General features: G+C 62.6%; 45 protein-coding genes, 2 tRNA genes and 1 pseudogene. 26 read left to right on the plus strand and 22 right to left on the minus strand.

The genetic code is table 11. The features are described 5' to 3' along the window. Positions 1-953: 953 nt before the first annotated feature. Positions 954-1232 (plus strand): hypothetical protein, encoded by a 279-nt coding sequence (locus tag CCR95_RS23845; protein ID WP_201099103.1) that lies wholly within the window; start codon positions 954-956, stop codon positions 1230-1232. A 42-nt stretch (positions 1233-1274) separates the two neighbouring features. After that, a complete protein-coding gene (locus CCR95_RS23850; protein ID WP_201099104.1) occupies positions 1275-3185 on the plus strand; it encodes a YfjI family protein in 1911 nt (636 codons plus the stop codon). A gap of 98 nt (positions 3186-3283) precedes the next feature. Here CCR95_RS23850 and CCR95_RS23855 read toward each other — a convergent pair whose 3' ends face one another. After that, entirely contained in the window at positions 3284-3517 is a 234-nt protein-coding gene (locus tag CCR95_RS23855) for a hypothetical protein (RefSeq protein ID WP_201099105.1), read from the minus strand. 154 nt (positions 3518-3671) lie between these two features. Between CCR95_RS23855 and CCR95_RS23860 the strand changes: the two genes are divergently transcribed. Further along, positions 3672-4118 (plus strand): hypothetical protein, encoded by a 447-nt coding sequence (locus CCR95_RS23860; protein WP_201099106.1) that lies wholly within the window; start codon positions 3672-3674, stop codon positions 4116-4118. A gap of 378 nt (positions 4119-4496) precedes the next feature. Beyond that, positions 4497-6284, plus strand: a complete 1788-nt coding sequence (locus CCR95_RS23865) for a cytochrome c3 family protein (RefSeq protein WP_242523469.1) — start codon at positions 4497-4499, stop codon at positions 6282-6284. 231 nt (positions 6285-6515) lie between these two features. On the opposite strand, the gene CCR95_RS23870 is transcribed toward CCR95_RS23865, so the two are convergent. Together CCR95_RS23870 and CCR95_RS26530 are read right to left on the minus strand one after the other, a co-directional pair. Beyond that, the gene (locus CCR95_RS23870) at positions 6516-7646 is read right to left on the minus strand and encodes an AraC family transcriptional regulator (RefSeq protein WP_201099107.1); all 1131 of its coding nucleotides are present in this window, start codon (positions 7644-7646) and stop codon (positions 6516-6518) included. Positions 7647-7664: 18 nt separating this feature from the next. Beyond that, positions 7665-8120: a transposase gene (locus CCR95_RS26530; RefSeq protein WP_201099108.1), complete on the minus strand. Its 456-nt coding sequence runs from the start codon at positions 8118-8120 to the stop codon at positions 7665-7667. A 293-nt stretch (positions 8121-8413) separates the two neighbouring features. On the opposite strand from CCR95_RS26530, the gene CCR95_RS23880 reads away from it, so the two are divergent. From CCR95_RS23880 to CCR95_RS23905, 6 genes are all read left to right on the plus strand, one after another. After that, positions 8414-10159, plus strand: coding sequence for a DUF1214 domain-containing protein (locus CCR95_RS23880; RefSeq protein WP_201099110.1), 1746 nt, complete (start codon positions 8414-8416; stop codon positions 10157-10159). Between the two features lie 63 nt (positions 10160-10222). Continuing rightward, positions 10223-11278, plus strand: coding sequence for an AraC family transcriptional regulator (locus CCR95_RS23885; RefSeq protein ID WP_201099112.1), 1056 nt, complete (start codon positions 10223-10225; stop codon positions 11276-11278). 202 nt (positions 11279-11480) lie between these two features. Further along, on the plus strand, positions 11481-11831 hold the full coding sequence (locus tag CCR95_RS23890) for a hypothetical protein (protein WP_201099114.1): 351 nt from the start codon (positions 11481-11483) through the stop codon (positions 11829-11831). A 65-nt stretch (positions 11832-11896) separates the two neighbouring features. Beyond that, positions 11897-12952 (plus strand): HAD family hydrolase, encoded by a 1056-nt coding sequence (locus CCR95_RS23895; protein WP_242523470.1) that lies wholly within the window; start codon positions 11897-11899, stop codon positions 12950-12952. A 78-nt stretch (positions 12953-13030) separates the two neighbouring features. After that, positions 13031-13375 (plus strand): hypothetical protein, encoded by a 345-nt coding sequence (locus tag CCR95_RS23900; protein ID WP_201099115.1) that lies wholly within the window; start codon positions 13031-13033, stop codon positions 13373-13375. A gap of 14 nt (positions 13376-13389) precedes the next feature. Further along, the gene (locus tag CCR95_RS23905; RefSeq protein WP_201099116.1) at positions 13390-14190 is read left to right on the plus strand and encodes a porin family protein; all 801 of its coding nucleotides are present in this window, start codon (positions 13390-13392) and stop codon (positions 14188-14190) included. 128 nt (positions 14191-14318) lie between these two features. Here the strand turns inward: CCR95_RS23905 and CCR95_RS23910 are convergent, their stop codons facing one another. Next, positions 14319-14540 (minus strand): helix-turn-helix domain-containing protein, encoded by a 222-nt coding sequence (locus CCR95_RS23910; RefSeq protein ID WP_201099117.1) that lies wholly within the window; start codon positions 14538-14540, stop codon positions 14319-14321. Positions 14541-15991: 1451 nt separating this feature from the next. Between CCR95_RS23910 and CCR95_RS23915 the strand changes: the two genes are divergently transcribed. Next, a complete protein-coding gene (locus CCR95_RS23915; protein WP_201099118.1) occupies positions 15992-16954 on the plus strand; it encodes an integrase domain-containing protein in 963 nt (320 codons plus the stop codon). Continuing rightward, a complete protein-coding gene (locus tag CCR95_RS23920) occupies positions 16954-17337 on the plus strand; it encodes a hypothetical protein (RefSeq protein WP_201099119.1) in 384 nt (127 codons plus the stop codon). The genes CCR95_RS23915 and CCR95_RS23920 overlap by 1 nt, the downstream gene beginning before the upstream one ends. A 154-nt stretch (positions 17338-17491) precedes the next feature. Here the strand turns inward: CCR95_RS23920 and CCR95_RS23925 are convergent. From CCR95_RS23925 to CCR95_RS23970, 10 genes are all read right to left on the minus strand, one after another. Further along, positions 17492-17568: transfer RNA gene (locus CCR95_RS23925), tRNA-Pro, on the minus strand. A gap of 37 nt (positions 17569-17605) precedes the next feature. Beyond that, complete coding sequence (locus CCR95_RS23930) at positions 17606-17980, minus strand: MerR family transcriptional regulator (protein ID WP_201099120.1); 375 nt, start codon at positions 17978-17980, stop codon at positions 17606-17608. Beyond that, positions 17961-18260: an integration host factor subunit alpha gene (gene ihfA / locus CCR95_RS23935; RefSeq protein ID WP_014778015.1), complete on the minus strand. Its 300-nt coding sequence runs from the start codon at positions 18258-18260 to the stop codon at positions 17961-17963. Before ihfA ends, CCR95_RS23930 begins: the two co-directional genes overlap by 20 nt. Before the next feature lie 4 nt (positions 18261-18264). Next, positions 18265-20643 carry a phenylalanine--tRNA ligase subunit beta gene (gene pheT, locus CCR95_RS23940; protein WP_201099121.1) on the minus strand — a complete coding sequence of 793 codons (2379 nt, stop codon included), beginning with the start codon at positions 20641-20643 and terminating at the stop codon, positions 18265-18267. 190 nt (positions 20644-20833) lie between these two features. Continuing rightward, positions 20834-21865 carry a phenylalanine--tRNA ligase subunit alpha gene (gene pheS, locus CCR95_RS23945; RefSeq protein WP_201099123.1) on the minus strand — a complete coding sequence of 344 codons (1032 nt, stop codon included), beginning with the start codon at positions 21863-21865 and terminating at the stop codon, positions 20834-20836. A 191-nt stretch (positions 21866-22056) separates the two neighbouring features. Beyond that, positions 22057-22413 (minus strand): 50S ribosomal protein L20, encoded by a 357-nt coding sequence (gene rplT, locus CCR95_RS23950; protein ID WP_014778018.1) that lies wholly within the window; start codon positions 22411-22413, stop codon positions 22057-22059. A 32-nt stretch (positions 22414-22445) separates the two neighbouring features. Next, positions 22446-22643, minus strand: a complete 198-nt coding sequence (rpmI, locus tag CCR95_RS23955; protein WP_014778019.1) for a 50S ribosomal protein L35 — start codon at positions 22641-22643, stop codon at positions 22446-22448. 147 nt (positions 22644-22790) lie between these two features. After that, positions 22791-23324 carry a translation initiation factor IF-3 gene (gene infC / locus CCR95_RS23960; RefSeq protein ID WP_014778020.1) on the minus strand — a complete coding sequence of 178 codons (534 nt, stop codon included), beginning with the start codon at positions 23322-23324 and terminating at the stop codon, positions 22791-22793. 59 nt (positions 23325-23383) lie between these two features. Further along, on the minus strand, positions 23384-25303 hold the full coding sequence (thrS, locus tag CCR95_RS23965; protein ID WP_201099125.1) for a threonine--tRNA ligase: 1920 nt from the start codon (positions 25301-25303) through the stop codon (positions 23384-23386). Between the two features lie 180 nt (positions 25304-25483). Next, positions 25484-25560 (minus strand) — tRNA-Val (locus CCR95_RS23970). A 116-nt stretch (positions 25561-25676) separates the two neighbouring features. Here CCR95_RS23970 and CCR95_RS23975 point away from each other — a divergent pair. The 7 genes from CCR95_RS23975 (at position 25677) to CCR95_RS24005 (ending at position 34821) form a co-directional block, all read left to right on the plus strand. Then, positions 25677-27209, plus strand: a complete 1533-nt coding sequence (locus tag CCR95_RS23975) for a fumarate hydratase (RefSeq protein ID WP_201099127.1) — start codon at positions 25677-25679, stop codon at positions 27207-27209. Positions 27210-27440: 231 nt separating this feature from the next. Further along, entirely contained in the window at positions 27441-28022 is a 582-nt protein-coding gene (locus tag CCR95_RS23980; protein ID WP_201099129.1) for a hypothetical protein, read from the plus strand. A 66-nt stretch (positions 28023-28088) separates the two neighbouring features. Further along, positions 28089-28526 carry a YqaA family protein gene (locus tag CCR95_RS23985; protein WP_201099131.1) on the plus strand — a complete coding sequence of 146 codons (438 nt, stop codon included), beginning with the start codon at positions 28089-28091 and terminating at the stop codon, positions 28524-28526. Between the two features lie 181 nt (positions 28527-28707). Next, on the plus strand, positions 28708-29724 hold the full coding sequence (locus tag CCR95_RS23990; protein WP_201099133.1) for a YhdH/YhfP family quinone oxidoreductase: 1017 nt from the start codon (positions 28708-28710) through the stop codon (positions 29722-29724). Between the two features lie 114 nt (positions 29725-29838). Then, positions 29839-30807, plus strand: coding sequence for an ABC transporter ATP-binding protein (locus CCR95_RS23995; protein ID WP_201099135.1), 969 nt, complete (start codon positions 29839-29841; stop codon positions 30805-30807). Next, entirely contained in the window at positions 30800-33781 is a 2982-nt protein-coding gene (locus CCR95_RS24000; protein ID WP_201099137.1) for a Gldg family protein, read from the plus strand. The genes CCR95_RS23995 and CCR95_RS24000 overlap by 8 nt, the downstream gene beginning before the upstream one ends. Further along, positions 33778-34821 (plus strand): DUF4340 domain-containing protein, encoded by a 1044-nt coding sequence (locus CCR95_RS24005; protein ID WP_201099139.1) that lies wholly within the window; start codon positions 33778-33780, stop codon positions 34819-34821. The genes CCR95_RS24000 and CCR95_RS24005 overlap by 4 nt, the downstream gene beginning before the upstream one ends. Positions 34822-35051: 230 nt before the next feature. Here CCR95_RS24005 and CCR95_RS24010 read toward each other — a convergent pair whose 3' ends face one another. Both CCR95_RS24010 and CCR95_RS24015 read right to left on the minus strand, forming a co-directional pair. Continuing rightward, positions 35052-36290 (minus strand): EAL and HDOD domain-containing protein, encoded by a 1239-nt coding sequence (locus CCR95_RS24010; protein ID WP_201099141.1) that lies wholly within the window; start codon positions 36288-36290, stop codon positions 35052-35054. Further along, positions 36291-36644 carry an Hpt domain-containing protein gene (locus CCR95_RS24015; RefSeq protein WP_201099143.1) on the minus strand — a complete coding sequence of 118 codons (354 nt, stop codon included), beginning with the start codon at positions 36642-36644 and terminating at the stop codon, positions 36291-36293. 146 nt (positions 36645-36790) lie between these two features. On the opposite strand from CCR95_RS24015, the gene CCR95_RS24020 reads away from it, so the two are divergent. Beyond that, on the plus strand, positions 36791-38920 hold the full coding sequence (locus CCR95_RS24020; protein WP_201099145.1) for an EAL domain-containing protein: 2130 nt from the start codon (positions 36791-36793) through the stop codon (positions 38918-38920). After that, the gene (locus CCR95_RS24025; RefSeq protein ID WP_201099147.1) at positions 38917-40614 is read left to right on the plus strand and encodes an ATP-binding protein; all 1698 of its coding nucleotides are present in this window, start codon (positions 38917-38919) and stop codon (positions 40612-40614) included. The genes CCR95_RS24020 and CCR95_RS24025 overlap by 4 nt, the downstream gene beginning before the upstream one ends. A gap of 467 nt (positions 40615-41081) precedes the next feature. Here CCR95_RS24025 and CCR95_RS24030 read toward each other — a convergent pair whose 3' ends face one another. Beyond that, entirely contained in the window at positions 41082-42245 is a 1164-nt protein-coding gene (locus CCR95_RS24030; RefSeq protein ID WP_338115495.1) for a response regulator, read from the minus strand. A 250-nt stretch (positions 42246-42495) separates the two neighbouring features. On the opposite strand from CCR95_RS24030, the gene CCR95_RS24035 reads away from it, so the two are divergent. After that, positions 42496-43335 carry a transporter substrate-binding domain-containing protein gene (locus CCR95_RS24035; RefSeq protein ID WP_242523471.1) on the plus strand — a complete coding sequence of 280 codons (840 nt, stop codon included), beginning with the start codon at positions 42496-42498 and terminating at the stop codon, positions 43333-43335. A gap of 35 nt (positions 43336-43370) precedes the next feature. Beyond that, a complete protein-coding gene (locus tag CCR95_RS24040; RefSeq protein WP_201099151.1) occupies positions 43371-46091 on the plus strand; it encodes a response regulator in 2721 nt (906 codons plus the stop codon). 121 nt (positions 46092-46212) lie between these two features. On the opposite strand, the gene CCR95_RS24045 is transcribed toward CCR95_RS24040, so the two are convergent. Then, positions 46213-47886, minus strand: a complete 1674-nt coding sequence (locus CCR95_RS24045; RefSeq protein WP_201099153.1) for a methyl-accepting chemotaxis protein — start codon at positions 47884-47886, stop codon at positions 46213-46215. 300 nt (positions 47887-48186) lie between these two features. Continuing rightward, on the minus strand, positions 48187-49128 hold the full coding sequence (locus CCR95_RS24050) for a GGDEF domain-containing protein (RefSeq protein WP_242523474.1): 942 nt from the start codon (positions 49126-49128) through the stop codon (positions 48187-48189). Between the two features lie 257 nt (positions 49129-49385). On the opposite strand from CCR95_RS24050, the gene CCR95_RS24055 reads away from it, so the two are divergent. The 3 genes and pseudogenes from CCR95_RS24055 to CCR95_RS26535 all read left to right on the plus strand — a co-directional run. Then, entirely contained in the window at positions 49386-50585 is a 1200-nt protein-coding gene (locus tag CCR95_RS24055) for an ATP-grasp domain-containing protein (protein WP_201099157.1), read from the plus strand. Positions 50586-50587: 2 nt separating this feature from the next. Further along, a complete protein-coding gene (locus tag CCR95_RS24060) occupies positions 50588-51691 on the plus strand; it encodes a phosphoserine transaminase (protein WP_201099159.1) in 1104 nt (367 codons plus the stop codon). A 32-nt stretch (positions 51692-51723) separates the two neighbouring features. Next, positions 51724-52175, plus strand: a pseudogene (locus tag CCR95_RS26535) (AAA family ATPase); the annotation flags it as partial. Between the two features lie 46 nt (positions 52176-52221). On the opposite strand, the gene CCR95_RS24070 reads toward CCR95_RS26535, so the two are convergent. The 3 genes from CCR95_RS24070 to CCR95_RS25710 form a co-directional block, all read right to left on the minus strand. Continuing rightward, complete coding sequence (locus CCR95_RS24070) at positions 52222-52560, minus strand: hypothetical protein (RefSeq protein ID WP_201099161.1); 339 nt, start codon at positions 52558-52560, stop codon at positions 52222-52224. A gap of 233 nt (positions 52561-52793) precedes the next feature. Further along, the gene (locus tag CCR95_RS24075) at positions 52794-53087 is read right to left on the minus strand and encodes an SDR family oxidoreductase (protein WP_242523472.1); all 294 of its coding nucleotides are present in this window, start codon (positions 53085-53087) and stop codon (positions 52794-52796) included. Positions 53088-53206: 119 nt separating this feature from the next. After that, a partial coding sequence (locus CCR95_RS25710) for an IS4 family transposase (protein ID WP_242523135.1) occupies positions 53207-53290 on the minus strand: 84 nt, incomplete at its 5' end.

A 53290-nucleotide genomic window follows, 5' to 3' on the forward strand; every position in this document is an offset into this window, starting at 1 on the left:
CCGAGGATCACCTCCGAGCGACTATCACAGAGCGCTTGAGCGATCGCCTGTAGTGCCGACCTTTTTCTTCGAGGAACGAAGAATCAGCGGGTTGCAGCGCGAAAGACGCTGAATAGCCGAAGTCGGGCTAATCGTAAAAGAACGGTACCTCGCCAGTTCACCGATGCGCCCTGACGCCTCCCTTGCGCTCGGATAGTCTTGCCTGGCGTTCGCTCATCAACGCGTGATTCATGACCGATTGCGTCGTCTTCGCTAGCAGACGCCAACGCGTTCCAGCGGAAGACCATCGGTCGGTTCACGCCGCGCACGCACAGGACAACAGGATTTTTTTGAGGCCAAGAAGAGACACCCATGCAAACACCGATTTCCCCCGTCCGTCGCCGACTTAACGAGCGTGAAGCCGCCGCCGAACTCGGCATCAGCTTCCGTACCCTTCAACAATGGCGTGTGCGGGGCATTGGCCCCGTTTTTTGAAACTCGGCCGCGCCGTGCGCTATGACGCCGATGCGCTGGAGACCTGGTTAGCGCAGCAAGTCCGCACGAATACCGTGGGATGAGGGCGAAACGATGCGCCAACGCCCCAGCAATGAAAACGGCCTGGTGGTCTCGGAAACCACCAGGCCGTTGAGTCAAGCACGCTCCCAAGCGTTTTCGTCAACCGTTCCCTGAACCCAAAAGCGGTTCAGGGACAAAGCAATCCGACGGCGAATCGGTTTGCGCCGGCAGGTGAAGTTTACCCCATCGAGCGGGGAATTTCGCCTGCCGGCGCCCGCTTCTCCGGTCGGTCTCTCAGCCTCGCGAGGTATCGCACCATGTAGATTCAGCACCCGTCTTCGGCGACCGATCCGGCCGCCACGACCGGTCCGCCCAACAGCGCCCACCCCCTTTCCGCGGCGCTCGCCTGTCAGGCTCCGGCGCCCAACGACGTTCTCGGGTTCACCATCTGGCCGAACATGGCCGCGACCGCCAAACTGGACATGCGTCTGGCGTGGCCAGCGGTCTGCGCGCTGATCGCCCAGGAGGGTGCCCAGCCCGCCAAGCCTGATTGCCGCTGGGTCAAGCTGGCCACGTTCGGCCAGCACCGCACGGCGAAGGGATGTCTGCGGCACGACGCCAACGTGCGACAGGTTTTCGGCATCGAGGGCGACTACGATGACGAAGTCATGACCCCGGAGGAGGCGATCGAGCGTCTGGAGCGCCATCAACTCAAGGCATTGGTCTATACCTCCTAGAGCCATACCCCCAAGACACCCCGCTGGCGTGTCTTGTTACCTTTGTCCGGCCCGATCGCCCCCGCCGCGCGGCAGGCTTACGCCGAGGCGCTGAACGGACTGATGGGGGGCATCCTGGCGCCCGAATCGGGCGTCCTGGATGCGTGGCAGCAATACCCCATCCCCTTCGCAAGCCACGCGACAACCGCGGATCAACCCGCCGCGCCGCAGCCGCCTGCGGACGCCCTGGCCGACCTGCTGTCGGGCGACGACATCCACGGCAATGCACTGAGACTCGTGGGGCGGATGGTCCGCGAGGGCGTCACGGATGCCATGATCCGTTCGACTTTCCAGATCCTGGCGCAGCAGGTGGAGGCCATGCGCGGCGCTGACCGCGCCCAGGCCCTGCTGGGCGGTGAGTTGACCCGGATGATTCGTGGCGCGCGGGACTGGCAGGCGCGGGGTCAAACGGATCGGGAGGACCAGCGCCGGCGCGAATCTGCAGCGATGGACCAGAGCGCCGACAGCGATTTTCTGACGCCGCCCCCGCGTCCCACCGAGGCCATGTTTTACGGGCTGACCGGCGAGGTTGCCCGAACCGCCGCCGCCGGGCGGGAGGTGAACCCGGTCTCCGTCGCCGCCGCGTTTCTGTCCTGGCTCTCTGCCCAAGTGGGGCGGGATGTCTATCTCCAGGTGGGCGATGTCCGCCACCCGGTGCCGCTCTTCACCCTGCATGTGGGGCGGACGGCCATTGCCGCCAAGGGCGAATCAACGGGATTGCCGTTGCGCATCGACGAGGCGATCCGCCAATCCCCGCTCGCGAGACTGGGACCGGAACAACATCTGCTGGGGCAAACCCATGCGGGCGGCCTCTCCTCGCGTGAAGGACTGACTCTCTTTGTCCATGATGGTTACAAGTCCGGGCGCGATGACATCCCCTCGATCGAGGATAAGCGGCTGTGGGTTTTCGAGCCCGAGTTTCAGAACGTGATCGCGCAAGGCAAACGCGAGGGCAACACCCTGTCCGCCGCGCTGCGCGATGTCTGGGACGGCGGGAGCATCAAGCCCGCGACCAAGGGCGGACGGATCTGGGCGAGTGTGCCGCATATTGCGTTGCACGGCTGTATTACGCCGTTCGAGCTGCGCGCGGGACTGGAGCAGAAGGACATTACCAACGGTTTTGGGAATCGCTTCCTGCTGATCTGGGCGGAGCGGACCTGTCTGGTCCCGCTGCCTCGCGCCACCGCACCCGAGGCGATCTCCCGTCTCGCGCGCCGCGCCGAGCGCGTCATCCGCTTTGCGCTGGGAACCTATCCCGCGACGATATACACGCGCGAACTACGCCTGACGCCCGACGCCGAGACGATGTGGTGCAGCGCCTATCGGTCCTTGAAGCGTCGCGAGCCCTTGGGCGAGACCGTGGCCGCGCTGCTGGAACGGCGGGCGCCGATCACGCTGCGGTTGGCGGGACTCTTTGCCCTGACCGATGAAAGCCTGATGATCGAGGCCCGCCACCTGGCCGCCGCCCTCGCCTGGTCCCGCTATCACCGGGACAGTGTCGCGTTTGTGTTCGGCGCCGAGGTGGAACAAACGCGCCAGGCCATCGAGCAGTCCGACCGGCGCCGCAAGCTTCGCGACTACCTGGCGGGGAGGGACTGGGTTATCCGCTCGGAGATCCTGTCGCGGGCGCTGGGCGGCAAGGTGACGGCCAACGATCTGAACGGCGTACTTCAGGCCATGCTGGCGGACGGCGAGATCGAGCAGAAACAGGAAGCGCGCGGCGGTGCGGCCACGAATACCAAAACCTTCTACCGCGCGTCCGTTGCCCGCGAGATCGACGCGAAAGACGCGAAACACGCGCAAGACGGCGTCAATGCTGATCCCGAGTCCGGGCGAACCACGGCGAAAGACGCCGAACGACGGACGCCAGAGAAGGACGCAGCGGGTGTCGTCTGTCGGGAGGTGATCGGATGACGGCGTACCCGTCTTGCGGGCGCGTGTTGCGCGTCTTTCGCGCGTGTTTCGCCCGGCAGGAAGCGCCGTGGTGGCACGTCTTGCGCGTCTTTCGCGTGTTACGCGTCGAGATCGAGCAGAAACAGGAAGCGCGCGGCGGTGCGGCCAGGAATACCAAAACCTTTTACCGCGCGTTCGTTGCCCGCGCGAAAGACGCGAAACACGCGCAAGACGGCGTCAATGCTGATCCCGAGTCCGGGCGAACCACGGCGAAAGACGCCGAACGACGGACGCCAGAGAAGGACGCAGCGGGTGTCGTCTGTCGGGAGGTGATCGGATGACGGCGTACCCATCTTGCGGACGCGTGTTGCGCGTCTTTCGCGCGTGTTTCGCCCGACATGAAACGCCGTGGTTAGGCGTCTTGCGCGTGTTTCGCGTGTTACGCAGCAGAACCGCAGGCAGGTCTTACGCCTCGACAGCGCGTCAGACGGCGAAGGCGGCGCGGACATGAGCGTACAGGCGCTGTTGAACGATCTGGCCTGCGCCAACGTCCGTCTTTCGCTGACAGCCGACACCGGGCTGGAGGCCACGGGCGACCGCGCGGCGCTCGATTGCTGGCTGCCGGTGATCCGCGCCCGCAAGGACGAATTGCGCGCGCAGTTAGCCGCCACGACGCCGTCACCGCTCACTGGCACCGAGCGCGCCGACCTCCGCGAGGCGATCGAGGAGCGCGCGGCCATTCTGGAGTTCGACGGCCATCTCTCCAGAGCGCAGGCGGAGACGGCGGCGACCCGCGCGATGCGGGTGTATCGCTACCGGCTGAGCGACCGCCCGACGGATTGGCTGATCCTGCTTGCTCCCGGCTGCGACCTGGAGGAGGCATGGCGCGTCTTGGCACTGCGCTTTGGATCTGAGCGCGTGATCGAGGTGGTTTGCAACCCCGGCACTTGTTGAGATCCGGGCGTTGTGTTGTGACCAATTCTGGTTCAGCAATCCCCTGCCGTTGGCGAATGGCCGCACCACGTCGGGATTGGCCACGCTCACCCGTGCTCAGGCGCCGCAACACGTTGGCCCACGGTTCGTGAGAGACCCCAATCGCTTCCATCACGACGTGAAGAGCGGCAACGGGATCGGTGAGCTTGCCCCGCCCGTCGGCGATCCACTCCAAGGCCGTTGGCGGTGGATTGGCGAAGCGGTATTGCTTGACCGTCCAGCTTCAATCAGGTTCATGATCTCAGCTTGTGGTACTAGTCGGCCAGACCACGCGACCAGGCGTACTAGAGAGACGACCATGGGACATCATGGCCTCGTCACAGGAGCGGAGCGAGACGTATGACAATGAAACACCGACGCGAAGTCTTGGGCACCGTGTTGGCAGCCATCGTGTTGAACCAGACTGTGTTGGCCCAGGCGTTGGATGCCTTGCCAGCCACCTATGCCGGCGGCACAACCTGCGTCGACTGTCATCAAGCCGAGACCGAACGCTGGCAAGGCTCCGACCACGATCGGGCCATGACCGAGGCGACGGAGGCGACCGTCCTCGGCGATTTCCGTGACGTCGCCTTCACGGCCCAGGGCGTCACCTCTCGGTTCTACCGCCAGGATGGTGCCTTCATGGTGCGCACCGACGGCCCGGATGGACAACTGCACGACTACCCCATCCGCTACACCTTCGGCTGGTGGCCGCTTCAGCAATACCTGATCGAGTTCCCCGGCGGACGCCTGCAAAGTCTGGGCATTGCCTGGGATAGCCGCGCGGCCGAGGACGGCGGCCAGCGCTGGTATCACCTCTATCCCAATGAGCGGATCGACCATGCCAGTCGCCTGCACTGGACCGGACGCGACCAGAACTGGAACTACCAGTGCGCGGAGTGCCACTCCACCAACCTGGAGAAGCACTACGACCTCGCCACGGACAGCTTCCACACGACCTGGTCCGAAATCGATGTCGCCTGCGAGTCCTGCCACGGACCGGCCTCGCGCCATGTGGCGCAGGCGCGTTCGGCGACGCCGGACACACCGCCTGTCTGGGATGCCGACAAGGGGCTGGTGGTTCAGCTTGCCGATCGCGACGGCGGCGTCTGGATTCATGACGCGGCGAGCGGACAACCCAAACGATCCGTCCCGCGCACCCAGCACAGGCAGATCGAGACCTGTGCCCGCTGTCATTCCCGGCGCGGGCAGATCAGCGAGCGCGACCAGCCGGGGCGGCCGCTCGGCGACACCCACCGCCTGGCCCTGCTGGAGGCCCCGCTCTATCACCCGGACGGCCAGATCAAGGACGAGGTCTTCGACGTTGGCTCCTTCATCCAGAGTCGCATGTACGCCAAGGGCGTTACCTGCACGGACTGCCATGACGCCCACAGTCTCAAACTCAAGGCGCCCGGCAACGGGGTCTGCGCCCAGTGTCACCAGCCGGCCCGGTACGATGCCGAATCCCATCACCATCACGCGCCCGGCTCCAGCGGCGCGGCCTGCGTCGCCTGCCACATGCCGCAGCAGCGCTACATGGTGATCGACGAGCGCGCCGATCACAGCCTGCGCATTCCCCGTCCGGACCTGACACTAAAGATCGGCACCCCCAATGCATGCAACGCCTGTCATACCGACAAATCCACCAGCGCTGCCCTGCTCGCGCCGCTGGCCCTCACCCTCAAGACGGCCCAGGCCACCGAACACAAGGACAAAGGGGGCGAGGCTCACGCCAAGCCCCAGTTCCTCTTCGTGCAAAGTGCCGAGGGCGTGACCTATGCGGACGGGCGCCTCACCCTCAAGGGGATTAGCCCCGTCACCATCCTGTTCTCGGATCGCCCGGAGCGCCTTGCCGACCACATGGCGACCGAAAACTTCGTCCCCTTCTGGGGTGAGGGCGCGGACAGCTTCAAGTCCGATCCGCCCAACGGGACCCTCTCTGTGGTGGAGGGCGAGGCAATGGACAACGTCGTCATGACCCTGCGCAACCCGCGGCTCGCGGGGCGGGATCTGAGCTACGAGGTCGAGGTGTTGGAAGGAAGGCCGCCGGCCAGCGGGGGTGCGGCTTCGCTGTTCATCGACATCATCGGCATGCCGCTCACGCCGGTCTCCTTCGCCGGCGCACGTCGGCGCATGTGGCGCCGTTAGCCCGAAGCCCGAAGCCCGAGCCTGGATGGAGAGAAGCGGAATCCAGGTCCCGCCCCAATCCACTGAATAGTCATGTCCCCCCAAGGCCACACCCCTGGATTCCGCTGCGCTCCATCCAGGCTACGACTTGCTCCACGAAGCGAGCTGCCAGCCAGTCGCGAAGCAGTTCGAAGAGGCCGATACCGGACGTTAAGATCGGCTTCGTGTGGGACTCTGACCGGCCAAGCGATGTCAGTCGACATGTATCCCCAATTCGGGTTTGGCGGCCTGTTCGAGGAGCCCATCGGGAGTGGATTTGACCCGCCACTGCGAGGGACTGATCTTCGCCCAGTTACGAAAGGCACGCGAGAATGCATTCGCGTCCGCGTAGTGTAGTGCTGCGGCAATCTCGGCGACTGGGAGCCGCGTGTTGCGCAGAAGTTGGCGGGCGAGCTCGAACCGCGTGGTGTTGACCAGATTCTGCAGACTCATTCCTTCCTCACCGAGCCGACGGCGCAAAGTCCGCTCGCTGATTCCGAAGAGTTTGCTAACCGCCTCGGCCTTCGCCTGGCCGCTCAACAGCAATTGGTGAAGCACCAACTCCACCTGCTCGCCAAGGCTCAGCGGGCCAGTCGCCTGTGCATCGCGAATCGCCGCCGAAATCGCGCAGTGCACCTTGGGATCGGCGCCTGCAATCGGGTTGGACAGCCAAGATGATGCAAAAACAATCCCCGAGACTTCCGCGTCGAATGTCGCATCCACGCCAAACACCCGGCGGTACGCTGCCGTTCGGTTCGGACGACGGTAGGAGAACTGCACTGCGGCGGGCCTGAAGTCGCTGCCGCACAGGCCCAGCAGAATCCTGTTTCCGATGGCAATGGCAACGTCATAGATGTACTCGGTGGCCGGGGTTCCGTGGCGGTAGACGGAGTAGCCTAAGATGGCAGTCTGGCTATCCGGGGCGAGCAGAAGTGGCGCCGCGCCCCGATCATGCAGATGCAGGTGGAGCAACAGGCTTCGCAACGCGTCGCCCACGCTCGGCGAATGGCGCATCAGATCGCCGAGCAGCCCGAGCCCCGTAAGCTCGAAGCGGTTGCCCACGAGCAGCGCGAAGTGCGGGCATTCGGTTAAGTCAGCCGAAATTTGGAAAAGGCGCCCTGCCGCTGCTAAGCCCATTCGGCTGTCGGGGTCCCAAAACAGCCGAAGGCTTACCTTTGCCTGCGCAAATGCGCGTTGTGGGTCGACACCCAACTCGTCGAGCACGGCGGGGATCGCGAGGATCGGACCCACCCTGATGTCGCCGTCCCTGCTCCGGACCAACGCGGGCGACTTGCGCCGGGATGCAGAGGGGGTGTCCGATTCGACCGAATCTTCGCAAGTCATATCAATATCCTGTTTTGATTAGCAAAGAGTCCCAGCGTGGCGCCACCACGCCGCGCGACGCGGCCTGGTGGTCGCGGCGGCGGCGACTACGGGACGGTGCTGGCGGCCGGCGTCGGTGATGCCGCCGAAGCACGACCGCCAGTCGCAGACGAGGGCACTGGCCCAGGTCGCAACCGACTTGCGCGTGAACCCTGGCACCGGGGCCGACAGGCTGGTCTTGGCCTGGCTGATGAAATAGATGGCCAAGTACCACACCGTCAGGGCCAGATTGGTCCCCTGAAACACGGTCCCGCCGATCAGGGAGAACTGCGGTCGGCAGCCACCGCACGGGAAGATCCTGCGCGCCCAGACCCGCAGTACGCCGTGGCGGACCTCCCCGCAGTGGGGACGATGCACGCCCCGCAGCCAGCGCAGTTGCTCGAGGACCGCCGCGCACTTCACCTCGGTACCGAGCTGCCCCAGGGGCTCGGGCATCGACAAGCCCCGCCGGAGCTGAGCACGCTTCATGGCTATGGCGCATCTCCCCTGGGTGGGCCCGGCACCAGGACGCGCCGGCCGGGGCCTCAGTCCGCGAGTCCGGCTGGGCTTCGGTGCCATCCGCATGTACTGTGCGGTCATTTTGGCCGGATCTGCAAGATACTCCCAGTCGAGTTTTGATATGTTGCGGTCGCCCTTCATTCTTGCGAGGCCCATCAAGGGGAAAGCCATGAGAGAGGCAAGGTTGTCCACCAAAACTTCTTAACGACACGAAAGACGGGATTAGAGTCATGCAACACAGGTTCCTAGAGAAAAAATCGCGCATGCGGCGACACCTTTCCGCGGCACTCGCGCTGCTCGTCGCTCTCACCGCTGGCAGCCTGCAAGCTGCCGATTCGGGCCCGCGGCATCATGCCGAGGGCGCATACAATGACGCCGCAGCAACCTACACCGTGGTCAAGGGCGACGACCTGGCGGTGATCGCCGAGCGCCTCGGTGTCAGCGTCGCCGAGCTGCGCCAGGCGAACCGCCTGACATCCGACCTGATCGAGCCGGGCCAGACACTGATCGTGGGTGCTGGGACGTCGGAATCACCTGCGACGGGCCGCTACAAGATGACCACACCGATCGCGCCGGGCGTCGCCACACCTGACACGCTCGATACCTCCATCGGTACGCTGCACTTGAGCGACGGCTTTCCGAAGCCCGACACCGTCGAGAAGATCTACGACAACCTGGATCGTTCGCGTGCGCTGCAGGCCTATCTGCTGGCCATCCCAATCGTCAACCAGGCCGGCATGCGCGACTCGTTGCGCAAGTTCGGGCCGGACAATCAGACCGACGTCATCTGGGAGACCCTGGTCGACCCCAAGACCGTGGAACTGACGGCCAACGACAACACCATCTACAACTTCATCTGGATCGATACGCACCAGGGGCCAGTGGTGATGGAGATCCCGCCCATGTCCTTGGGTGCCATCGACGATTTCTGGTATCGCTGGGTTGCCGATGTCGGCATCACCGGCCCCGACAAGGGCAAGGGCGGCAAGTACCTGATCCTTCCCCCCGGGTACGCAGGTGAAGTTCCGCAAGGCTACTTCGTCGTCCGCCCGAGCACCTACGGCAACTGGGTCCCCTTCCGAACCTTTCTCGTCGACGGGTCGCCCAAGCCTGGCGTCGAGTCGGTCAAGAAGCACCTGAAGATCTATCCGCTGGCCGATGCGGCCAATCCCGCTCCTGTGCAGTTCGCCAATGCCTCGGGCGTCCCCGCGAACTTCGTCGCACCTGGCGACTACTCGTTCTGGGAGTTTCTCGACCAGGTCATCCAGGAGGAGCCGAGCGCAGGCTCCGATCCGACCACCCTGGGTCTGTTTGCCTCGATCGGCATCGAAAAGGGCAAACCCTTCAACCCCGACGCGCGCATGAAGAAGATCCTGACCGACACCGCCAACATTGGCGCGGCAACCGCACGCACCCTGGCCTTCAAGATCCGCGAGCAGGATGCCTTCTTCTATCCCGACAGTTCATGGCGTCTGCCGTTTTTCGGCGGCTACAAGTTCGAGGTCTCGCCTGGGGTCGCCAACCTGGACGGCGCGGCCTTTTTCTACTACTTCGCCACTGGCGTGACGCCCGCGATGGAGGAGAAGATGGTCGGCAAGGGGTCGCAGTATCCCTGGACCGCCCTGGACGCGAACGGAAACCCCTTTGACGGCGCCAAGACCTACAAGCTGCACCTGCCACCGGACATCCCGGTGAAGGACTTCTGGTCGGTCATCGTCTATGACAACCAGACCCGCTCGATGCTGCAGACCGATCAGCAGGCCCCGAGCGTCAGCAGCCAGAACAAGAACCTTCAGGTCAACGCGGACGGCTCGGTGGATGTCTGGTTCGGCCCGACCGCCCCCGAGGGCAAGGAAAGCAACTGGGTCCAGACCATTCCCGGCAAAGGCTGGTTCATGATCTTGCGCCTGTATGGTCCGCTCGAGCCCTGGTTCGACAAGACCTGGCGACCGGGTGAGATCGAACCGCAAGCCTGAGAAGCTGTTTGATAACCCTCGACTCCAGCCAGTCGAGGACGTGATCCAGGTTGCACGCTTATCATGGTCCAGTCTGCCGCATGCTTTCCCGCCCGCTCCCACCCGGATCTGAGGTTAGTGGTGGATGGCAGCGCTCGGGTCGGACCCATCGGGGCGATCCCGCAGGTGCTCCGCGACATGGGTCTCGATCCCGCCGGGGTTGCGGCGGCGACGGGTGTCGAACTCAGTCTCTTCGACGACCCGGACAACGCCATTCCTTTCGTGCTCATGGGCCGGCTGTTTCGGGAATGCGTGGCCCGGAGCGCCTGTCCTCACTTCGGACTCCTGGTCGGGGAACGCTCGTCGGTCTCGTCGCTGGGGATCGTGAGCCGGCTGATGCAGCACTCACCCGACGTTGGCACGGCGCTGAGCAATCTGGTGCTGTATCTGCAACGACAGGATCGCGGAGCCGTTCCGACCCTGATGGTCCAGTATGAGCTGGTGCTTCTGGGTTACACCGTTTATCAGCAGGGGGTCATCGCGACCGACCAGATCCACGACGGCACCATCGCGATTGGCTGCAATATCCTGCGGGCGCTGTGTGGACCCCGATTCCGGCCCTTGGCTGTCCTGCTCCGCCGCACGGCGCCTGCCGACCGCGAGCCCTACCAGCGGTTCTTCAACGCGCCCGTGCGCGTCGACGCGGATCAGTCGGCACTCGTCTTTCCGGCGACCTGGCTCGATCATCCGGTGAGCGGGGCCGATGCAGGACTGTACCGATCACTCCGCGCGGAGGCCGAAACCAGCATGGAGCGGATGGAGGTTGATTTCGTCATCCAGGTGCGACGGGTGCTGCACGGCCTGGTCATCACGGGACGCGGATCCGTGGAGCAGACGGCATTTGTCTTTGGCGTGCATCGGCGCACCTTGAATCGACGGCTGTCGGCCCGGGGTGCCAACTTCAAAGTGTTGCTGCGGGAAGTCCGTTTTGAGATTGCCCAGCAGTTGTTAAGAGATACACGGATGCCCATCGTAGATATCGCGGAGGCGCTCGGCTATGCCGCCGCCAGCGCCTTTACCCGAGCTTTCCAATGCTGGTCGGGACAATCGCCGGCCGTCTGGCGGGCGGCGCGGCCTTGAGCAATCAGGAACCAAGGCGAAACCGAGAGATGGCTTTCGCCAAACACCGTCTTTTCATCACGGACCCGGCCCGGTTTTCCGGGCTTCCCGTGCTGAAAATGCCCGTGCTGAACCGGCCTGGCGTGTCGGTTTCAGCCTTGATCGACGTCCAGCGCCGAGCCATTGGCGCATTTCACCCATCCTCATACTGGAGAACAGGCAAATGATCGTGAAACAGTTGATCGTGAGCGCCACCGCCGCCGTTGCGTTGACCCTGGCCGGTGCCGTTACGGCCGAGTCGCATGCTGAGAAGGCGGCAGCGGCGGCCAAGGCCGCTGAGGCCACGAGCGCCGCCAAGGCGTATGAGAAAGAGGCCGCAACCCTTCAGGGTGAGGCGGACAAGATGGCGCAGGATGCCGCCGCCGCCAGAGCCAAGGCCAAGGCCGACCCCACCGCCGCGAACAAGCATGAGGCCAAGCTGAAGACCGAGGAATCGGTTGATGCCGCCGCCGTGGCGGGAGACATGGAAGGCGAGGCGGCGGCCAAGGAGAAAGCAGCCGAGTCCGGCAAGTAATTGATCGGGACCGTACCGGGTGAGCCGATCGGCTCACCCGGCGGTTCTGTCATGAGGTCACCGCCATGTCATCAGTCTCCGCCATGCTTCGATCGACCCGCGTCATGGGGCTGGGGCTCTGCGCCGTCGTGCTCCTGTTCGCTCAGGCGCATGCACAAGCGGATCCCTTGCCGTCCTGGCACGAGGGGCCGGCCAAACGTGCCATCCTCGACTTCGTGAAGGTGACCACCGATCAGACAAGCCCCGACTATGTGCCGCCTGAAGCGCGCATCGCCACCTTCGACAACGACGGCACGCTGTGGACCGAGCAGCCGCTCTACGCTCAACTCCTCTTCGCCCTTGATCGGGTGAAGGTTCTCGCCCCCCAGCATCCCGAGTGGAAAACTGAAGAGCCGTTCGCCTCGCTGCTCAAGGGCGATGTCAAGGCTACGCTCGCGGGAGGCACGCGGGCGATCTCGGAAATCCTGATGGCGACCCATGCCGGGATGACCACCGAGGAGTTCGCGCGGATCGTTCAGGACTGGCTGGCGACGGCGAAGCACCCCAAGACTGGGCGGCCTTACACCGAGATGGTCTATCAACCCATGCTCGAACTGCTCGACTATTTGCGGGCCAATGGCTTCAAGACCTTCATCGTCTCCGGTAGCGGTGTCGAGTTCATGCGCCCCTGGACGGAGACGGTCTACGGCATTCCACCCGAGCAGGTGATCGGCTCCAGTATCAAGACCCAATTCGAGCGGCGTGACGGTAAATCCGCGCTGGTGCGTCGACCGGAAGTGAATTTTATCGACGACAAGGAGGGCAAACCGATCAGCATCAATCAGCAGATCGGCCGCCGTCCCCTCGCCGCGTTCGGTAACTCGGATGGTGACCGGCAAATGCTGGAATACACGAAGGACGGCGATGGCGTGCGATTGGCAATGCTGGTTCTGCACGATGATGCCGCGCGCGAGATTGCCTATGGCCCGGCGAATGGCCTGCCCGAGAGTCACGTTGGCGCCTTCAGTCAGTCCCTTTACGATGAAGCCAAACAGAACAGTTGGGTGGTCGTCAGCATGAAAAAGGACTGGAAGCGCGTCTTTCCCTTCGAGCATCAATCATCTTCCAGTCATGTTCGTTGAACTGCCACGGCCAAACCATGGCCGGCCCGCGACATGACACCCGGATATTTAAGCCCGTCGACTCGCCAGGAGCAGACCATGCCACGAGCCACCCTCAGCGCCTCGCTTTTCATTGCCACCATCGTTCTGCATGGCTGTAGCGGCGATTTGGTCGCACCCGACTCGATCATAGAGGATCCTGGTGCCGAGGCGTTTCTGGACCGAGTGGATAAAGTCTGCGGCAAGCTCGCCATCGGCAACCAGCCGCTGAGTTACCTGCTCGACGTGAATGGCAACGACACCTATTTTATCGACGAAAGCAGCAAATTCTATTTCGGCAAGGTCGATCAGGCGACTTTCGCCGACGACATCAACAGCTTCTATCCCACCGGCACCAACCAGGCCGCTCTCGACTGCATCGTCGCGCAGCTCGGCGAGAATTGACGGACACACATTCAATGATCACTCGCGCCCAACCGATCCCTTGCCTGACCGCCGTCCTCGCCCTGCTGTTCGGCGCTCCCGTGGCTGCCGCCGATCATCCCATTGAGGACGGCAACTGGCATACGGCTCTCCGACTCTACGGCTGGCTGCCAAGCGTCAGCGGTGAGACCCGTTTCGATCTGGGTAACGGCGGTGGCGATGCCACCGTGGACACCAGTCAGATCCTCGATGCAGTCAAGATGTCCTTCATGGGTTCTGCCCAAGTGCGCAAGGGCCGCTGGACCGGATTCACCGATCTCATCTATCTGCGCATGGGTGCGGATCAGCAGGGCGGTATCCGCTTGCCGGCGGCCTACGGCTCCGGCATCAACGTGCATGCCGACGAGGAACTCAAGGGCTGGGTGTGGACTCTGGGGGGCGGCTACACCCTCTGGTACAACGACCGGGCCAATGTCGACCTGGTGCTCGGCGCTCGCCTGTTCGATCTCGACAGCGATCTGGCTCTCAGCGTCACGGGGCCACGGAATCGGACCCTGCCCGCCAACCTCAGCGCCTCCGTGACCCTGTGGGACGCCATCATCGGCGTCTATGGCCGGGTGGATCTGTCCAGTCACTGGTTCGTTCCCTACTATCTGGATGTGGGGACCGGGGATACCGAGCTGACATCGACCGGCTACACCGGCGTGGGCTATGCCTTCGACTGGGGCGATCTCACCCTGACTTACCGTTATCTCTACTACGATCAGGGCAACGACAAGACCATCGAAGGGCTAACCTTTAATGGGTTTGCGGCGGGGGTCAATTTCCGTTTTTGAGCGCAGGCAATGCCCATGAACCTGCATGATTAACCCCTCCGCTACACCTTCGGCTGGTGGCCGCTCCAGCAATATTTTTCGGCGCTGCATGAGTGCCGCACGACGCCGGTCGTGAACGCCGAACAACCCTAACCGGGTCGGTCCGAGTGAACCCGAGGCGACCGTCGCAGGGTTTCCAGCGGTCCCTCGCCGAAGATCTGTCGATACTCGGCGGTAAAACGCCCCAGTTGATAGAACCCCTGACTGTAAGCGGCCTGCGTGATGGTCAGGCCGCCGGCTGGCGCGAGCGTGAGCTGGCGGCGCACGGCATGGAACCGCCAGCGCCGCAAGAAGGCCAATGGCGCTGACAAGGGCGATCGTTGGGAAACTTGCTGGGCCGGTTGTTGATCGACTCGCTCCACTTCCGGGGATATCCGGGGGTAACTTTGGGGACCAGGCGAACGCAGGTCTGGGCATCCCGCCCCGGCAACGACTTCGGTCGCCACCCTCGGACCTTGCGCTTGACCCGAAGTGGGATTAGGCTGCTGGCAGGCGATGTATGCGGTTCTGAAAACAGGCGTCGCCCATCTGTTCGAGATTCTGTTGCCGTTCGACTCGGCAAAGCCAGGGAGGCTTCTCGCAGACGCCCCGATTCAACGGGCGGTAGACAGGTCGCTTCCGGCTAGCGACTCATTAAATGTGCGCGTTGGCCCGACACGCTTGCAACCGTTGCATTCGCCAAGGGATACCCTCTTATTCGACGCCTCGCGTCACGTCAAGACCGGCCCTTCGGGACACGGGATCTCTCGAATGAACGTTGTCGATCAGCGTTCATCCGAAAGATTTCGCACGTCCCCACCGCCATGAGTCATGCTCTGACTTCGGCCTGTGGGTCATCGCCTGCGCGGGCGATCCATCAAGACCGCGCGCACCACCGGCAAGCCTTGCGCTTGCAGTCAACCCGCCAGCACCGCTGGCATGAATGAGACGAACGATCCGTCAACCGCGTCTCCGTCCGCTGTCAAGCGTCAGAACAGTCGAGTTCTCCGTCCTCTGCGGAAAACCGCCGGCAATCGCTGGCATGATCGACGTGAACGCTCCCGTGCAACCCTGTACATGATCGGCACGCCTCGCGCTCGCCGACCGTCAACCCACCGGCGCCGCCGGTTTTCGCTTCGCACGGACGTGTATTCCACCCGTCCAGCCGGATCCAGTCCTACATTCAGCGCACACCCTGAAAAAGGGTCGCCATCTCTCCGCGAAAAAACTCGTCCTCCAGACGAACGTCGACGGCGTGTCGGTCGGCCGTCCAGTCCTCTCTTGAATTGCTCGTTCCATGCGTGAAAGACCGCGATGTTCGCGAACAACGCCCAGGGCCATCCGGCTCCAACCTTGATCACGCTCGACGATCGCAGACCGTCCCTCGCCCGGCGGTCTTTGTTCACAAAGACCGCCGCCAGCAATCGCTTGTTTCCATTCGCTTTAACAGCGTTAAGCCAGCACTAAAACACCACACTAAAATCGCTAGACGCCTGTCTATTGGGCACCGGGGCGGAACCCCGGCAGGTCTATCGCCACGCCATTTCCGTCGTCGTCTCACCGCGTCAGGCCACTGACGCAACGTCCCCCGCCAACGCGGACGGGCGAGCGACATCAGAGGTTCAGACCACCTCCACGCAAGGAAGCAGAACGGTCTTCGACGTCCTCGGCAGGACGCAAATCTGCCCACCGCCATCGCCTAGCCTTGGGCTTTTCAAGGTCATCACTTACCGGTTTCTCGCGGGAAGATGGCGGATTTTTTCAACGCTCGATGGGAGTTGCCATGGGGAAATATGCCAGCGCACGGAATTTTGGCTTCGGCAAGAACCTGGATTACGCCGGGCGCGAAGCCCTGCGCGCCTATTACGCCGATGGGCATTTCGGATCGGTCGCGGCGCATGGCGACCGCTGGAATCAATTTGCGCAGTGGGCCAAGGCAGAAGGCATCAAAGACCTGTCCAAGGCGGATCAACAGGCGACCGCCGAACGCTATGCCCAGCACGTCGCCGCGCGCGTTCAGGCCCAGGACATCGGCATTCAATACGGCCAGAATTTGATCTCGACAGTGAATGTCACGCTCGCCGCGTTGCGGGGCGACGATCAGATTCGCGTGTCGCCGTCGGCGGTCGTCGGTGAACGCTCGCAAGTGCGCACCGTTGCTCCGGGCGCACTGGACCGCGAGCGCGTGAATCAAGCCACTGCGGCCTTACGGGACGCCGGGATGCCCAGGGCGGCGGCGGTGCTGGCGTTGGCGCGGGATTTCGGGGTGCGCCGGGAAGAGGCGGTAAAGGCGGACCTGGATCGCTGGCGGCGAGAAGCGGATCGCTACGAGCGGATCAACGTGCAGGAGGGCACCAAGGGTGGCCGAGACGCACCACGCTGGATACCCGTCGGCGTGCTACAGCGCGAGACGCTCGGGAGTGCTATGACGGCGCGCCCGGTTGGTTCCCGGAATCTCATTAGCCCGCACGAGACCTACGCCCAGGTCGCGATCGCCAGGGACTCGGAATTGAATGTCGCGCGGGCGATCCTCCACGCCCACGGCATCCCCGGCTATCACGACGCCAGGGCGGCTTATGCCTGCGAGCGGTATCGAACGCTGGCCGGACGCGAAGCGCCGGTCGTGACAGGCGAACGCCCCGGCGTCGAACAGCGCCAGAGCGACGCGGCCGCCCGCGCGGTGATTACGCAGGAACTCGGGCACGGACGGACCGAGGTCGTGTCGTCGTATCTCGGAGGCCGCTGATGCAGCTCTCCGTTTTGCTCCGACGCGCGCAGCCAGGGACCAAGAGCGGGGTTCAGGGGCACCTCAAACGCGCGACCCGAATGCAGGCGCTCATCGCCGAGCGGTTCGGGGTCCGCGAACCCTATCAATTCAAAGCCAAGCACCTGCGCTGGGTGCTGGAACATGGCACCGCCGAACTCGCGCCCAGTTCGAGGTACGACTACTGGCGCACCGCGCGGGCGCTCGCCGCCATTCTGGGCCACTGGCCCGACTGGGAGCCGCACCTGCGCGGTTCCTGGATCTCGCCGCGGCCCGATTTACCACGCGACACCCAGCCGACAACGTCTAGCCGAGGTGGGCGGCCACCCAAGCTTGCCCGTGTCCGTCGAGAACGCGGAAGATGATCGAGAACGAAGTTGCGTGGCCGCGATGGAAGCGGCGGATTCGGGAGGGGGCGAAGGACCGTCGAATCGCCGCAAAAACATATCCGCGTGGTGACTCAATGGTGACTCAAAGAAAAACGGCTTAGACCGATAAAGTCTAAACCGTTGTTTTTATTGGTCGGGGCGAGAGGATTTGAACCTCCGACCACCTGAACCCCATTCAGGTGCGCTACCAGGCTGCGCTACGCCCCGATAAGATAAGTGATCATAAAGCCTAACCCACCGAACGTCAACGCCGCAGTATCTGCAGAATCTCTTCAAGCTCAAGACGTAATTGGCGCAGAACCTGATGGGTCTGGTTCATGTCGTGCTTGGCGCCTTCTCCGCTCAATTGCTGGCGGGCGCCGCCGATGGTGAATCCCTGGTCGTACAGCAGGTTGCGAATCTGGCGCACGATCAAAACATCGTGGCGTTGGTAATAACGCCGGTTGCCGCGACGCTTGACCGGCTTGAGCTGCGGAAATTCCTGTTCCCAGTAGCGCAAGACGTGCGGTTTGACGCCACACAGCTCGCTGACTTCACCGATGGTGAAGTAACGCTTGCCGGGAATCGGCGGGAGATCGCCGTCTCCTGGCTCGTCGCCACTAGCCATCGGTTCCAGCATAGGCTTCCACCCGTGATTTGAGCTTCTGGCCCGGACGGAAGGTCACAACACGCCGCGCGGTGATGGGGATTTCCTCGCCAGTCTTGGGGTTGCGGCCCGGACGCTCGTTTTTCTCGCGCAGGTCGAAGTTGCCGAACCCGGACAGCTTGACCTGTTCCCCCCGCTCCAGAGCGGTGCGAATCTCCTCGAAAAACATCTCGACGATATCCTTGGCCTCGCGTTTGTTCAGGCCCAGTTCATCGAATAGATGTTCTGCCATTTCGGCTTTGGTCAACGCCATACCTTCAATCCCTCAATCGTGCGTCAAGTTCGGAGGCTAGGCGGTTCAGGATCCGCCCCACCTCGACTTCAATGAGATCTTCCGTCAGTGTCTGGGAAGAAGACTGTAAAATCAATCCTAAAGCAAGACTTTTTCGTCCAGAATCGATGTTCTTGCCGGTATAGACATCGAACAGGATGACCTCGCGCAGCAGTTCCGTGGCGGCGGCGCGAACGCAGTCGGCGACCCTCTCGTAAGCGATCTGTGCGTCGATGACGATCGCCAGATCGCGACGAATGCCAGGGAAACGCGAGATCGGCGCATAGCGGGGCAGGATGCCGTCCGCCAGCGGCGCCAGATCCAGCTCGAACAGAAAGGCGTCGCCGGTGAGATCGAGCTTGGCGGCCAGCGAGGGATGCAGCATCCCCATCAGACCCACGGGTTTCCCCGCACGCTCGATCCGGGCCGTCTGGCCCGGATGCAGGGCCGGATGCGCGCCGGCGACGAATCTGAATTGCGCGGGCGCGCCGGTCAGCGCCAGCAGGGCTTCCACGTCGGCCTTGAGGTCGTAAAAATCGACCTTGCCGGATTGCTCGCCCCACTGTTCGGGAGCGGCCGTGCCGATGACCAGACCGGCGAGCCCCGGCTCCTGTCGCAGACCGTCGGCGCCGATCCGAAACCGCAGACCGGACTCGAAGATTCGCACCCGCTCCAGTTGACGGGTCTGATTGTAACGGGCGGTCTGCAACAGGCCGGTCCAGAGGCTGGTGCGCATGGTGGAGAGTTCGGCGCTGATGGGGTTGGCCAACCGCAGGGTGTCGGCCTCGGGTTCGACCAGCGACTGGATCTCGGGGCTGACGAAGCTGTAGGTGATGACCTCGTGGAAACCGCGGTCGACCAGGGCCAGGCGCGCGCGGTCGAGATCGAACGCGGCCTCAGGCGTGGATTGGGTGACCGAGGCGGAACTGGCGTGGCTCACCGGGATGTTGTCGTAGCCATGGATGCGGCCGATGTCGGCAATCAGATCGACTTCGTGGACCAGATCGAAACGGGCGCTGGGTGGGGTGACCCGCCAGCCGTCAGCGAGAGGTTCGACGGTCATGCCCAGGCGTTCCAGCACATCGGTGATGGTCGTGGCGGGCAGTGCGAGCCCGAGAATCCGGGCGACGCGCGACTCGCGCAGATGCAGGGGTTCGCGGTGCGGCAGATGGGTCGCGTCGGCCACGTCCACCACCGGGCCGACCTCGCCGCCGACGATGTCCAGCAGGAGACGGGTCGCGCGCTCGATCGCGCGGACCTGGAGTTGGGGGTCGACGCCGCGCTCGAAACGGTGCGAGGAATCGGTATGAAAGCCGTAGCCGCGCGCCTTGCCGCTGATGGCGAGTGGCGCGAAAAAAGCGCTTTCGAGCAGGATGTCGCGGGTCTCGGGGCCAACGCCGGTCGCGGCGCCGCCCATGATGCCGGCCATGGCCACCGCCTGGTTCGCGTCGGCGATGACCAGCGTGTCCCCGCGCAGACCGGCCTCTTCGCCGTTGAGCAGCGCGAGCCGTTCGCCGGCCTGGGCCAGACGGACGTCGATCCCGCCGCGGAGTTTGGCGAGATCGAACCCGTGCATGGGCTGACCCAGTTCGAGCATGACGTAGTTGGTGACATCCACGACGGGGCTGATCGCGCGCAGTCCGGCGCGACGCAGGCGTTCCTGCATCCACACGGGCGTCGTGGCGGTCGGATCGATCTGGCGGATGACCCGGCAGACATAGCGGGGACAGGCGTCGGGGGCCAGCAGACGCACCGTCACGCGGTCGTCGCAGGTCGGCGCTACGGGTTGCACGGCGGGCGGGCGCAGCGGGACGCGGTTGATGACCGCGACCTCGCGGGCGAGCCCGGCGATGCCGAGACAGTCGCCTCGATCCGGAGTCAGGTCGACCTCGATGCAGTGATCGTCCAGGGCCATCCAGGCGCGGAAATCCTCGCCAATCGGCGCGTCCGCCGCCAGGGGCAGGATGCCATCGGAGGTCTCGGCCAGTCCCAGTTCAGTAGCGGAGCAGATCATGCCGAAGGATTCGACACCGCGCAGCTTGGCCTTTTTGATCTTGAAGTCGCCGGGCAGACAGGCGCCGACCGTGGCGACCGGAACCTTCATGCCCTCGGCGACATTGGCCGCGCCGCAGATGATCTGGAGCGGTTCGTCCTGGCCGAGATCGACCGTGCAGATGCGCAGCTTGGCGGCATCCGGATGGGGCGCGATGCGCTGCACCAGACCGATCGAGACGCCGCTGAAGGCGGGGGCCGCCGGTTCGACGGCATCCACTTCCAGACCCGCCATGCTGAGCTGATCGGCCAATTGTTGTGTGTCGACCGGCGGATTCACCCACTCGCGCAGCCAAGCCTCACTGAATCGCATGTCCCCTTACCCATATTCGATTTTCAATGCGCGCGGCGAATTGAAAGGAGTTGTCAGTTGTCAGTTGTCAGTTGTCAGTTGTCAGTTGTCAACGACACGAATACTTGTGAATCGACGACGATCCGTGATCGTCGCTGGAATCGCGAATGGAAATGCCGCGTGAAACGGACCGTTTCCAACGGACAAACCATCAGGCAAACTGGCGCAGGTATCTTAGGTCATTATCGAAATTGAGCCGGATATCGTCGATGCCATAGCGCAGCATGGCGAGCCGCTCGACGCCCATGCCGAAGGCGTAGCCAAGATGGCGCTCGGGATCGATCCCGACATGCTTGAACACCTCGGGATAGACCATGCCGCAACCGAGCACTTCCAGCCAGCCGGTCTGTTTGCAGACCCGGCAGCCGTCGCCGCCACACATCACGCACTGAATGTCGACCTCCGCCGAGGGTTCGGTGAAGGGAAAATAAGACGGTCGAAAGCGCAACTCCAGATCGCGCTCGAAGAAGTTGCGCAGAAAGTCGTAGAGCACGCCCTTGAGGTCGGCGAAACTGACCTCCTCGTCGACCAGCAGACCCTCGACCTGATGGAACATGGGGGTATGAGTCAGATCGGAATCGCAACGATAGACCCGGCCCGGCGCGATGATCTTGAGCGGCGGGGCCTGCTGTTCCATGACCCGAATCTGCACCGGCGAGGTATGGGTGCGCAACAGCCGGTCGGCATCGAAATAAAAGGTATCGTGCATCGCCCGCGCGGGATGATGCGCGGGGATGTTGAGCGCCTCGAAATTGTGATAGGCGTCCTCGACTTCAGGCCCTTCGACCACGGCGAATCCGGCGTTGGCGAACAGACGCTCGATGCGCCGCAATGCTCGGGTCACGGGGTGCAATCCGCCCGGCTGCTGTCCGCGCCCCGGCAGGGTGATGTCGATCCGCTCGGCGGCAAGTCGCGACGCCAGCGACACCTGTTCCAGGACGGTCCGGCGCGCATCGATGGCGCTCTGGACGGCAACCTTTGCCTGATTGATCTCCTGCCCGGCAGCGGGACGCTCCGCAGCCGGCAGCGTGCCAAGCTGCTTGAGCAGGACGGTCAAGTCGCCCGTCTTGCCCAGATAGCGCACGCGTACCTGATCGAGCCCCATGAGATCCGCTGCCTTCTCGATGGCGACAAGAGCGGCTTCGCGCAAAGAGGCGATACCGAGTTCGGTTTGTTCGACCATGCTTTAAACCCGCAACGTTGAATCTGGTTAAACCGCGTCGACTCAGACGCCAGCAAGCTCGGACGAGGCCAAGCCAATTCACAAACGATGCCTATCACGCCAGACGCGGTTTAATGTCGCAAACGAAAAGAGGGAAAGACCTGGGCCTTCCCCTCTCTGTCGATGGCGGACGCGGACGGAATGGCGTCGAATCAGGCCAAGGCCGTCTTCGCCTGTTCGGCAAGCGCCGCGAAGACGACGCTGTCATGGTAGGCGACATCCGCCAGCATCTTGCGATCAACCTCGATCCCGGCCTTTTTGAGACCGTCGATCAGGCGGCTGTAGGACAGACCGTTCTCGCGCGCCGCCGCGTTGATACGGGCGATCCAGAGGGTACGGAACTGGCGCTTCTTCTGGCGACGGTCGCGGTAGGCATACTGTCCGGCCTTGATGACGGCCTGCTTGGCAACCCGATAGACCTTACTGCGGGCGCCATAATAGCCCTTGGCCTGGTCCAGCAGCTTTTTATGTCGGGCATGGGCGGTTACGCCGCGTTTTACTCTTGGCATCCTGAATCTCCGATCGCTTCGTCAAGCGCGTTTTAACAGTAGGGAATCATCCGCAGCGCGGAACGAACATCCGACTTATGCAGCCGCTTGGGCGCGCGTAACTGGCGCTTCCGCTTGGTGGGCTTCTTGGTCAGGATGTGGCGCCGGTGGGATGAGTGGCACTTGACGTCACCGGAGGCGGTGCGCTTGAAGCGCTTCGCGGCTCCGCGATTGGTTTTAATCTTGGGCATTTTTCTTCACTTCGCGATTGATCGATGATTTTGATGCGACGACGGCATTTGCCGTTGACTGATTGACGCATCGGATGCCGATGGCACCCGATGCCAGACGACTGGACACCCGGAACGATTTGCTCCGAGGCCAACGTCCGATCGCCGCTATTTCTTTTTGGGTCCCAGCACCATGACCATCTGACGCCCTTCCATGAGCGGCTGTTGCTCGACGATGCTGAGCGGGGACAAATCACCCTCGATGCGCTTGAGCAGATCCAAGCCGAGTTCGCGGTGGGCATGTTCGCGCCCACGAAAGCGCATGGTGACCTTGGCCTTATCCCCTTCCTGGAGGAAACGGGTCAGGTTGCGTAGTTTGACCTGATAGTCTCCCTCGTCCGTGCCTGGACGAAATTTCACTTCCTTGATCTGAACCTGCTTCTGTTTTTTCTTGGCTTCGTTTTTCTTCTTCTTCTGATCGAAGAGAAACCGTCCGAAATCCATCAACCGACAAACCGGCGGATCTTCCGTCGGCACGATCTCGACAAGGTCCATGCCCGCCGTGACGGCCATTTCCAGGGCCTCGCGGGTATTGACGACCCCGACCTGATGTCCATCCGCGCCGATCAGCCGGACCTCCGGTACGTTGATCTCCTTGTTGACGCGGTTTCTCTTTGGTGCAGCGATAGCAGGTTCCTCCAAAAACACAAATGAAAACGGCCGGGTAACCGCGCTCGCGGTCGCCCTCGCCGAGCCGAACGTTAGTGGATTCGGTTCGCGACCTCTTCCCGCAGGCGCCCGATGAAGGCGTCGAGTTCGAGAATTCCGAGATCCTGGCCCTGACGGTCGCGCACGGCGACGGAGCGGGTTTCGACCTCGCGATCGCCGACCACGATCAGATAGGGCACGCGTTGCAGGGTGTGCTCGCGGATTTTAAAGCCGATCTTCTCGTTTCTCAAGTCGATTTCGGCACGGAAGCCCTTACCGCGCAAGGTCTTAGCGACCTCCTTGACATAGTCCGCCTGACGGTCGGTGATATTGAGCACCACCGCCTGAACCGGTGCCAGCCAGAGCGGAAACAACCCCGCGTAGTGTTCGATCAGAATCCCGATAAAGCGCTCGATCGACCCCAGGATGGCGCGATGGATCATCACCGGGGTCTGCTTGCTGTTGTCCTCGGCGATATAGTGCGCGCCAAGACGGCCCGGCATGGAAAAATCGACCTGGATGGTACCGCATTGCCAGGCGCGGCCGATGCTGTCGTGCAGGGTGAATTCGATCTTGGGGCCATAGAACGCGCCCTCCCCCGGCTGCACCCGGAACCTCAGCCCCTTGTCGGTCAGCGAGCGTTCGAGCGCCGCCTCGGCCTTGTCCCAGAGTTCGTCGGCGCCGACCCGCTGCTCGGGCCGCAACGAGAGGGCCAGATCGATGTCGGTAAAACCGAAATCCCGATAGGTCTCGAACACCATGTCGATGAGCGTCGCGACCTCGGGCTGAAGCTGGGTCTCGGTGCAGAACACATGGGCGTCGTCCTGCGTGAAGCGGCGCGCGCGCATCAGGCCATGCAGGGTGCCGGAGGGTTCGTTGCGGTGAACCACGCCGAACTCGGCGATCCGCAGCGGCAGGTCGCGGTAACTCTTGAGACCCTGATTATAGAGCTGGATATGGCCGGGACAGTTCATCGGCTTGATGGCGTAATCGCGGTCATCGAGCTGAGTCGTGAACATGCCGCCGGCGAATTTGTCCCAATGGCCGGAACGCTCCCACAAGGAACGATCAAGGACTTGAGGCGTCTCGACTTCCTGGTAGCCGTATTCGTCGAGCTTCTCGCGCATATAGGCTTCGGCGAGACGATAGACGGTCCGCCCCTTGGCGTGCCAGAAAGCCATGCCCGGCGCTTCGTCCTGAAAATGAAAGAGATCGAGCTGCTTGCCGAGTTTGCGGTGATCGCGCTTCTCGGCTTCTTCCAGGCGAGCCAGATAGGCGGTCAGTTCTTTTTTGTCGCGCCAGGCGGTGCCATAGATGCGCTGGAGCATGGCGTTATTGGAGTCGCCACGCCAATAGGCACCCGCCAGCTTGGTGAGCGTGAAACCGTTGCCGAGCTTGCCGGTGCTAGGGAGATGCGGGCCGCGGCAGACATCGAACCAATCGCCTTGACGGTAGATGGAAACCGCCTCGCCCTCGGGGATGATGTCCTCGATAATCTCGACCTTGTAGCGCTCGCCCAGTTCGCCGAAGCGACGCTTAGCCTCTTCCCGATCCCAGACCTCGCGCATGATCGGCAGGTCGCGCTTCACGATCTCGTGCATGCGCGTCTCGATGCGTTCCAGATCCTCGGGCGTGAAGGGTTCGTCGCGGGCGAAGTCGTAATAGAAGCCGTTTTCGATCGCCGGCCCGATGGTCACCTGGGTGCCGGGATAGAGTTCCTGAACCGCCTGCGCCATGACATGCGCGGCATCGTGGCGCAGCAACTCCAGTGCCGTTGCCTCGTCCCGGCTGGTGACGATGGCGAGTTCGGCATCGTGTTCGACCAAAAAGGAAGTATCGACCAGCGCCCCGTCGACGCGCCCGGCAAGCGCGGCCTTGGCGAGACCCGAACCAATGGAAGCGGCGACCTCATGGACGGTGACGGGTTGCTCGAACGGACGCTGGGAGCCATCGGGAAGGGTGATCAGAGGCATGTCGAATCCTAAGAGTTCAGTGGTGATCGATACGAGGGATCACGTGAGTCGTTCAGTGCGGCCCAATCGTTGCGGAACGCGGACTTGATGGGCAACAAAAAAGCTATCTGCCTTCAGCGATTGACTCTCAGCCTTGACGTGACGCTGAAAGCTGATTGCTGAAGGCAGACAGCCAGTATTTGGTAGGCGCGATTGGACTCGAACCAACGACCCCCACCATGTCAAGGTGGTGCTCTAACCAGCTGAGCTACGCGCCTGTCGTTAAGAGCTGGGAAATGTACAGAAACCGTCGCCGAACCGCAAGCATTTTTTGCGACGATCCGCGACCTGACTATACTGACTGTCTTCGTCAGCCTCAATCCAGGCAAACCCGATGACCATCATCCGCGAGACCGATTTTATCGAGAGCATCGCCGATGCGCTCCAGTTCATTTCCTACTATCACCCGCGCGACTACATCCAGGCACTGGCCGCCGCCTACACGACCGAGGAATCCCCGGCGGCCCGCGACGCCATGGCCCAGATCCTGGTCAATTCGCGGATGTGCGCGGAAGGACATCGTCCGATCTGCCAGGACACCGGCATGGTGGTCGTCTTCCTGAAGATCGGCATGAATGTGCGTTGGGAAGCAACGCGAAGCGTGCAGGCAATGGTCGACGAGGGCGTGCGTCGAGCCTATCGGGATCCCGACAACCTGCTGCGCGCATCCATGGTCTCGCCGCCGATCGGTGCCCGCAAGAATACCGGAGACAATACGCCGGCAGTAGTCCACATGGAGCTTGTGCCAGGCGATACAGTTGAGGTGCGACTGGCCGCCAAGGGTGGCGGCTCCGAGAACAAATCCAAGTTCGCCATTCTCAATCCGAGCGACAGCCTGGTCGATTGGGTGCTGAAAACGGTCCCCACCATGGGGGCCGGCTGGTGTCCGCCCGGCATGCTCGGTATCGGTATCGGCGGCTCGTCGGAGAAGGCGATGCTGCTGGCCAAGGAGTCCTTGCTCGGACCGATCGACATCCATGAACTCAAGACACGCGGCCCCTCCGGCCCCATTGAGGAATTGCGCCTGGAACTCTATGAGAAAGTCAACGGGCTCGGCATCGGCGCTCAGGGGCTAGGCGGCCTGACCACGGTGCTGGATGTCAAGATCCTGACCTATCCGACCCACGCAGCCTCACTCCCTGTTGCCATTATCCCCAATTGCGCAGCCACCCGACATCTGGAGTTTACCCTGGATGGCTCGGGTCCGGTGACATTGACGCCGCCAAGTCTGGACGACTGGCCCGAGATCGTCTGGGATGCCGCCACCGGCGCGCGCCGGATCGATCTCGACGCCATCACGCGCGAGGAAATCGCCACCTGGAAACCCGGCGAACGGCTTCTGCTCTCCGGCAAACTGCTGACCGGGCGCGACGCCGCGCACCAGCGCATCGCCGACCTGCTCGACCGGGGCGAACCGTTGCCAGACGGGGTCGATCTGCACAATCGGTTCATCTACTATGTCGGCCCGGTCGATCCAGTGCGCGACGAGGTGGTCGGCCCCGCCGGCCCCACCACGGCCACCCGCATGGACAAATTCACCGAACGGATGCTCGGCGCAACCGGATTGATCGGCATGATCGGCAAGGCCGAGCGCGGCCCGACGGCCATCGAGTCGATCAAACGCCATGGCGCCGTCTATCTGATGGCCGTCGGCGGCGCGGCCTATCTGGTCGCCAGGGCGATCAAAAGCTCCCGCCCGATCGCCTTCGCGGATCTCGGGATGGAAGCGATCCGCGAATTCGAGGTCGCGGACATGCCGGTCACGGTCGCGGTCGACAGCCGGGGCGAATCGGTTCACCAGACCGGCCCGGCCGAATGGCAGAGCAGGATCGGGCTGATCCCAGTCGAAGTTATGCCTCAGTCGTGACGAACTCCATCGGAACAGCACCCCAGCGGCGTCAAGCTCCCGCATACCAGCCTGATCGAAGAAGCTGTTTGGAACTCCCCTCTCAAGCCAATCGGTTGGACATCAATTTGATCATCGCCAGATGAATCCAAGATCACTCCGGAAAGCCGGAAACCGAGATGCCCGTCTTTTCGGAAATGATGAAAATAGCAAATCCCGCTTCTTCGTCAACCGCCGCACCGGAGAACCAAGATGACCTCGCGCTTCTTGATCCGCTACACCACGATCTGCCTGACGGCCCTCCTCCTTGGAGCCTGTCAAACACTCGTCCGCGAGTCCGTTTCGGGCGACTGGATGGAAATCCCGCCAGGGAGCGCGCTACGGCTTAAACAACCGATCCAGATCCCGCCCGGCCGCACCCGCGCTTACTTTGCCGCGGGCCGCGCGACGGCCACGGGGACAAGTTGCGTGATCGAGGTCAGACGCCTCGCCCCAGACGAGAGCCAGACGATCCAGGCCGGCCGATACGGGATCACGCGCGTTCAGGATTATGTGGCTCTGGTCTCCAGCGTGGATCGTCCTCCCGGCGCGGATGGCAACGTCCGGTTTCAGTTCGCGAGCCATGGCGACAGCGGGGGGTCGCCGATGGTCCGGTTCGGCTATCATTTCTGGCTCGATCACCGCCAGGATCCCAACCTGATGCGCATTACCTGTCTCGGGCGCCACGACGATCCGGCCTCCACGCGCCCGCCGACCCTGGTTGAAATCCAGGCGGTCTTAGGCGATCAGGCGACACTTGAACTGGCTGGCGCGGCGACGATGCCGGGATCCTGACCGCCGGTCCAGTGGCGCTTTTGCCTACCGAGCTGATTTGGTCTGAATGCGGCGCGTCATTCCCTGATGTGGGACATTTCTGGTTATCTGGCCCTGTTCCTGGCCGCGCTCGGCGCGGGCTCGCTGCTGCCATTGCAGTCGGAAGCCCTGTTGGTCGGACTCCTGCTCGCGGACGCCCATTCGGTCTGGGCGCTGCTGACGGTGGCGAGTGTCGGCAATGTCCTGAGATCGCTGGTGAACTGGCGGCTCGGGTGGTCCCTCGAACAGGTCCGCCACCAAGCCTGGTTTCCGATCAGCGATCATGCGTTGGCGAAGGCCCAGACGTTCTATCGTCGTGCCGGACACTGGTCATTGCTGCTGAGTTGGGTGCCGGTCATCGGCGATCCGCTCACTCTGATCGCCGGCTTGCTGCGCGAGCCCTTCTGGCGCTTCCTGCTCCTGGTGACGCTGGCCAAGAGTGCGCGGTATCTGATGCTGGGCGCGCTGACGCTGGAATGTATGTGAATCTGCCCGATCCGCGTTGGATCGGGCGAGCAGTCATCCGCTGGACGATCAGAGGGCCATGCGCTGGGTCGAGGAGCCGAATGATCCGGGCCGCCTTCCAATACTTAGGTTGCTCGATGCCCTGGGCTTTGGTACGCAGATCCAACGGCATCTAACGCACTGAGCACAAGAGGTAGATCCAATGAGCCATTATTCCGCTTTTCGCATCCATCGCGACGACCAGGGCCATCATGCCGGAATCGAGACCCTGCCCAAGCCCGAGCCAGCCGCCGGCGAGGTGCTGATCCGGGTCAGTCACTCCAGCGTCAACTATAAGGACGCGCTGGCGGGCACTGGCAAGGGCAAGATCCTGCGAACCTTTCCGCTGGTCGGCGGCATCGACGCCGCCGGGCGGGTCGAGCGCTCCAACCACCCCGACTTTCAACCCGGCGATGCCGTGATCGCCACCGGCTGGGGCATGAGTTTCGATCATGACGGCGGGTATGCCGAGATTCTCTGTGTGCCCGGCGACTGGCTAGTGCCACTGCCGGACGGACTCGACGCGGCTTCGGCCATGATCCTGGGCACCGCCGGCTTCACGGCGGCACTGGCCGTGCAGCGCATGCTGACCAACGGTCAGCGCCCGGAACTGGGTCCGATTCTGGTCAATGGGGCCAGCGGCGGGGTCGGTTCGATGGCCATCGCCATCTTCGCCCGGCTCGGTTACGAGGTCGTCGCCATCTCGGGCAAACCGCCGCTGCGCGAATGGCTCGCCGGATTGGGCGCCAGCCGCATCCTCGACCGCGACGCGCTGGCCGCGGCCACGCGCCCGCTGGAGCCAGCGCAATGGGGCGGTGCGATCGACAATGTCGGCGGCGATCTGCTGGCCCGGATCACCCGCACCATGGCGCCCGGCGGCAACATCGCCGCCATCGGACTCGCCGGCGGTCATGAATTCCACGCCAGCGTCATGCCTTTCATCCTGCGCGGCGTGAGTCTGCTCGGCTGCAACTCGGTCGACATCCCCGCCCCGCCCCGCGCTGAACTCTGGCGGCATCTGGCGAGCGACTGGCGCCCGGCCCAACTGGAAACCATGGTGACAGAAACAATCGGTCTTGAAGGTCTGCCCGAAGTCTTCGAGCGGATGCTCGCCGGTCAGACGCATGGGCGGATTCTGGTGACGCCATCGCTTCTCGGCGACCCTCGGTCTGGCGTCTGACGGAGAGATTGAAATTTGCCTCTTGCGCGACGCCCCGATCTTGGATCAAATTTGCGCCCAAGCGGTCTATCCGACTTTCCTCAGACTTCCCGGCGAACGAAGGAGTTACCCCCAATGATCGAGGTTCGCGAGCTTAGTCGTCAGTATGGCGAGCTAAAGGCGGTCCAGGACGTCTCGTTCGACATCGGTCACGGCGAGATCGTCGGTCTGCTCGGGCACAACGGTGCCGGCAAGACCACCATCATGAAGATGCTCACCGGCTATCTCGAACCGAGCGCCGGAACGATCCGCGTCGACGGACTGGACATTGCCAAACAGCGTCGCACCATCCAGCGGCGCATCGGCTATCTGCCCGAGAACTGCCCGCTTTATCCCGAGATGACGGTGCTGGATTCGCTGGATTATCAGGCATCGCTGCACGGACTCACCCCGCGGCGCCGCGCCCCCGCCATCCGGCGCGCGGTGGAGCGAACCGAACTCGGCGCCAAGGCGACCGCCGTCATCGGCACCCTGTCACGCGGCTACCGCCAGCGGGTCGGCGTGGCCCAGGCGATCCTGCACGAGCCGGTCATTCTCATCCTGGACGAGCCGACCAACGGGCTCGATCCGTCCCAGATCCAGCATATGCGCGGCCTGGTGCGCGAACTGTCCGCCGACGCGACCCTGATCATCTCGACCCATGTGCTGCAGGAAGTCGAGGCGGTCTGCGGGCGGGTGCTCATCATGCGCGGCGGACGGCTCGCGCTGGACAGCGGATTGAACGCCATCGGACGCCAGCCACGGTTGATCGTCACGCTCGACCGCGCGCCGGCGGAGGCGGAACCCCTGCTGTCCGGGGTGGCCGGAATCGCTGGAGCGGCCCTGTTGGATCAGGATGGCGATCTGCGCCGCTATGCGCTGGAAACGACCGATCCGCACGCGGCCGCCCCGGCGGTTGCCGAGGCGGTCGGTCGGCAACGCTGGCCGCTGTTTGGGCTGGAGACCGAGCGCCAGGATCTGGAAGCGCTCTTCGGCGCCGTCACCCTGGAGACGCGTACCCCACAAACGCTCGGGCCGCAACCGGCGGAGGCCACCCATGTCTGAAATTCTGCGTGTCGCCCGCCGTGAACTCGCGGCCTTTTTCGGCTCCCCGGTCGCCTATCTCTTCATCGGCACCTTTCTGGCGGTGTCGCTCTTCGTCTTTTTCTGGGTCGACGCCTTTTTCGCCCGCAATATCGCCGATGTGCGTCCCTTGTTCGAGTGGATGCCGATCCTGCTGATTTTCCTCTGCGCGGCGCTCACCATGCGGCTGTGGAGCGAGGAGCGGCGGGCCGGGACGCTGGAGACGCTGCTGACCCTGCCGGTGACCACGCCCAGGCTGGTGCTGGGCAAATTTCTGGCCGCGCTGGGTCTGGTGAGCGTATCGCTGGCACTCACGCTGCCCCTGCCGCTCACCGTCGCGCTGCTCGGACCGCTCGACTGGGGGCCGGTCCTCGGCGCCTATCTGGCGACCCTGCTGCTCGCCGCGGCCTATCTGTCGATCGGTCTCTTCGTCTCGTCGCGCACCGATAATCCCATCGTGGCGCTCATCGGCGCCACACTCGTCTCCGCGCTCCTCTATCTGATCGGCTCGCCGGCACTCACCGCGCTGGTCGGTCATGGCGGCGGCGAGCTGCTGCGACTCATCGGCAGCGGCGCGCGCTTCGAGTCCATCACCCGTGGCGTTCTGGACCTGCGGGATCTGTATTACTACCTCAGTCTCGTCGGGATCTTTCTAACCCTGACGGTCTACAGCCTGGAGCGTCTGCGCTGGGCTGAACACGGCGCCAATCCGCGTCACCATCGCCGCTGGAGTCTGCTCACGGCGCTCACCGTCGCCAATCTGGCCGCCGCCAATCTCTGGCTGCATCCGGTCTCCGCGATCCGCGCCGATCTCACCGAGGGACGGCTCTACAGTCTCTCCGAAGCAACCCAAACCTATCTCGACCAGCTCCAGGAACCGCTGCTGATCCGTGGCTATTTCAGCGCCCAAACGCATCCCTTACTGGCCCCACTGGTTCCGCAATTGCGCGATCTGCTGAAAGAGCTGGAGATCGCCGGCCAGGGCCGGGTGCGGGTGGAATTCGTCGATCCGCAGCAGTCCCCGGAGCTGGAGCGCGAGGCCGGCGAGCAATACGGCATCCGCCCGGTCGCCTTCCAGACCGAGACCAAATATCAGGCGTCGGTGGTCAACTCCTATTTCGACCTCCTGGTGAAATACGGCGATCAATTCGAGACTCTGGGTTTTCAGGATCTGATCGAAGTCAAAGTGCGCGGCGAATCCGATCTGGACGTGCGTCTGCGCAACCCCGAGTACGACCTCACCCGCACCATCAAGAAGGTGCTCTACGGCTATCGGGGCGGCGGCGACCTCTTCGCCAGTCTCTCCCAACCGCTGCACTTCCAGGGCTTCATCTCGGCGGCGGAGGCGCTGCCCGAGCCGCTGCCGGCGCTGCGTCAGGAACTGGAAGCGCTGCTGGGCGAACTGGCCGCGACATCCGCCGGACGCTTCAGCTTCGAGATCCAGGATCCGGCGGCCGGAGATGGCGCCTTGGCCGCGCGCATCAAGGATCAGTTCGGTCTCGAACCGCTGCTGATCAGCCCCCTGGATCCAACTCCTTTCTATTTCTATATGCTCTTGCAGCCCTTTGACCAAGTGCCTGACCGTGCTTCGGCTTTGCTTAGCACAGGGAGCGGAGTCGAAGGGGTGCAGATTCCTCTACCCGAATCGCTCGACCGCGCTGGCCTGAGCCGTGCCATCGAGGCCGCAATCAAGCGGTTCGCCCCCGGCATGCTCAGGACGCTGGCCATCTATACACCCTCCCCCGCACCCCAGGATTTCGGGATGGGCATGACCGCGGAGAGCGACTACAGCCTGCTGCGACAGAGCCTGCAAGAGGGCTTTGCACTGCGCGAAACGGATCTGACCTCCGGACAGGTTCCAGAGGACGCGGATCTTTTGATGGTCATCGGGCCGGAGACTCTGGACGAGAAGCAGCAGTTCGCCATCGACCAGTTTCTCATGCAGGGCGGCACAACCGTCCTGGCAGCATCCAGCTTCAACGTCGACCTCGCCAGCGGCTCGATCTCGGCGCGCCGCACAGCCACTGGACTGGAGGACTGGCTTGCTCACCAGGGGCTGCATTTGGAGCCGACGCTGGTTCTCGACCCCCGGAATACGCCCTTCCCGATCCCGGTCCAGCGCGACCTTGGCGGCTTCGCCGTCCAGGAAATCCAGACACTCGACTATCCCTATTTCCCGGACGTACGCGCGGACGGACTTGCCGAGACATCCGGGATCACGTCCAATCTGGGCCAAATTACCCTGAACTGGTCATCGCCGATCCGTATCGACACCGAGCGAAACGCCAATCGGCAGGTGATCGAGCTGATCCAAAGTTCTTCCGAAGCCTGGACCAGCGCGTCGGAAAACATGCAGCCGGACTTCGAGCAGTATAGCCCTCTCGGTTTTCCGCGCGGCGACGATCAGGGACGCAAGTTGCTGGCCGTGGCGATCGAAGGCCGGTTTCAGTCGCCTTTCGCGGGCAAACCCTCGCCGCTGATCGCCCGGGAAGAGTCCGAAGAGCCGACGCGCAAGGATGACGAAACGACTGACCAAGCCACCGCCGAGGAGACGGAAAAGCCGGAGCGGACCCCGCCAGTGATCTCTGGTGTCGTGGAGACCTCCCCGGCATCGGCGCGCCTGATCCTGATCGGCTCGTCGAGTTTCCTCACCGATACCGCGATCAGCCTGGCGAGCGAGGCGACCCAGAGCCGCTATCTCAAGCCCGTCGAATTGATCCAGAACGCGGTGGACTGGTCGCTTGAGGATCGTGGACTGCTGACCCTGCGCGGACGCGGCCAATTCAGCCGTCTGCTCGATCCCATCAGCCAACAGGGCCGGCTCTTCTGGGAGTCGCTGAATTATGTGCTGGCGCTCGGCGGACTGGCGCTGGTCTATTGGCTGTATCGACGACTGCGCTCCCGGCGCGAGCAAACCTATGCGGCTATCCTGGGCAATGGAGGAACCTTGTCATGAGTTCGCTGAACACGACCGTCCCCCGCCCGGATTCCGGCTGGGCACCCGATCTGCGTTCGCCGCCGGTGATCGCGCTGGCGCTACTGCTGAGTTTGCAACTATTGCTCGCGCTCGGACTCAGCCTGAGAGCGCCGGGAATGGCTGCCCTGACCGCCCAAACGCCCCTGCTCGATTTCGCCCCGGACGACGTCGTCCGTGTCCGCATCGAGGGCGCGAGCGGAACCGAAGCGGTCACGCTTCGTCGAACGCAAGGGCAACAGTGGGTGCTCGCCGATCTCGGCGACTTTCCCGCCGCGCCCTCCAGGGTCGAGCCGTTGCTGACCCAGCTCGCCGACCTGAAGCGCCCACTGCCCATCGCCACCAGCGAGGAGGCGCGCAAACGCTTCAAGCTGACCGACGACGGCTTCGAGCGCCGCCTGACGCTGGAGGGAAAGGACGGGCCGCTCGCGACCCTGCTGATCGGCGACTCGCCCGGTTTCCGTCGTCTCTTCGCTCGCCCGGCGGGCGATCCGGCGGTCTATGAGCTGAATTTGGCATTGTCCGACTTCTCCGCTCGTCGCGATGACTGGCTCGATGCGGAGCTTCTGCGTCTGGATCAGGAGCGGATTGTGCGCGTCGCTGGCAAGGATTGGGCGTTGGTCAAGGAGGGGGATGTGTGGGGCTTGGAGAACAGCGAACAGCCGGTCGACCAGAGCACTGCCAATGCGCTGGTCACGCAGATGGCCAATCTCGGTTATCGTGGCGTGCTCGGCACTGAGGACGCTCCCGCGTATCGGCAGCAGGAGCCAAAACTTGTGCTCGACCTTGGACTCGATGACGGCACCGCGCGGACCTACCGGATTTCACAGGCCGAAAACAGCGAGGACTATGTACTAAAAGATGCGGAGAAGCCCTATTTCTTCAAGCTCTCCGCCTTCGATCTGGACGGCGTGCTCGATCTGGATCCGGTCAAATTGACGGTAAAACCCGCGTCGCCGGACACGTCATCCACGGAGACGCAGCCGCCGTCCGCGCCGACCGTGGAGACGGAACAGCCCTGACAAAACCGTCGATGGGCCTGTAGGGCGAATTCATTCGCCACGTCGGTTGTGCGGATGCAGGGATGCAGGGGCGAAGAGGCGAATGAATTCGCCCCTACGGCGATGCCGCTCAACATCGACGTTGAGCGCATCGATCCGAGCCTTGAAACAGCGGCGGGGCGGCGATCATCCTACACGAAGACAATTGATGACGCGCCCTAAGCGAAACCGAAGGTTGCCGCGTGCCAGACTCACCGCGACAACTCGATCAAGCGATCCCTGGCCCAGGAGATCGCTTCGAGATAGAGACGCGAGAGCGCTTCCGGGGTGGCATCCAGTTCGTCGGGCAAGGGATTGTCCGCACTCTCGAAGGCGTCGATAACCTCCAGCACGAGGGCCATCTGGCCTTCCCGATTCAGCAGCGCGGCGGTCATTTCCGGACTCAGCTGAATCTGGCGCAGAATCTCGGCCAGCGGGACGCCGAAGAGTCGGTCGATGCCGGAGAGCAGGCCGAGCGTGAAAAAACGCTCGGCATCCTCCTGGCGACCGCACGCCGGCGCCAGCAGTTCGCTCATGCGAGCCCGGATCAAGGCCAGTTCCATGGCCTGCGGATTACCGGATGCCGCGCGCAGCGAGAGCAGCAACGCCCATTGGCCGATGAGTTTCCGGCCCAGCAGCAACAGCGCCTGACGGATCGACTCGATCGGCTCGGGCCGGCGAAAACGCGCGCTATTGACCAGCTTCAGCATCTCGATGCTCAACGCCGCATCGCTGGTCACCAGCCGCTCCAGTTCATCCAGGGTACTGCCCTCCCGCTGCAGAATCTCCAACAGACGTAGCAGCACCAGCGCGCCGCTGCCCATGCGGTGACCCTCGACCACGTTGGGATAGGAGAGAAAAAAGCCCTGGAAATAGGTAAAACCCAAACGCCTGGCAAGCTGATACTCCGCCTCCGTCTCGACCTTTTCCGCCAACATCCCGACCCCCAGTGACGCGCAATCCTCGGCTTGCCGCGCCAGGGCCGTGCGGTCCAGCCTGCGGACATCGATCCTGATGATCGCGGCAACCTCACGCGCCACGGTCGGATCGGTCAGCAGATGCCGAGCGTCCATGACCAAGCGAAAGCCCCGCGCCGCGAGCGCGCGTGCCACGCCCACGCTGTCTGGATCAAGCGGGCAATCTCGGAAGATTTCGAGCGCGGTCTGCCCGGCGGGCAAGGCCGCGAGCAGATCGCTGTCGAGAAAATGGCGGGGCAAGGTCATGAAGGCAAGGCGGTCGCCCACCAGATTCTCGACGCCGATATCGACGAAGATGCTGCGCAAAAGGTCGGAGGTCGTGGAGTCCTCGTCGGTGTCCGGATGGTTCGTTCCTGGAGCGGGTGCCGAATGACCGCCGCGAAACAGCAGTTCAAAGCCGACGATCAAGCCACGGGCATCGAAAATCGGCTGCCGGCCTACGAAAACCGGCTGCGTGTTTGACGGCAACGTCATTCAGGATTCCGCGCTCACGTAGCCGCGTTCGCTCAGTTCGGCGACCGTCTGGCGGGCAATCTCCGGCAGATTCGTCATGATCGAAGAGGTCATGTCCGCATCCCCCTCGCGGGCATGGCGCTCCAACGCCGCCGCCGCCTCGGAGAGCGCGAGCGCGCCCAGATTGCCCGCGCCACCCTTGAGCGAATGGGCAATGCGGGCGATCTCGGCGTGATCGGCCTGGTCCAAATGCGTATCGAGAGCGGTTAGCTGATGACCGAGCTGGTCGACGAAACTGTCCGTGATCGCACGGAGATCCTCCTCCCCCAAGATTTCAAGCAACTCATCCAATACCTCAATATCCAAATAGGTCATTCGGACCCCCAGTCCTGTTCGCGGCAGATCGTTTGAGCAAACGGCATCTTCAATCTCAAGCGCTTCCTTGAGATGTTACGGTTGATTATAGTGCCGTCAGTTATCCGATTTAACCTGTAAATTGGCTCGACGGGCGGAGACGTATAGTGGGCGATCACGAAGACAGGCAGGACCATCGCGATCTCTTGCTGATCGTCGACGATGATACACCGACACGACAGTTACTTCGCGGCGTCCTTGTCCGCCAGGGATTTCGACTGATCGAGGCGGCGAATGGCGCGGAGGCCGTCGAGCTGTTCGAGCGAGAACGCCCCGCGCTGGTGCTGCTCGATGTCATGATGCCGATCATGGATGGTTTCGAGGCTTGTTCGCGCATGCGCGGACTCGACCAGCGCGAGGGAACGCCGCTCATCATGCTCACTGGCGCCGACGATCTGAAGGCCATCGACAAAGCCTTCAGCGCCGGCGCGACCGACTTCATCACCAAACCGATCAACTGGACCCTGCTCACCCAGCGCGTCCGCTATGCCCTGCGGGCCGGACAGCTTGGCCGCGAGGTTCGCCAGAACCGACTCCGGCAGGAGGCGGCGAGACGGATCGCCAAACTGGTATTTTGGGAATGGCGTCTCACCGACGACTCACTTCGCTGGTCCGACGATCTAGATGCGCTCATCGGTGTCGCCAGCCATGCGATGAGTCATGTGGAGGATTTTTATGCAGCCATCCACCCGGAAGACCGCGGGCGCGCCAAACGTCTGATGAATATCGTCCGTCAATCCAAAGGACAGATCGAGATGGAGCTGAGAATGAGCACGACCGGACAGGACCGGCTGGTGCGCATGGTCGGCGAACGGGGCGTCCAGGGCAGCGACAACGACTTGGTGCTCGGCGCTTTTCAGGATGTGACCGACCTGCGCCACACCGAGGCGCTGGTGGATTATCTGGCCTTGCACGACGAACTGACCGATCTCGCCAATCGCCGGCTGTTCCTGCGCCGGATCGGCGAGACCCTGGAAGAATTGAAGGCGGGTCCGGACGCAACCCTGCTCGTGGGCTGGATCGATATTGCGCGCTTTCATCGTCACAACGAGGCTCTGGGCGAAGCGGGCGGGGATCTGCTGCTGACCCGGCTGGCGCAGCGTCTGCGCGAACTGGTCGCCAAGCAGGACGCGGTCGCCAGGGTCGGCGGCGACGAGTTCGCCCTGATGCTGCGCGCCCCGCGGATGGCCGAGGCGGTCGATCGTTTCGAATCCATTCTGCTGCATCTGCGGCGGCCGTTCCAGGTGGATCAAGGCGAAACGATTTTGACCTTTTCGTCGGGCATCGCCTGTTTTCCCGAGCATGGGATCGACGCCAACCAGTTGCTGCTGCTGGCGCAGGACGCGCAGCGGCTGGCGCAGAGTCAGGCCAGGCCCATGCTCGTGGCATCCCCCAGCGCGCCCTCGCAGTCACGCTTCACCGAAGCCCTGGCGGTTGAGCGCGCCTTGCACACCGCGCTGGAAAAACAGGAATTCTTTCTGGTCTATCAGCCGCAGATGGATCTGCGGAGCGGGAACATTGTCGGGGTCGAATCGCTGTTGCGCTGGCGGCACCCGACCTGGGGCCTGGTGCCGCCGACCCGCTTTATCACCCTGCTGGAAAGTCTGGGATTGATTTCGGCGGTCGGACAGTGGGTGCTGGACGAAGCGTGCCGACAGTCCCGGCGCTGGGAGCAAACCGGGTTTGATCTGCGGGTCGGGATCAATCTTTCGCCGCGCCAGTTTCTCGAACCGGACCTCTTCGCCAGGATCCAGCGGGCCATCCAGACCAGCGGGGCCAGTCCCGCCCGGATCGAGCTGGAAATCACCGAAAGTCTCGCGATGCAGGATCCGGCCAATGCGATCGCGCTCCTGGGACGGCTGCGGGAAACCGGCATCAAAATCGCCATCGACGATTTCGGCATCGGTCATTCCTCCCTGGAATATCTGCTGCGCTTTCCGATCGACGCCATCAAGATCGATCGGGCCTTTGTTTCCAATATCACCCGTGTCCAGGCGGATCGGGTGATCGTGCGTGCCGTGACCGCGATTGGCCAGACCATGGGTCTGAGCGTCATCGCGGAGGGGGTCGAAACCCTGCGCCAATGCGACTTTGTCGATGCGCTGGGAGTCAGCGAAATCCAGGGCTATCTGATCGGAAAGCCGATGGAGCCGGAACGCATCGAGTCGCTCCTGGAAACCTTCGTTCGCCCTGGATCCGCAACGCACGAACACGCTGATCGTTCAACCGTCCCATGAGCCTGTCCGCCGAAACCGCGCTGCTCTACGAACTCGCGCTCGCCATCGGCGACAGCACGGAACTGGAGCCGATGCTGCGCCGGTTTCTGGTGGACATGCTGCGACTCCTCGACGGCAGCGGCGGCGCCATCCTGCAACTGCAAGGTCAGGAAGGTGTCGAATCGGATCCAATCGTCTGCATGCTCCCCCGCAACCTGGCCCGACATCCCTGTTACAGCGCCTTCTGGAAACACTGGTCGCCGACGACCCTCTATGAAGCGCTTGCCCAGCAGCCAGACGAATTGCCCCTGATCTCCCTTCAGGACGGCTGCGCCGTGCATGCCTTCCGCCTGACCGATTTCGGCCTTCTGATCTTTCTCCGCCGCTGCGACGTCGGGGTCTTGCCGAGCCACGTCCAACTTGCCTTTGCCCCTCTGGCGCGCAAACTGGCCAATGCCTCCCGGGCCTGTCTGTTCGAGGGGAAAATGCGACGGGCCGAAGCGGAGATGCGCCGGGCGCTGGACCTCGCAGAGGCCGCGAACGCAGCGAAAAGTCAGTTCATCGCCAACATGAGCCATGAAATCCGCACCCCGATGAACGGGATCCTGGGCATGACCGAACTGGCCCTGGACACCGAGCTGACCCCGACCCAGCGCGAGTATCTCAACATCGTCAAGTCATCGGCCGAAACGCTGCTGACCATCCTGAACGACATCCTCGATTTCGCCAGGCTCGATGCCGGCAAGATGCACATCGAAGCGATCCCCTTCGATCTGTCGGACTTGGTCGCCGAGACGCTCAAGGCGATTGGCATACGTGCCCGGAACAAGGGTCTGGAACTGGTCTGCGATCTGCCCGCCGACCTGCCCCGGCAAAGCCTGGGCGATCCGGGACGACTCCGTCAGGTGCTGATGAACCTCTGCGACAATGCCATCAAATTTACCCCGACGGGCGAAATCGAGGTCAAGGTACGATCCAGCCCCAATCGGGATCCGCAGCTGGACGATATCCAGATCACCGTTCGCGATACCGGCATCGGGATTCCCGCCGCAAAACTCGCGGAGATTTTCGAGGCATTCAGTCAGGCCGATGCCACCATCACCCGCCAGTTCGGGGGCACTGGGCTGGGTCTGAGCATCAGCGCCCGTCTGCTCGAACTCATGGGCGGACAGATCCGGGTTGAAAGCCGCGAAGGTCAGGGCAGCGCCTTTGATCTGATCCTGCCGCTCGCCCGCGTCGAACCCTCCGCGCCCTCCCCGCCGCCGTCGCGGCACAAGCGCGCGCTCGTCGTCGACGACCATCCGACGCAAACCCCGCCACCGCAAGACGAACGACAGGGCGCGCGGATCCTTCTGGTCGAAGATAACCCGGTCAATCAACAGCTCGCCCGTAAACTGCTCGAACGATGGGGTCACGAGGTCACCCTTGCCGAGAATGGCAAAATCGCCGTCGAGCTGTTCGATCCATCCGCCTTCGACCTCGTGCTCATGGACATGCAAATGCCGGTCATGGACGGCATCGAGGCGACGCGTCGGATCCGCGACAAGGAGCAAGGGTCCGCGCGCACTCCCATCGTTGCCATGACCGCCAACGTCATGGCCAGCGACCGGGCGCGCTGTCTGGAGGCAGGCATGGACGAACATCTCCCCAAACCGCTCCGACCCAAGCATCTCGAAGAGATGATCAGGCGGTTTACGGGGCAAGCGGCAAGATAAGGCAACTCCCCGCAAATAATCGGGCAATGCCTTCCAATCACGATCAGCGAGGAAGCACGAATCAAACCACTGCACGGCGTTTTGGAATGGGGCGTCCGCGATGATCGTTGTCGTTGTCGAATCGAATAACGACAACGACAACGACAACGACAACGACAACGACAGCAAGAACTCGCAACGTTTTACCTTGCCGCTCATAAAAACCTACTCAAACCTAATCTGAGCAAGTCTGTTCACGCCGTCAACACCAGTGCGGGCGAACCCGTCTGACCTAGCTCTTGCGTGCGTTTAAGGTCTCGCCTGAGCGCGTCGCGACCGATGGCGCTTGGTTATCGCGCCGAGGCGAATGATTTAGCCGGACGGCGGAAAAATCAAGGCGATAGACGCACCATGACGGCTAGTTAATCTGCGCAAACTGGTTAGATATGAAGATATTAGAAAAAGTTTTATGCGAACTGTTAAAGCCCCTATTCCGCTGCCCGATAGCTTTCCACCTGGCTTTCCGTCAGACCGACGCGAGCCAGTAAGCGCGGCAACTCCTGATGAGGATCGCCCATCAACAGCAAGCCGGCGATGCGCATCACGATGGAGTCGATCCTGACCGTTCCCGTCGGCAGCAGATAGGCGGAGCCGATGCGTCCGCGAATGGTGTTGGGGATGTTCCACTGGGTCTTGATCCGGTTCCCGGCCTGGCTTGAATGCGCCTTCAGGAGCGACGCGCAGATGCCGTCATCGATCGCATTCCCCAGGTCGATCCATGACTGCATGAGTTGCAGCAGGGAGAGCTCGCCGACCCGGAAGAGCATGCAAGCAGACCGACAGGCAGGGAGATCGAACGTCGCGTTCGCGCCCAGCTTCGTGACGATTTCGGCGAGTGACAGACAATCGCGGTGGAATTGCACCCGCCGGGTCTTGAGAAAATCCGCTTTCAGCTCGCTTCCCGGATGCAGCGACATCTCCACGGTGAGATTGATGAAACCCGCCAAGCCAACCTGATGGATGGCCCCTTCGAAGGTTTCGACCGAATCCAGACCTTGAATGTACTGTCCGCTATTGACCAGACTCAAGACGCGAAAGACCAGCGCGGGATGAAACTGACATTGGCGTAATAATTTGGCCCTGGCTCCCGCGTCCAGCTCGCGAATTCCCTCGATCGCGCCAGCCAGCTCAGGGTCGATCGGCAGCCCGAGGATACCCTGCGTCATTTGATACCCGATGAACTCCTCGATGGAGTCAACGGGCGCCTGCAACTGCGAATCCGCGCTCGGCAGCGCCATGATCTCGGACAGACGCGCCATCACCTGCTTCGCGGCGAACGGCTTGACGATAAAGGCGTCGACCTGATGGGTGCGGGCCGCGAGAATCACCTCACGTTCGGCGTTGCCTGAAATCATCACGCAAACTGTTTTTGTTTCGGATCGTCGAATCTGTTTCAACACCTCGATGCCGCTCATTCCCGGCAGCCCCCAATCGAGCAGAACCAGATCCGCGCCAGCGCTTTTCCAGTGCTCCAGCGCGGACAGTGCATCGGACGCCAGCACCACGGACGCCCGCGGCCACAGCCGCTTGACCAGTTGCACCAACAATGCGCCCGTTGACGCATCGTCCTCGACGACCATCACGCGAATCACGAATCGCCTCCAGGGTTGAATAGTTTCAGCATCGGGTAATGGTCATCATCCCAGACTTCACGGATTTTGACCAAACCCGCGAAGAGGTTTAATTTGCTCATCGTCCTGGTTCCCGCCGCGCACCGATGGAAATCAGCCCATTCCCCGCCAGCCATTGTTCCAGGCTTGCCCGGATTTCCGATGCCACTCATTGAGGATGAACATGATCAGTGTGAACCGCTCGTTTTTAGCCGGATTGTTATTGGTTGCCATGGCGTTCCCAACCTGGGCGGCCGATCTGAAGGACATCCAGGAACGTGGCGAGTTACGCCATCTCGGTATCCGTTACGCCAATTTCGTCACCGGCGCGGGGGATGGCTTCGACGTGGAATTGATCCAGGGCTTTGCCCGTGAGATCGGCGTCGACTATACCCTCGTCTATTCGGATTTTTACAATGTGATCCGCGACCTTCTCGGCAAGGACGTGGTCCGCAAGGGCGACGAGGTCACGCTGGAAGGCGACTACCCCGTGAAAGGCGACATGATCGCCACGGGGTTCACCGTCCTGCCCTGGCGCGAGGCGGTCTTGCTGTACTCCCAGCCCACCTTTCCCTCCCAGGTGCTGCTGGTCGCCCGTTCCAACTCCAGTTTTACCCCGATCAAGGGCAGCAACGACCTCGCCGCGGACATTGGCGAGACCAAGTCGCTCATCGGTAAAAACAGTCTGCTGGTCATGGAGCGCACCTGCCTGGATCCCGGAAACTATGGACTGAAAGGATCGGGGATCGATCTCAAGTCCTATACCAAGAGCACCAATCTGAACGAAATGGTCCCCGCCCTACTCAACGAGGAAGCGGAACTGACCCTGCTCGACGTGCCCGACGCCATCCTCGACCTGCGCAAATGGGCCGGTCGGATCAAGGTCATCGGCCCGATTTCCGAACATCAGAAGTTGGCCGCCGCCTTCCCCAAGGACGCGCCCGAACTGCGGGCCGCGTTCGACGCGTACCTGGTCAAGATCAAGGCCGATGGCCTCTACGATCAACTGGTCGATAAATATTACCCCGGCATTCGCCGCTATTTCCCTGACTTTTTTGCCAGCCAGGATTGAGGCCAGATCCTGTTCATCCGCGGACGGATCGGGCAATGACCCTACTTGGCCGACTCGCGCCAAGATGGCCGCTGATTCTAGCGGCCATCTTTTGCGTTTACACCTTTATCCTGCTCTGGAATGTCCACACGTCCCAGAGCTTGCTGCGCTCCGCGGCGGATGCCAGGCTGGTGGCGGACAGCCAGCGGCGGGCGGCGGCGATCGGCGATTTTATCGCCGCGCGGCGCGATGGTATCGCTGAACTGGCCGAGCACCAGGATCTCGAAGCCTACCTGATCAACCGTGCCCTGGGCATGTCGCTGCAATACGGACTCAATGCCAATCTGGATGCCATCGAGCAGCGTTTTCGCCAGAAGGTTGCGCAAAAGACGCTCCGTGGCGCGCCCATTTACAGCCGCATTCTGTATCTCGACGAACACGGCGAGACGCTCGCCGACCTCAACCCCTCCGCGCCTCCCGTCATCCTGCCAGCCGGATTCGAGACCGCGGTCAAGGTCTTGATCGACTCCGAACACAACCAGATCGTCACCAGCTCGCCGGTGTTTCACAAAGGCGCCTATAGCGGTGTTGTCGTCGCCGTGGGCGATCTGAAGCAGCTCGCCTGGCTGTTGATTTCCAGCGGGACGGACGACGGGGAGGACGCGCCCTATCAGGAACTGCTCCTGTCCGCCGATGGACAGGACATCCCGGCACCCGGCAGCCGCCTGACACTCGGGCGCGATGTCGCACGGATGCTGGCCCAATTGCCGGAGAATACCCTTGCGCCCGTGAGCACACTGACCAAAACTAGCGCCACCTTGACCGACAAACTGGCCCTGCGCACGGCCGTAGCGGAGACGCCGCTCTCGCTGGTGACCCTGATCGCCGAGGACAGTGTCTATGGACACATCAGCTCCCGCCTCTTTCTCTATTCGCTCAGCGCGGTTCCGTTCATCCTGCTGTTCGCCGCCATCGCCATCGACCGCCTGCGTCGGCGCGCCCTTCAATTACAGGCCGAATACGCCGAATCCGACCGGCTGCGCGACGAGTTCCAGCGTCACAATCAGGTGCTGTCGGCTGAAATCGCCCGCCGCGAGGCGTTGGAAAGCGAGCTTCGCGACAATGCCAACCGCCTGGAACAGATGGCGGCCGAACTGCAAGCCAGCGTGCTGAGAGCCGAGGACGCCAGCCGCGCCAAGTCCGATTTCATGGCGACCATGAGTCATGAAATCCGCACCCCCATGAACGGCATCATCGGCATGACCGAACTGACGCTGGACACGGAATTGACGGACGAACAGCGCGATTGTCTCAACATCGTGCGAATGTCCGCCGACGGCCTCCTGACCATCATCAACGACATCCTCGATTTCTCGAAGATCGAGGCCGGCAAGCTCAGCGTGGAATCCATCGATTTCAATCTCCATCGCTTGATCAATGAGGTGATGAAGACCTTGGCGGTCAAGGCGGACGAAAAGCATCTGGAACTTCTGTGCGAGATTGACTCCAAAGTGCCACGGTCGGTGTTCGGCGATCCTGGGCGTCTGCGCCAAATCCTCATCAATCTCCTCAATAACGCGATCAAATTCACCGAAACCGGCGAGGTGGCGCTACGGGTCGTGCTGCAGGAAACCGTCGCCGATCGGCTCAGCCTGCATTTCGCCCTGCGCGATTCCGGAATCGGCATCCCGCCCGAACACCAGGCACGTATCTTCGAGGCATTCTCGCAGCAGGACACCTCCACCACCCGGCGTTTTGGCGGAACCGGATTGGGACTCACCATTTCCAAGCGACTGGCGGAACTGATGGGGGGGCGCATCTGGGTGGACAGCCGCCCCGGCGAGGGCAGTACCTTCCATGTGGTCCTGTGGATGGGTCTGAGCACACGCGAGGCGCTCTCGCCCCCGCCCCAGGATCTGCGGAACAAGCGCGTCTTGCTGGTGGACGACAACGCGACCAACCGCCGAGTGCTAGGGAATCTGGTGGTGCAATCGGAGATGCAACTGACCGAGGCGGCGGATGGACGCGAGGCGCTCCAGGTTCTGGAGGCCAATGCGTCCACCCCCTTCGATATTCTCCTGATCGATTATCACATGCCGAGGATGGATGGCTTCGAGCTGGCCGCGGCACTCAAACAGGATGCGCGTTTCCGGGATCTGAAGCTGATCATGCTCTCCTCCGCCTCTGTCCGGGGGCTTGGGATGCGTTGCCGGGAACTCGGCATCGACGCCTTCCTCACCAAGCCGGTAGCTCGCCACGAACTCCTGAAGGCCATCCATGCGCTGCTGGGTCGCACCGATCGTCAACCGGATCCGGCACCCCTGATCACCCGTCACTTGCTACGCGAGGAGGACGGTCCAGCCGCGCTGAAAATCCTGCTCGCCGAGGATAATGCCGTGAACCAGAAGCTGATGCTGATGGTTCTGAGCAAATGGGGCCACGAAGCCACGCTTGCTCAAAATGGTCAGGAGGCTGTCGACTGGAATGAGCGCGCGCCATTCGATCTCATCCTGATGGACATGCAGATGCCTGTCATGGGCGGGCTGGAGGCCACCCGCCGGATCCGCGACCGCGAAGCGACCGCGCCGACCCCGAGTCGCCTCCCCATTTACGCCCTCACCGCCGCCGCGCTTCCGGAGGAGCGCGCGGCGGGTCTGGCCGCGGGGCTCGACGGTTATCTCACGAAGCCGCTCAACAAAAAGGAATTGCAGGATCTGCTCACTCGGATCCAGTCATCGATGCAGAGTATGGATAGGCTTAGAGACGAGATTGCTTGAGGACGCCAAATGCTTGCAGGTGAGTCAAATTTACCGTTGTCGTTGTCGTTGTCGTTGTCGTTGTCGTTGTCGAATCGTCGATTACGACAACGACAACGACAACGATTGAAGCAAAGCCTCGCTAAATCCTGAACTGCCCCACCCGCTCCTGCAACTGCGCCGCCAGACCGGCCAGTTGCACGCTGGCAGTGGCGATCTGCGACGAACCGGCCGAGGTTTGGTCCACCGTCCCCGAGATCGTGTGGATGTTGCGGTTGATTTCTTCCGCCACCGCGGTCTGCTCTTCGGCAGCGCTGGCAATCTGCCGGTTCATGTCATTGATGCTGGTAATCGAGGTGCTGATGGTATGCAGCGACTCGCCTGCCTTGCGCGCCTGAGCGACACTTTCGCGCGCCTTGGACTGCCCCTTCTCCATCACCTGCACCGCCCCGGACGAACCGCTCTGAACCCGCTCGATCTTTTCCTGGATATCCAGAATCGAGGACTGGGTGCGGCTGGCCAGGGTGCGCACCTCGGCGGCCACCACCGCGAATCCACGCCCCTGCTCGCCGGCACGCGCCGCCTCGATCGCGGCATTGAGCGCCAGCAGATTGGTCTGCTCGGCCACGCCCCGGATCACATCCAGCACCGCACCGATCTCCTTGCTATCCTCGGATAGCCGCGCAATCACCTCGCTGGCGGATTCCACCTCGCGGGCCAGTGACTCGATGGCGGCGATCGTCTGCATCACCACCTCGCTCCCCGCGTCGGTCTCTGAGTCGGTGTCCTGCGCGGCACGGGCCGCCGCCGCGGCATGGCGCGCCACCTCCTCCACCGTCGCCGTCATCTCGTTCATGGCGGTGGCGACCTGATCGGTTTCGGATTGTTCCAGCTTCACCTGTTCGCGCATCTCCTCGCTGGTTGCGGAGAGTTGCTCGGCCGCCGCCGCCACCTGCGCGCTGGCCGTCGCCACCTCGCGCAGCACGCGCTGCATATTCGCCACCATGCGCGCAAAGGCGGCCAGCAGACTGGTCGTGTCATCCTTGCGCAGGTCGATCCGCGCGGTCAGATCGCCTTCCGCGACCCGGTTGACCACCTCGACCGCATAGGCGGGTTCCCCGCCAAGCTGAAGCAGCGTGTCGCGCGTCAGATACAGCCCCAATAACACCGCCAGCAGCAGCCCCAGGCCCATCCCGACGGCGGTGAACGTCACCATTTGACCCGCTTCCGTCAGGGCTTTCCCGACCGCGGCATTGGTCGCCTGATTGTTGAAGGCCACCATCGTATCGATCAGAACGCCCACGCGATCCGAGATCAATACCATGTCCGTCACCAAGCCAACGAATTGCGTGTGCAAGGGGGCATAGTCTTCAGGGCTGGCAGCCTGAATCAAGCCCGTCAGGAGTTGATCCAGCCGCGCGTAGCTCGCCCGCCAGGCGGCATATTCGGTCCTGAAGACGTCGTAGACGGCCTTCTCGTCCGCGGATTTCGGCAGTTTTTCATACTCCGCCAGCGCCTCCTCGACCGTCTTCCAGGACGCCAGGCGCTGACGCGAAACCAGTTCCAGCACCTTGCGCGTCTCCGGCGACCAGACCGTCTGTCCCTGCACCTCAAGCGTTTGCGCCCGCACCTGCAGGCGTTCGATATTCATGCGATCCAACTGGATGATGGACGGCAGCCGAACCTGGCCGATCGCCTCGATATGAGCCCGCATGTCCAACTCGCCCTTGATTCCGAGCAACCCGACGATCAGCACGATCATCGCGATCGACAGAAAGCCGACCTGCAACTTGACACTCAGACGAACCTTTCTCATAACTACTGTTCCCGATCGATAAAGACTGAATCCAATGAATCCTGTGCGCCGATGGTTGAGCTTTTCAGACAGACCGAGTCAGAACAAACATCAAACATCAGTAAAGCTCATGTATCCCTTCGTCGATGGGGAAAGATGCGCAAACGTCGCAAGAGGTATTGTCAACTTCGCGTCAAGATCATCGGCTGCCATGAAAAAGCGTCAGACAGACGCACTTTCACTCCACTCACAGGCAGGCTCTAAGCCATCGAGCGTAACGGCAGTCTACTGCAATTTAACTGGTCGCGAGCGCCCTCGATTCTAGGACACGCAAACGGAATCGACCCGTTTGCAATCGGGGCTTCCCGAACCCGCCAGCACCCGATTGCAGCCAGCGCGCTTCGCGGCATAGAGCGCGCTATCCGCCTGATGATACAACTGCTCCAGATCCATCCCATGGCGATACGTCGCGACCCCAATGCTGACACTGGCATTGACCTGCTCCCCGGTCGCGGTCGCGATCGCAATTTGCGCCACCGCGCGCCGAATTCGCTCCGCGCATTCCATCGCGTCGGAAAGATCGGTCCTGGGCAGCAGCACCACGAATTCATCGCCGCCGATCCGCACGCAGAGATCCGAAGCGCGCGTGACCTCTCGCAGGGTATTGGCCAGCGCGCACAGCAAACGGTCGCCCACCGGATGGCCATGGTTGTCGTTGACGGTCTTGAAGCGGTCGAGATCCATCACCAGCATCGACAGCGGATGCTTCTGACGGATGTTATCCGCCAGCCACTGCGCACCCTGCAAGGTCAAGGCACGACGATTGCCGAGACCGGTCAGCGGATCGCGCTCCAACTGCTGACTCATGTCATAAAAGCGCAGGGCGTTATGCAGCGATTGAGCCGCCAGCCCCAGCAGCCCCTCGATACGAACCTGATCGGTCTCGGAGAAACGGCGGCCGCGCATCAGTTTCAGCGTCCCCATCTCCTGCCCGTTCAGGGTCAAGGCATATTCCAGCCGATGACGATCAGGCTTCCCGCCCGACAATTCGAGATCGGATTCCGCATACCGGTACTCCCACCCGCTCTGGGCGACCAGATCGTAGAGGAAGCCGCTGAACGTATTCAGAACCTGGTCCAATTCCAGCGAAGCCGAGATCGCCTGCAAAAATTGGATCGGATCGATGGCCTCCGACGGCTGACGCACCGGCGGCTCGACCGAGGACACGAGGGTCAGACGCGGCGTTTCGGCTTGGCTGTTCAGGTTCACGGAAGTTCCCCAAAGTGTTGATCCTGACCTTGGTTCAGCTAAACTCGTGCCAGACATAAAACAACCAATTCCATTAAGGAGTTAGCGATTCCACGAACCAAAAACGACGGAATCCTGACGGTTCGTGACAGAAGGGCGCATTAGCCGAAGCGGCGCCAACCCGTAACTGCCGATATTCTGTCGGTTCTGGCTTGCACCCGCGCGAGGGCCAGCGGACAATCGAACCTCATTCGGGAGCGGAGCACGTCGCCATGCAGACATCCCTTGGCTTGGCCAACCTGATGCGCCGCCATTTGGCGGCCGAGGACTTGACGCCACTCGGTCAATCCCTGCTCGCACGGGCGACGCAAGACCCGAACGACGCAGCGTCCCTCTTCGATGCCGCTATTCTTTTGCAGTTTCGCGGCAATTCGGCCCTCGCGCTGCAACTGCAACGTGAGGCCCTCAAGCTGTGCCGACACTACGTCATCCCCGCCGCCTTGCCCGCCCGGCTGCGCCTGCTGGCGCTCATGGCGCCCGGCGAACTCATGGCGAATGTTCCCATCGAATGTCTGCTGGAAGATTCCGATATCGAGCTGAATCTCTATTACGCCATCCCCGGCGAGACCGCTCCGGCGGACATCCCCGAGCATGACCTGCTATTCGTCGCGATCGGCGAATCGGAAGCGAATCATCGCCTCCTGGCCGACTGGCTGTCCCATCTGGCCGCTTGGCCAAGACCCATCCTGAACAACCCGCGACACATCGCCCGCGTCGCCCGCGATACCGCCGCGCGGCGCTTGCAGGGATTGCCGGGGATCGTCATACCACCCACCTGGCGCATCGCCCGGGAGACGCTGCGACAACTGGCCGACGGCCGCGCATCGGACACCAGCCCGCCCGAACTCGGCTTCCCCTTCATTCTCCGCCCGCTCGACTCGCACGCCGGTCACGACTTGAGCAAAACCGACACCCAGGCGCAGCTCGCCGAGCAACTCCAGGCACTGCCCGACGACGAATTCTTCGTGGCCCCCTTTATCGACTACCGAAGTCCCGATGGGCTCTTTCGCAAATACCGCGTGATCCTCATCGCCGGACAGCCCTACGCCTGTCACATGGGCATTTCCAGCCACTGGATGATTCATTATCTCAACGCCGGCATGGCCGACAGCCCCCAGAAACGCGCCGAGGAAGCCGCCTTCATGGCCGATTTCGAGCACGCCTTCGCCGTCCGCCACGGACCCGCGCTGGCCGCCATCGATCACGCCATCGGACTCGATTATCTCGGCATCGACTGCGCCGAGCTACCGGACGGACGCCTGCTGATCTTTGAGGTCGATCATGCCATGGTCGTTCACGCCATGGATCCGGTCGATCTCTTTCCCTATAAACAGGCCGCCATGCAAACAATTTTTACCGCCTTTCGCACCATGCTGCTCCAGGCCGCCGCGCCTGGATCCTCCGGCACCTGACGATGAATCATCTGAATTTTTCCGGCGGACCCGGTGTCCTACCCGCCACGGTGCTGGCCGACACTCAACAGGCCATCGCCTGCGTCCCCGAGGTCGGGCTGTCGATCCTCGGCATCAGCCACCGCTCGGACTGGTTCGCGGGCGTCGTCGACGAGACCGAGCGCAACATCCGTCAATTGCTCCAACTCCCCGACAGCCACGCCGTGCTCTTCCTGCAGGGCGGCGCCACGCTCCAGTTCTCCATGGTCCCCATGCTGCTGCTGCGCCATCGCCGCCAAACCGCCGAGTATCTGCGCACCGGCTACTGGAGCGCCAAGGCGATTCCCGAGGCCCGGCTGGAAGGCGAGGTGCGCGTCCTCTGGGATGGCGAGCCCTGGGGCTTCCGGCGACTGCCCCGCCCCGACGAACTCGACTTTTCCGACACGGCGGCTTACCTCCACTATGTCTCCAACGAAACCGTCGAAGGCATCCAGTTCCACGCCATCCCCGGACTCGACCAGGTCACGCGCGTCTGCGATATGTCATCGGATTTTCTGTCGCGCCCCTTCGACCCCGAGCGTTTCGATCTCATTTACGCCCACGCCCAGAAGAACATCGGCCCAGCCGGCGTCACCGTCGTCATCCTTCGGCGCGAACTGCTCGACCGCGCGCCCGACGGGCTCCCTGCCCTGCTCGACTACCGCGCCCATCTCAAGGCCCATTCCATCTACAACACCCCGCCGGTCTTCGCCATCTATGTCGTGCTGCTGGTCACCCGCTGGTTGTTGAACGACATCGGCGGACTGGACCGCATGGACGCTATCAACCGTCAAAAAGCCGACAGCCTCTACGGCGCGATCGACGACAGCGACGGTTTTTATGACGGCTGGGCGGCGCGCGAGGACCGCTCGCTGATGAACGTGGTCTTCCGATTGCCGAGCGCCGACCTGGAAGCGGATTTTCTACGTCAGTCCACCGAACAAGGTTTCAGCGGACTCAAGGGGCATCGCTCGCTGGGCGGAATCCGTGCCTCCATCTATAACGCCATGACGCCGGCGGCGGTCGACTTGCTGTGCCGGTTCATGCGGGAATTCGCCGACACCAACCATTCCGGCCGAGGATTTTGACCATGCTCAACAAAAAGCTCCCCATGTGCATTCAGGATCGCTGGGACTGGACGATTCGCTATCCGGTCATCCGCTTCAGCTTCGGAGGCGGGATCGTACAAAGTCCCGAAAACCTGAGTCGCAAGATTTGGGAACAACTACGGATCAACCTGCTCGCTTTGGGCTTTTAGCGTGCATGGAATCGGGCATCGCCGGCTGTTTTGCCGAGCCGATCCGCCTGGCACATGCCGCGACCGGACAGCGCGTGGTCATCCTCGTGGACGAATACGACAAACACATCATCGACAACCCCACTCGCCCGGAGTGATCGCGCACGCTCCGCGATGGGCTCAGAAACCTGTATTCGGTAATCAAGGATAGCGACGCGCATATTTGCTTTGCCTTCCTCACCGGCGTAAGCAAGTTCAGTAAGGCCAGTATCTTCTCCGGGCTGAACAATCTGAACGACATCACCGTCGATGCCGAGTATTCAGCCATCTGCGGTCGGCCTTCGATGTCGACGTGGGACACCGACGTTCGCGGGGGGACCGCTAATTGGGGTCGCCGTAGAAGATGTAGTTGGTCGAGTAGTCGCTGAACTCGAAGTAGACCTGCTTCTCTCCGCTGTCCTGGACGCCGTTGAGATTCGCATCCAACACCCCGTAACCGAAGCGGTACGGACGTGAGCCCGTGCCCTGGGTGGCACTGGCCGTGGTGAGCTTGTCGATCTTGATGAAGCGGCGGACGAGCTTTTCACCCGCGTAGACCTCCATAACCCCATTGGTGCCGGTCCAGTTCTGGATCGAGCGACCGATCTTGTTCTGGGTTTCCTGCGTGCAGCCCGCGGCCAGAAGCATCGCGGCGATCGATAGCGATAGAGCAGTTTTCATTGGGAATCTCCGGAGGATCGAAGGAAAGTGCGGCATCGACCAGTCAGCCGCCAGCGAACAGCCTCCAACCGTTGGTTTGTCGAGGTTTTCGCTGATTCATGTCTTCACCCAATGGGTGAACCTCGGCAGGTCTTGCACAAGGTCAATTTGATGATTTCCAAGAGCTGTCGGCTGGAAGCTGACAGCTCTTTTCAGGTTGAAAACCGAACGCAGGGATACGGCGTGACCGATCCTCAACCCGTGATGTGGAAGCCGCCGTCCACGTAGATGGTCTGGCCGGTGAGCATCGCCCCGGTGCGGGTCGCGAGCATGGCCGCGACCGCGCCCACGTCGTCGATCTCAGCCAGCCGGCCCAGCGGCGAGCGCTCGCGAACCATATCGACCAGGACATCGAAGTCCTTCAACCCGGAGGAGGCGCGGGTGTACAGCGGGCCGGGCGAGATGGCGAAGGCGCGGATGTTCTTGGAACCCAGCTCGGCGGCGGTATAGCGCACGGCGGATTCGAGCGCGGCCTTGACCGGCCCCATGAGGTTGTATAGCCATTTAATGTGATATCCAGACGTTTCTATTCATGCCGCATATTGTGTCTCTGGGAGTTTAAAGCATCCCATTACACACAACTTTCCGTGTCCGGCATCTCCCTGGCCTATTTGATCCCGGCGGCGAAGTCCATGATGCGCTGCATGCCCAGCCAGATCGTCTTCAAACCGGGCTCGCCATCGCCCTTGCG

Origin of the sequence: Thiocystis minor, assembly GCF_016653465.1 — a bacterium.
GTDB lineage: Bacteria > Pseudomonadota > Gammaproteobacteria > Chromatiales > Chromatiaceae > Chromatium > Chromatium minus.

Coding starts and splice junctions, on each gene's coding strand:
- CCR95_RS23985 (WP_201099131.1), top strand. CDS start 28,089: ATGTGGGACATTTCTGGTTATCTGGCCCTGTTCCTGGCCGCGCTCGGC.
- CCR95_RS23895 (WP_242523470.1), top strand. CDS start 11,897: ATGTCATCAGTCTCCGCCATGCTTCGATCGACCCGCGTCATGGGGCTG.
- CCR95_RS24045 (WP_201099153.1), bottom strand. CDS start 47,886: ATGAGAAAGGTTCGTCTGAGTGTCAAGTTGCAGGTCGGCTTTCTGTCG.
- CCR95_RS23880 (WP_201099110.1), top strand. CDS start 8,414: ATGCAACACAGGTTCCTAGAGAAAAAATCGCGCATGCGGCGACACCTT.
- CCR95_RS23905 (WP_201099116.1), top strand. CDS start 13,390: ATGATCACTCGCGCCCAACCGATCCCTTGCCTGACCGCCGTCCTCGCC.
- CCR95_RS24075 (WP_242523472.1), bottom strand. CDS start 53,087: ATGGGGCCGGTCAAGGCCGCGCTCGAATCCGCCGTGCGCTATACCGCC.
- CCR95_RS23920 (WP_201099119.1), top strand. CDS start 16,954: ATGCAGCTCTCCGTTTTGCTCCGACGCGCGCAGCCAGGGACCAAGAGC.
- CCR95_RS23870 (WP_201099107.1), bottom strand. CDS start 7,646: ATGACTTGCGAAGATTCGGTCGAATCGGACACCCCCTCTGCATCCCGG.
- CCR95_RS23885 (WP_201099112.1), top strand. CDS start 10,223: ATGGTCCAGTCTGCCGCATGCTTTCCCGCCCGCTCCCACCCGGATCTG.
- CCR95_RS26530 (WP_201099108.1), bottom strand. CDS start 8,120: ATGCCCGAGCCCCTGGGGCAGCTCGGTACCGAGGTGAAGTGCGCGGCG.
- thrS (WP_201099125.1), bottom strand. CDS start 25,303: ATGCCTCTGATCACCCTTCCCGATGGCTCCCAGCGTCCGTTCGAGCAA.
- CCR95_RS23995 (WP_201099135.1), top strand. CDS start 29,839: ATGATCGAGGTTCGCGAGCTTAGTCGTCAGTATGGCGAGCTAAAGGCG.
- CCR95_RS23845 (WP_201099103.1), top strand. CDS start 954: ATGGCCGCGACCGCCAAACTGGACATGCGTCTGGCGTGGCCAGCGGTC.
- CCR95_RS24055 (WP_201099157.1), top strand. CDS start 49,386: ATGCAGACATCCCTTGGCTTGGCCAACCTGATGCGCCGCCATTTGGCG.
- CCR95_RS23860 (WP_201099106.1), top strand. CDS start 3,672: ATGAGCGTACAGGCGCTGTTGAACGATCTGGCCTGCGCCAACGTCCGT.
- CCR95_RS24035 (WP_242523471.1), top strand. CDS start 42,496: ATGGCGTTCCCAACCTGGGCGGCCGATCTGAAGGACATCCAGGAACGT.
- rpmI (WP_014778019.1), bottom strand. CDS start 22,643: ATGCCCAAGATTAAAACCAATCGCGGAGCCGCGAAGCGCTTCAAGCGC.
- CCR95_RS23990 (WP_201099133.1), top strand. CDS start 28,708: ATGAGCCATTATTCCGCTTTTCGCATCCATCGCGACGACCAGGGCCAT.
- pheT (WP_201099121.1), bottom strand. CDS start 20,643: ATGCGATTCAGTGAGGCTTGGCTGCGCGAGTGGGTGAATCCGCCGGTC.
- pheS (WP_201099123.1), bottom strand. CDS start 21,865: ATGGTCGAACAAACCGAACTCGGTATCGCCTCTTTGCGCGAAGCCGCT.
- CCR95_RS24010 (WP_201099141.1), bottom strand. CDS start 36,290: ATGACGTTGCCGTCAAACACGCAGCCGGTTTTCGTAGGCCGGCAGCCG.
- ihfA (WP_014778015.1), bottom strand. CDS start 18,260: ATGGCGTTGACCAAAGCCGAAATGGCAGAACATCTATTCGATGAACTG.
- CCR95_RS23975 (WP_201099127.1), top strand. CDS start 25,677: ATGACCATCATCCGCGAGACCGATTTTATCGAGAGCATCGCCGATGCG.
- CCR95_RS24025 (WP_201099147.1), top strand. CDS start 38,917: ATGAGCCTGTCCGCCGAAACCGCGCTGCTCTACGAACTCGCGCTCGCC.
- CCR95_RS24015 (WP_201099143.1), bottom strand. CDS start 36,644: ATGACCTATTTGGATATTGAGGTATTGGATGAGTTGCTTGAAATCTTG.
- CCR95_RS23900 (WP_201099115.1), top strand. CDS start 13,031: ATGCCACGAGCCACCCTCAGCGCCTCGCTTTTCATTGCCACCATCGTT.
- CCR95_RS24060 (WP_201099159.1), top strand. CDS start 50,588: ATGAATCATCTGAATTTTTCCGGCGGACCCGGTGTCCTACCCGCCACG.
- CCR95_RS23915 (WP_201099118.1), top strand. CDS start 15,992: ATGGGGAAATATGCCAGCGCACGGAATTTTGGCTTCGGCAAGAACCTG.
- CCR95_RS24005 (WP_201099139.1), top strand. CDS start 33,778: ATGAGTTCGCTGAACACGACCGTCCCCCGCCCGGATTCCGGCTGGGCA.
- CCR95_RS24070 (WP_201099161.1), bottom strand. CDS start 52,560: ATGAAAACTGCTCTATCGCTATCGATCGCCGCGATGCTTCTGGCCGCG.
- CCR95_RS23855 (WP_201099105.1), bottom strand. CDS start 3,517: ATGGGTACGCCGTCATCCGATCACCTCCCGACAGACGACACCCGCTGC.
- CCR95_RS23930 (WP_201099120.1), bottom strand. CDS start 17,980: ATGCTGGAACCGATGGCTAGTGGCGACGAGCCAGGAGACGGCGATCTC.
- rplT (WP_014778018.1), bottom strand. CDS start 22,413: ATGCCAAGAGTAAAACGCGGCGTAACCGCCCATGCCCGACATAAAAAG.
- CCR95_RS24000 (WP_201099137.1), top strand. CDS start 30,800: ATGTCTGAAATTCTGCGTGTCGCCCGCCGTGAACTCGCGGCCTTTTTC.
- CCR95_RS23865 (WP_242523469.1), top strand. CDS start 4,497: ATGACAATGAAACACCGACGCGAAGTCTTGGGCACCGTGTTGGCAGCC.
- CCR95_RS23890 (WP_201099114.1), top strand. CDS start 11,481: ATGATCGTGAAACAGTTGATCGTGAGCGCCACCGCCGCCGTTGCGTTG.
- CCR95_RS24040 (WP_201099151.1), top strand. CDS start 43,371: ATGACCCTACTTGGCCGACTCGCGCCAAGATGGCCGCTGATTCTAGCG.
- CCR95_RS23980 (WP_201099129.1), top strand. CDS start 27,441: ATGACCTCGCGCTTCTTGATCCGCTACACCACGATCTGCCTGACGGCC.